The organism is Winogradskyella rapida (genome assembly GCF_042675845.1).
Lineage (GTDB): Bacteria > Bacteroidota > Bacteroidia > Flavobacteriales > Flavobacteriaceae > Winogradskyella > Winogradskyella rapida.
Genome location: NZ_JBHTKM010000048.1, coordinates 1 through 57,671 on the forward strand (window position 1 = coordinate 1; position 57,671 = coordinate 57,671).

The 57,671-nt window shown below is 35.9% G+C and carries 51 protein-coding genes (1 of these 51 running past the window's edge); 26 read left to right on the forward strand and 25 right to left on the reverse strand.

Going from position 1 to position 57,671, the window contains the following annotated elements:
• Both ACFQ13_RS06325 and ACFQ13_RS06330 read right to left on the reverse strand, forming a co-directional pair.
• The coding region (locus ACFQ13_RS06325) for a PKD domain-containing protein (RefSeq protein WP_386115334.1) at positions 1–2,342 on the reverse strand (2,342 nt) is incomplete at its 3' end.
• A 27-nt stretch (positions 2,343–2,369) separates the two neighbouring features.
• On the reverse strand, positions 2,370–2,825 hold the full coding sequence (locus ACFQ13_RS06330; protein ID WP_386115336.1) for a hypothetical protein: 456 nt from the start codon (positions 2,823–2,825) through the stop codon (positions 2,370–2,372).
• A gap of 184 nt (positions 2,826–3,009) precedes the next feature.
• Here ACFQ13_RS06330 and folE point away from each other — a divergent pair, with 184 nt between their 5' ends.
• The 5 genes from folE (at position 3,010) to ACFQ13_RS06355 (ending at position 6,845) form a co-directional block, all read left to right on the forward strand.
• Positions 3,010–3,687 (forward strand): GTP cyclohydrolase I FolE, encoded by a 678-nt coding sequence (gene folE, locus ACFQ13_RS06335; protein WP_114310949.1) that lies wholly within the window; start codon positions 3,010–3,012, stop codon positions 3,685–3,687.
• Between the two features lie 52 nt (positions 3,688–3,739).
• Complete coding sequence (gene cysS / locus ACFQ13_RS06340; protein WP_386115338.1) at positions 3,740–5,221, forward strand: cysteine--tRNA ligase; 1,482 nt, start codon at positions 3,740–3,742, stop codon at positions 5,219–5,221.
• A 3-nt stretch (positions 5,222–5,224) separates the two neighbouring features.
• Positions 5,225–5,458, forward strand: a complete 234-nt coding sequence (gene yidD / locus ACFQ13_RS06345) for a membrane protein insertion efficiency factor YidD (protein ID WP_386115341.1) — start codon at positions 5,225–5,227, stop codon at positions 5,456–5,458.
• A 65-nt stretch (positions 5,459–5,523) separates the two neighbouring features.
• On the forward strand, positions 5,524–6,348 hold the full coding sequence (gene lgt, locus ACFQ13_RS06350; RefSeq protein WP_386115343.1) for a prolipoprotein diacylglyceryl transferase: 825 nt from the start codon (positions 5,524–5,526) through the stop codon (positions 6,346–6,348).
• On the forward strand, positions 6,348–6,845 hold the full coding sequence (locus tag ACFQ13_RS06355; protein WP_386115346.1) for a DUF192 domain-containing protein: 498 nt from the start codon (positions 6,348–6,350) through the stop codon (positions 6,843–6,845). Before lgt ends, ACFQ13_RS06355 begins: the two co-directional genes overlap by 1 nt.
• A gap of 442 nt (positions 6,846–7,287) precedes the next feature.
• Here the strand turns inward: ACFQ13_RS06355 and secDF are convergent, their stop codons facing one another.
• The 8 genes from secDF to ACFQ13_RS06395 all read right to left on the reverse strand — a co-directional run bounded on the left by secDF (position 7,288) and on the right by ACFQ13_RS06395 (position 18,122).
• Positions 7,288–10,338 carry a protein translocase subunit SecDF gene (gene secDF / locus ACFQ13_RS06360; protein ID WP_386115349.1) on the reverse strand — a complete coding sequence of 1,017 codons (3,051 nt, stop codon included), beginning with the start codon at positions 10,336–10,338 and terminating at the stop codon, positions 7,288–7,290.
• Between the two features lie 179 nt (positions 10,339–10,517).
• Positions 10,518–11,129, reverse strand: coding sequence for a hypothetical protein (locus ACFQ13_RS06365; RefSeq protein WP_386115351.1), 612 nt, complete (start codon positions 11,127–11,129; stop codon positions 10,518–10,520).
• Positions 11,130–11,206: 77 nt separating this feature from the next.
• Positions 11,207–11,863: a DUF4412 domain-containing protein gene (locus ACFQ13_RS06370; RefSeq protein ID WP_386115353.1), complete on the reverse strand. Its 657-nt coding sequence runs from the start codon at positions 11,861–11,863 to the stop codon at positions 11,207–11,209.
• 93 nt (positions 11,864–11,956) lie between these two features.
• Positions 11,957–12,883 (reverse strand): malate dehydrogenase, encoded by a 927-nt coding sequence (locus tag ACFQ13_RS06375; protein ID WP_386115356.1) that lies wholly within the window; start codon positions 12,881–12,883, stop codon positions 11,957–11,959.
• A gap of 132 nt (positions 12,884–13,015) precedes the next feature.
• Positions 13,016–14,032, reverse strand: a complete 1,017-nt coding sequence (locus ACFQ13_RS06380) for a DUF6588 family protein (protein ID WP_386115358.1) — start codon at positions 14,030–14,032, stop codon at positions 13,016–13,018.
• 70 nt (positions 14,033–14,102) lie between these two features.
• A complete protein-coding gene (locus ACFQ13_RS06385) occupies positions 14,103–16,643 on the reverse strand; it encodes a TonB-dependent receptor (protein WP_386115360.1) in 2,541 nt (846 codons plus the stop codon).
• Complete coding sequence (locus tag ACFQ13_RS06390; protein ID WP_386115362.1) at positions 16,630–17,547, reverse strand: FecR family protein; 918 nt, start codon at positions 17,545–17,547, stop codon at positions 16,630–16,632. The genes ACFQ13_RS06385 and ACFQ13_RS06390 overlap by 14 nt, the downstream gene beginning before the upstream one ends.
• Before the next feature lie 65 nt (positions 17,548–17,612).
• Positions 17,613–18,122: an RNA polymerase sigma factor gene (locus ACFQ13_RS06395; protein WP_386115365.1), complete on the reverse strand. Its 510-nt coding sequence runs from the start codon at positions 18,120–18,122 to the stop codon at positions 17,613–17,615.
• A gap of 213 nt (positions 18,123–18,335) precedes the next feature.
• Between ACFQ13_RS06395 and ACFQ13_RS06400 the strand changes: the two genes are divergently transcribed.
• The 3 genes from ACFQ13_RS06400 to ACFQ13_RS06410 all read left to right on the forward strand — a co-directional run bounded on the left by ACFQ13_RS06400 (position 18,336) and on the right by ACFQ13_RS06410 (position 20,873).
• A complete protein-coding gene (locus tag ACFQ13_RS06400; RefSeq protein ID WP_386115368.1) occupies positions 18,336–19,388 on the forward strand; it encodes a hypothetical protein in 1,053 nt (350 codons plus the stop codon).
• An 80-nt stretch (positions 19,389–19,468) separates the two neighbouring features.
• Complete coding sequence (locus tag ACFQ13_RS06405; protein WP_386115371.1) at positions 19,469–20,245, forward strand: membrane metalloprotease; 777 nt, start codon at positions 19,469–19,471, stop codon at positions 20,243–20,245.
• A gap of 31 nt (positions 20,246–20,276) precedes the next feature.
• Positions 20,277–20,873, forward strand: coding sequence for a porin family protein (locus tag ACFQ13_RS06410; RefSeq protein WP_386115374.1), 597 nt, complete (start codon positions 20,277–20,279; stop codon positions 20,871–20,873).
• 57 nt (positions 20,874–20,930) lie between these two features.
• Here the strand turns inward: ACFQ13_RS06410 and gyrB are convergent, their stop codons facing one another.
• The 5 genes from gyrB to asnB form a co-directional block, all read right to left on the reverse strand.
• On the reverse strand, positions 20,931–22,880 hold the full coding sequence (gene gyrB, locus ACFQ13_RS06415; protein ID WP_386115377.1) for a DNA topoisomerase (ATP-hydrolyzing) subunit B: 1,950 nt from the start codon (positions 22,878–22,880) through the stop codon (positions 20,931–20,933).
• Between the two features lie 756 nt (positions 22,881–23,636).
• Positions 23,637–24,518 carry a pirin family protein gene (locus ACFQ13_RS06420; protein WP_386115380.1) on the reverse strand — a complete coding sequence of 294 codons (882 nt, stop codon included), beginning with the start codon at positions 24,516–24,518 and terminating at the stop codon, positions 23,637–23,639.
• A gap of 19 nt (positions 24,519–24,537) precedes the next feature.
• Entirely contained in the window at positions 24,538–24,879 is a 342-nt protein-coding gene (locus tag ACFQ13_RS06425; RefSeq protein ID WP_386115382.1) for a hypothetical protein, read from the reverse strand.
• Positions 24,880–24,977: 98 nt separating this feature from the next.
• Positions 24,978–25,655 (reverse strand): Crp/Fnr family transcriptional regulator, encoded by a 678-nt coding sequence (locus tag ACFQ13_RS06430; protein ID WP_386115385.1) that lies wholly within the window; start codon positions 25,653–25,655, stop codon positions 24,978–24,980.
• 15 nt (positions 25,656–25,670) lie between these two features.
• Entirely contained in the window at positions 25,671–27,344 is a 1,674-nt protein-coding gene (gene asnB, locus ACFQ13_RS06435; RefSeq protein WP_386115388.1) for an asparagine synthase B, read from the reverse strand.
• A 270-nt stretch (positions 27,345–27,614) separates the two neighbouring features.
• Here asnB and ACFQ13_RS06440 point away from each other — a divergent pair, with 270 nt between their 5' ends.
• On the forward strand, positions 27,615–28,160 hold the full coding sequence (locus ACFQ13_RS06440; protein WP_386115391.1) for a DUF2911 domain-containing protein: 546 nt from the start codon (positions 27,615–27,617) through the stop codon (positions 28,158–28,160).
• An 81-nt stretch (positions 28,161–28,241) separates the two neighbouring features.
• Here the strand turns inward: ACFQ13_RS06440 and ACFQ13_RS06445 are convergent, their stop codons facing one another.
• Positions 28,242–28,874 (reverse strand): 7-carboxy-7-deazaguanine synthase QueE, encoded by a 633-nt coding sequence (locus ACFQ13_RS06445; protein ID WP_114310928.1) that lies wholly within the window; start codon positions 28,872–28,874, stop codon positions 28,242–28,244.
• A gap of 184 nt (positions 28,875–29,058) precedes the next feature.
• On the opposite strand from ACFQ13_RS06445, the gene ACFQ13_RS06450 reads away from it, so the two are divergent.
• Genes ACFQ13_RS06450 through ACFQ13_RS06475 form a run of 6 tightly spaced genes read left to right on the forward strand, consistent with a single transcriptional unit; the run spans position 29,059 to position 33,589 of the window.
• On the forward strand, positions 29,059–30,588 hold the full coding sequence (locus tag ACFQ13_RS06450) for a helicase HerA-like domain-containing protein (RefSeq protein WP_386115395.1): 1,530 nt from the start codon (positions 29,059–29,061) through the stop codon (positions 30,586–30,588).
• A 17-nt stretch (positions 30,589–30,605) separates the two neighbouring features.
• Positions 30,606–31,160: a hypothetical protein gene (locus ACFQ13_RS06455; RefSeq protein WP_386115398.1), complete on the forward strand. Its 555-nt coding sequence runs from the start codon at positions 30,606–30,608 to the stop codon at positions 31,158–31,160.
• A 23-nt stretch (positions 31,161–31,183) separates the two neighbouring features.
• Positions 31,184–31,546 carry a cupin domain-containing protein gene (locus tag ACFQ13_RS06460; protein ID WP_114310925.1) on the forward strand — a complete coding sequence of 121 codons (363 nt, stop codon included), beginning with the start codon at positions 31,184–31,186 and terminating at the stop codon, positions 31,544–31,546.
• 4 nt (positions 31,547–31,550) lie between these two features.
• The gene (locus tag ACFQ13_RS06465; protein ID WP_386115401.1) at positions 31,551–32,378 is read left to right on the forward strand and encodes an alpha/beta fold hydrolase; all 828 of its coding nucleotides are present in this window, start codon (positions 31,551–31,553) and stop codon (positions 32,376–32,378) included.
• A gap of 21 nt (positions 32,379–32,399) precedes the next feature.
• Complete coding sequence (gene rluF, locus ACFQ13_RS06470) at positions 32,400–33,167, forward strand: 23S rRNA pseudouridine(2604) synthase RluF (RefSeq protein ID WP_114310923.1); 768 nt, start codon at positions 32,400–32,402, stop codon at positions 33,165–33,167.
• On the forward strand, positions 33,167–33,589 hold the full coding sequence (locus ACFQ13_RS06475; protein WP_386115651.1) for a VOC family protein: 423 nt from the start codon (positions 33,167–33,169) through the stop codon (positions 33,587–33,589). Before rluF ends, ACFQ13_RS06475 begins: the two co-directional genes overlap by 1 nt.
• Before the next feature lie 81 nt (positions 33,590–33,670).
• Here the strand turns inward: ACFQ13_RS06475 and ACFQ13_RS06480 are convergent, their stop codons facing one another.
• The 3 genes from ACFQ13_RS06480 to ACFQ13_RS06490 all read right to left on the reverse strand — a co-directional run bounded on the left by ACFQ13_RS06480 (position 33,671) and on the right by ACFQ13_RS06490 (position 38,228).
• On the reverse strand, positions 33,671–34,552 hold the full coding sequence (locus ACFQ13_RS06480) for a bifunctional 5,10-methylenetetrahydrofolate dehydrogenase/5,10-methenyltetrahydrofolate cyclohydrolase (protein WP_114310921.1): 882 nt from the start codon (positions 34,550–34,552) through the stop codon (positions 33,671–33,673).
• Between the two features lie 124 nt (positions 34,553–34,676).
• Positions 34,677–36,008, reverse strand: coding sequence for a signal recognition particle protein (gene ffh / locus ACFQ13_RS06485; RefSeq protein WP_114310920.1), 1,332 nt, complete (start codon positions 36,006–36,008; stop codon positions 34,677–34,679).
• 297 nt (positions 36,009–36,305) lie between these two features.
• Positions 36,306–38,228, reverse strand: a complete 1,923-nt coding sequence (locus tag ACFQ13_RS06490; RefSeq protein WP_386115404.1) for a hypothetical protein — start codon at positions 38,226–38,228, stop codon at positions 36,306–36,308.
• A gap of 110 nt (positions 38,229–38,338) precedes the next feature.
• On the opposite strand from ACFQ13_RS06490, the gene ACFQ13_RS06495 reads away from it, so the two are divergent.
• The 3 genes from ACFQ13_RS06495 to ACFQ13_RS06505 all read left to right on the forward strand — a co-directional run bounded on the left by ACFQ13_RS06495 (position 38,339) and on the right by ACFQ13_RS06505 (position 42,203).
• Complete coding sequence (locus tag ACFQ13_RS06495; RefSeq protein ID WP_386115407.1) at positions 38,339–38,854, forward strand: RNA polymerase sigma factor; 516 nt, start codon at positions 38,339–38,341, stop codon at positions 38,852–38,854.
• Between the two features lie 144 nt (positions 38,855–38,998).
• Positions 38,999–39,895: a FecR family protein gene (locus ACFQ13_RS06500; protein WP_386115410.1), complete on the forward strand. Its 897-nt coding sequence runs from the start codon at positions 38,999–39,001 to the stop codon at positions 39,893–39,895.
• Positions 39,888–42,203: a TonB-dependent receptor domain-containing protein gene (locus ACFQ13_RS06505; protein ID WP_386115413.1), complete on the forward strand. Its 2,316-nt coding sequence runs from the start codon at positions 39,888–39,890 to the stop codon at positions 42,201–42,203. The genes ACFQ13_RS06500 and ACFQ13_RS06505 overlap by 8 nt, the downstream gene beginning before the upstream one ends.
• A gap of 121 nt (positions 42,204–42,324) precedes the next feature.
• On the opposite strand, the gene ACFQ13_RS06510 is transcribed toward ACFQ13_RS06505, so the two are convergent.
• Entirely contained in the window at positions 42,325–43,617 is a 1,293-nt protein-coding gene (locus tag ACFQ13_RS06510) for a carboxypeptidase-like regulatory domain-containing protein (RefSeq protein ID WP_386115415.1), read from the reverse strand.
• A 211-nt stretch (positions 43,618–43,828) separates the two neighbouring features.
• Entirely contained in the window at positions 43,829–45,607 is a 1,779-nt protein-coding gene (gene argS, locus ACFQ13_RS06515) for an arginine--tRNA ligase (protein ID WP_386115417.1), read from the reverse strand.
• Between the two features lie 510 nt (positions 45,608–46,117).
• On the opposite strand from argS, the gene ACFQ13_RS06520 reads away from it, so the two are divergent.
• On the forward strand, positions 46,118–48,160 hold the full coding sequence (locus ACFQ13_RS06520) for an ATP-binding protein (protein ID WP_386115420.1): 2,043 nt from the start codon (positions 46,118–46,120) through the stop codon (positions 48,158–48,160).
• A gap of 37 nt (positions 48,161–48,197) precedes the next feature.
• On the opposite strand, the gene ctlX is transcribed toward ACFQ13_RS06520, so the two are convergent.
• Positions 48,198–49,130 (reverse strand): citrulline utilization hydrolase CtlX, encoded by a 933-nt coding sequence (gene ctlX / locus ACFQ13_RS06525; RefSeq protein ID WP_386115423.1) that lies wholly within the window; start codon positions 49,128–49,130, stop codon positions 48,198–48,200.
• Positions 49,131–49,198: 68 nt separating this feature from the next.
• Positions 49,199–49,567, reverse strand: a complete 369-nt coding sequence (locus ACFQ13_RS06530) for a DUF7793 family protein (RefSeq protein ID WP_386115426.1) — start codon at positions 49,565–49,567, stop codon at positions 49,199–49,201.
• Positions 49,568–49,606: 39 nt separating this feature from the next.
• Here ACFQ13_RS06530 and ACFQ13_RS06535 point away from each other — a divergent pair, with 39 nt between their 5' ends.
• Positions 49,607–51,355, forward strand: a complete 1,749-nt coding sequence (locus tag ACFQ13_RS06535; protein ID WP_386115429.1) for a M14 family metallopeptidase — start codon at positions 49,607–49,609, stop codon at positions 51,353–51,355.
• 110 nt (positions 51,356–51,465) lie between these two features.
• Here the strand turns inward: ACFQ13_RS06535 and ACFQ13_RS06540 are convergent, their stop codons facing one another.
• Positions 51,466–52,047 carry an NUDIX hydrolase gene (locus tag ACFQ13_RS06540; RefSeq protein WP_386115433.1) on the reverse strand — a complete coding sequence of 194 codons (582 nt, stop codon included), beginning with the start codon at positions 52,045–52,047 and terminating at the stop codon, positions 51,466–51,468.
• A 119-nt stretch (positions 52,048–52,166) separates the two neighbouring features.
• On the opposite strand from ACFQ13_RS06540, the gene pyrE reads away from it, so the two are divergent.
• A complete protein-coding gene (gene pyrE, locus ACFQ13_RS06545; RefSeq protein ID WP_114310908.1) occupies positions 52,167–52,811 on the forward strand; it encodes an orotate phosphoribosyltransferase in 645 nt (214 codons plus the stop codon).
• 73 nt (positions 52,812–52,884) lie between these two features.
• The gene (locus ACFQ13_RS06550; RefSeq protein ID WP_114310907.1) at positions 52,885–53,280 is read left to right on the forward strand and encodes an SRPBCC family protein; all 396 of its coding nucleotides are present in this window, start codon (positions 52,885–52,887) and stop codon (positions 53,278–53,280) included.
• Between the two features lie 22 nt (positions 53,281–53,302).
• On the opposite strand, the gene ACFQ13_RS06555 is transcribed toward ACFQ13_RS06550, so the two are convergent.
• Complete coding sequence (locus ACFQ13_RS06555) at positions 53,303–54,034, reverse strand: biotin--[acetyl-CoA-carboxylase] ligase (protein WP_386115436.1); 732 nt, start codon at positions 54,032–54,034, stop codon at positions 53,303–53,305.
• Between the two features lie 94 nt (positions 54,035–54,128).
• Here ACFQ13_RS06555 and rsfS point away from each other — a divergent pair, with 94 nt between their 5' ends.
• The 4 genes from rsfS to ACFQ13_RS06575 all read left to right on the forward strand — a co-directional run.
• A complete protein-coding gene (rsfS, locus tag ACFQ13_RS06560; protein ID WP_114310905.1) occupies positions 54,129–54,500 on the forward strand; it encodes a ribosome silencing factor in 372 nt (123 codons plus the stop codon).
• Between the two features lie 16 nt (positions 54,501–54,516).
• Positions 54,517–56,460 carry an ATP-dependent zinc metalloprotease FtsH gene (gene ftsH, locus ACFQ13_RS06565; protein ID WP_386115440.1) on the forward strand — a complete coding sequence of 648 codons (1,944 nt, stop codon included), beginning with the start codon at positions 54,517–54,519 and terminating at the stop codon, positions 56,458–56,460.
• Between the two features lie 110 nt (positions 56,461–56,570).
• Positions 56,571–57,179 carry an LUD domain-containing protein gene (locus tag ACFQ13_RS06570; protein WP_386115443.1) on the forward strand — a complete coding sequence of 203 codons (609 nt, stop codon included), beginning with the start codon at positions 56,571–56,573 and terminating at the stop codon, positions 57,177–57,179.
• On the forward strand, positions 57,179–57,671 hold the 5' portion of the coding sequence (locus tag ACFQ13_RS06575) for a phosphatidate cytidylyltransferase (protein ID WP_386115446.1). The gene runs 341 nt beyond the window's last position; 493 of the gene's 834 nt are visible here — the first part of the coding sequence; it begins with the start codon at positions 57,179–57,181; its stop codon lies beyond the right edge, outside the window. The genes ACFQ13_RS06570 and ACFQ13_RS06575 overlap by 1 nt, the downstream gene beginning before the upstream one ends.

Here is a 57,671-nt window from a genome sequence, read left to right on the forward strand (position 1 = left end):
TCACAAACCTCTAAAGCTGTAGGAGCTGTTAATACCGGTAGGGCGTTAACAATAATATCAAAACTTGTTGTTCCGTAACAGCTTGGAAAAGCAGGATCTTCTACACGCGCATAAAGCGTTTGTTGGTTTGGTGAACTGGTATTTTCATAAGTACTTGGCAAGGCTCCGGTACCACTTTGGGCATCGGCAAGACTGGCGTAGAAGCTTACATTATAAACCGCTGGATTTTGACCGTTTAATATAGCCGCCTCTTGACTTGTTAAATCAAAAATGGCCACTCCGTCTCCACTGGCATCATCACAGATTTCCATATTAGCAGGCATTGTTGCTAAGGCTCTTGTGTTTACCACTAAATTAAATAGCGGTGCTGCTGAAAAACTGTAACAACTGGTATCTGCTAAACTGGTTACTCGCACATAAATAGGTTGTGAGTTTACCGTATTAGTATAGGTTAACGGCAACGCATTATTACCTAATTCCGCATCGGTAGCATCTAAATGGTAAGACACTTCAAAGTCTGTTGCAGACTGTGCTCCTAATATAATTGCTGTTTGGTCACTTAGTGTAAACTCGCCAATTCCATCGTTAGAATTATCGTCACAAAGCTCTAAATTAGAGGCTGCGTTGATGGTTGGGGCTGAAGTAATCCCAAGAGTTATGGTGGCTAAAGAATAACATCCTTCTGCACCATCCGCTTCTACTCTAACGTAGATTACTTCACCGTTTGTTCCACTGTAAGCTGTTGGGTTTGTAATGGCATCAACATCATTTTCAGCATCCAACTGACTGTTATGGAAAGAAACTACATAATCATCAACCGCTAAAGGATCTAAAATAAATGGAATTTCATTTTCTAAATTAAAATCGAAAGTTGTTGTTTGACTACACTCTGAAATAGCGATATTATTAACACTAAAGGCCTCCGCTATAGAAATCACAACCTCATCACTCGCACTACATGGATCTCCATAAACCGCATCAAAGCCTTCCGCTAACAACGTATAGGTACCTGATTCGGTCACTGTTAAAGATGGAGACGTTGCACCAGGAATAGTTACACCATCTAATTGCCATTCAAAGGTGTTAAAAGCCCCTGTGGTATTCGCTATAATTTCGTAACTCCCTCCACTACATATTTCTTGATCTTCTCCTAAATCTACCTGACAAATAATGTCACAGTTTAAGGCCATGGCCGGATCTGGATTTGTATTTTCTAAATTAATATATCCTGGATCGTTACTATAATTGGTAATTAACAATACAAAATAAGAGTTTGCAGGCGCATTAGGAACAAAGATATCTTCCTCTCCAGAACCTGAGTAACTACAATCTTGTTGCGTAGCCGGACTTAAGTTTGATGTTCCACATTGCGGCTCACTGAAAGGTCCCCAAATAATAAAATCGACATCAATTAAAGACCCTGTTCCGTTTTGACCTGTAGATTGAGTTAAAGTTAGCTCTATATTTCCCTGTTGATCTCCTGTTTGTATAAAGTACCATCTTGGGTTAGGTTGACTCCCTAGACAACTATAATCTATTCCCGATTCTGCACTTCCTGATCCTACAGGTGAAGGAACATCCACAATACCATCACAAATAGGTAAGGCTCCAACACAAGCATCATTATCTAGAACATTAACAATCACAGAATTGCCTGAACCAGAACAGCCTAAAGGATTAGTATCTGTCACGGTAAAGGTCACGGTATAGGTTCCTGGAACAGCATAAGCGTAATTTACATTAAGGCCTTCAACCGTATCTCCATTTCCAAAATCCCAAACATAAGTGGCACCAACATCGTCACCCTCTGAAAACGTAGCACTACCTTCAAACGAAATTAAATCACCTGGATCTACATCTAAGGTTCCTGCCACAGGAGCAGGATCTACGTTATCTATAGAAGCCGTAATGGTTTGACAAGGTGTAAAGCACCCAATACTTGCTTCCCATCCTGGCTGCGTTCCTGAGCCATTAGAAATAAATGAAATGGTTAAACATCCCGTGGTGTTGGTATCAGAAGCTAAGACAACGCCTGGGTTATTACCACCAGTATATGTTCCTATTAAAGGTGCTGTAATATCATCACCATCGTAAATTTTTAATTCATCACCATCTGTACCGATAAAGAAAAATGCCGAAAAATCTAACACCGTAGAATTTCCTTCAACATCAGCACATATTGTGGTTACATAATCTTCATTTGAACTATAATTAGCATATTGTGTTCCGGAGTCATAGAACATCCCGCTACATTGGCTATAAGTTCCGTCTGACATAAAAACGTCCTGAGACAACCCTATTTGGGTTGCTATTAGTGTAAGTACAAGTAAAAAATTTCTCATTATAATCAGCTATAGATTGCTATTCCCTTAAAGTTTTCTGTATTGTGAAGTCACCTGAATAAAATAATTGGTGTTATCCACCTTATACACATAGGTCCCTTTAGAAAAGAAATCTAGTTGATATTTTAGAGGATTAAAATTGTCAACTTTAAAATCCACATCGCGTTTTAGATTCTTATTATAAGTATCGAAAAGTGGTACCTGAGACAGTTGCATCCCTTTTTGAGTTTTAGGATTCTCATCCTTATAAATTAAAATTCGGTTTCTTAAAAGATGTTTTATATCCTTCAGAAATGTGGCATTATTATAAACTTTTGAATCTGCCTGATCTTTGTAAACTTCATCAATCATAGCCCTTTCACTCTTTGATAAAGGGGCATTTACATTATCTGGATAATTAATTTCAATTGTTTTGCTATCCTGGCCAAATAGGAAAACACTAAAAAATAGCAAAGTCGCTAGAGGGAGTAATTTTAATTTCATGAATTATTATTTAATTTAATCTCGAAAATTAAGGAATTGAATTGTTATTTCACCAATAATATCGGGGATTTAACACTTTTACTTATATAACAGCTGTAATTATAAAACTCCTACCTTATACATCCTATTTTTATTGCTTATCTTTGCAACTCGTTTTTTAAAAACCGATAACAATAATTTTATAATGAAAATCGAAAGTGATTTTAACGACGTTGATGCTATAGGTGACGACCATATTGGCACCTCTAGCGACACCCCATTAAGAGCGGATGCTTTTAAGCTTTCTAATGCGGAAAAAATAGACAGTATAAAGGCTGATGTAACTCATATTTTAGAAACTTTAGGACTCGATTTGAATGACGACAGTCTAAAAGGCACACCAAACCGTGTGGCTAAAATGTTTGTAAATGAAATCTTTGGTGGCTTAGATCCGCAAAAAAAACCAAACGCTTCTACCTTTGACAATAAATATAAGTATGGTGAAATGTTGGTTGAAAAAAACATTACGGTGTACTCAACCTGTGAGCATCACTTACTTCCTATAGTTGGTCGCGCGCATATTGCTTATATCTCTAATGGTACCGTAGTAGGTTTATCTAAGATGAATAGAATTGTAGATTACTATGCTAAACGCCCACAAGTACAAGAACGTCTTACCATACAAATCGTTAAAGAACTTCAAGAGGTTTTAGGCACCGATGATGTTGCTTGTATTATTGACGCAAAGCACCTTTGTGTGAACTCTCGTGGAATTAGAGATATTGAAAGCAGCACCGTTACTTCTGAATTTGGTGGAAAATTCAATGAAACCAATACCCGAAGAGAACTATTAGAATATATTAAACTTGAAACCAAGTTTTAATAGCCCAAATACCGTTAATTAATTTATTGATTCATTTTATCTACCTCTAAATATGCCTTTGTACCAAACACAATCTTTAAAACTCTATAACACACTTACTAGTGAAAAAGAAATTTTTGAACCTATAACGGAAGGTTATGTTGGAATGTATGTTTGTGGTCCTACAGTATATAGTAATGTTCATTTAGGTAATGTAAGAACCTTTATGTCTTTCGACATGATTTTTCGTTATTTAAAGCACTTAGGTTATAAGGTACGCTATGTCCGTAATATTACGGATGCAGGGCATTTAGAGAACGATGCCGATGCTGGTGAAGATAAGATTACTAAAAAAGCACGATTAGAAGCCATAGAACCTATGGAAATTGTGCAACGTTATACCGTAGATTTTCATAATGTCTTAAACACGTTTAATTTTCTACCACCTAGCATTGAACCTACGGCTACAGGACATATTATAGAACAAATAGAATTAATTCAGTCAATAATAGATAATGGCTTTGGTTATATTGTTAACGGATCCGTTTATTTTGATGTGCATAAATACAACACCTCAAATGCCTATGGAATCTTAAGTAAACGTAAGCTAGAGGACTTAATCCATAATACTAGAGCATTAGACGGCCAAAGTGATAAGAAAAACCCACAAGACTTTGCGCTTTGGAAAAAAGCTGAGCCTACCCACATTATGCGATGGCCTTCACCTTGGAGTGATGGATTTCCGGGATGGCATTTAGAATGTACAGCAATGAGCACTAAATATCTTGGTGATTTCTTTGATATTCATGGTGGTGGAATGGATTTAAAATTCCCGCATCACGAATGTGAAATTGCACAAAACCAAGCGGCTAAAGGTCAAAATCCTGTAAAATATTGGATGCATGCCAATATGTTAGAGCTTAATGGAGCACGTATGAGTAAGTCTACAGGTAATTATATTAACCCTGCGGAATTACTTTCTGGTGACAACGATATTATGTCTAAGGCCTATAACCCAAGTGTTATTCGTTTCTTTATTATGCAAGCCTCTTACAGAAGTATATTAGATTTAACCGATGATGGTTTAGCTGCTGCTGAAAAAGGATTCCACAGATTAATGGACGCTATTAGTCTTATTCCTAATTTAAAATCGTCAAAAACGTCGTCTTTAGAGGTACAAGCATGGAAGCAGAAATGCTACGATGCCATGAATGACGATTTTAACACTCCAATTTTAATCGCCACGTTATTTGAGGCCGTTAAGTTTATTAATCAGATTAAAGATGGAAGCGCTACCATCACTTCTGAAGATTTAGAGCTTTTACAAAACACGCTGAATATCTTTGTTTTTGACATCTTAGGACTTGTAAACATTTCTAAAGATCAAGTAGGAAGTGATAAACTTACAAGCGCGGTAGAGATTTTAATTAACTTAAGAAAAGAAGCCCGTTTAAATAAAGATTTTGCGCTATCGGATAAAATTAGAGATGATTTGGCCGAAGCCGGAATTCAACTGAACGACAGTAGAGAAGGAACCACATTTACAACCAATTAAATTGTGAAAAAGCTGTTGACCTATCCTTTTCTGTTTTTAATAAAGGTGTATCAAACTGCTATTTCACCCTTTACACCTGCGACGTGTAGGCACCAACCCACCTGCTCACATTATGCTAAAGAAGCCTTAGAAGTTCATGGTTTTTTTAAAGGCGGATGGTTGGCTATTAAACGGATTTTTAGTTGTCATCCTTGGGGCGGTAAAGGTTTTGATCCTGTGCCACCAAAAGAGGATTAATATTACGTTAATGTCATTTTCAATCCCTTCCAAAATATTATATTTACCGAATAAATAGAATATCTATGTTTTTATTATCGATTGATTGGGATCCTATAAAATTTATTGATTTAGGATTTTTTAAACTTCACTTTTATAGCCTAATGTGGATCACCGCTTTTATTTTAGGCTTTTATATTACAAAACGTATTTATAAAAATGAAGGGCAATCCGATGAGGCGCTAGATTCTTTATTTATTTACTCGGTCGTTGGTATTATGCTTGGAGCTCGATTGGGCCACGTTATTTTTTACCAACCCGAACTTATTTCTGAAGACTTCTTCAGTATCTTTTTACCGTTTAAATTTAAAGGCGGGGTAGAATTCACAGGATTTCAAGGCTTAGCCAGTCATGGTGCTGCTATTGCCATGATTATTTCTATGTACCTCTATAATAAAAAAGTATTACACAAATCTGTCCTTTGGATTTTAGATCGTGTCGTAGTACCCGTTGCATTAGGGGCCGTCTTTGTACGCATTGGAAACTTTATCAATTCAGAAATAATAGGAAAATATACTGGTAGTGATTTTGGTGTGGTCTTTAAACAACTTGGAGAAACCGCCCCTAGACACCCAGCACAATTGTATGAGGCTTTCTGTTATGTCTTTGTATTTATTATATTATTTTACTTCTATTGGAAAACCAAAAAATCGGAACAACAAGGTTTTTTATTCGGCTTGTTTTTAGTTTTACTTTGGACGGTAAGATTCTTCGTAGAGTTTGTTAAAGAAGCACAAAATGTAGAACGCGCTGATTGGGCTTTAAACACCGGACAATGGTTAAGTATACCTTTTATCCTCATTGGCCTGTATTTTATGTTTATGTATAAGCCAAAAACAAAATTGAACTAATGCCTTCGTCCTCATTTATTAAAACGCTCCTCCTTTTCATCGTGTTGGGGTCATTTGCGTCTTGTAAAGAAGACCAGCAACGTACCAAAACCGATAAGGTCGTGGTGAGTTTTAAAAAAGAGGGCACATTACATTTAAAAAAGGCCGAAACGGCAGAGGTCATCAAAACCCTTGCTATTGAAGTTGCTGATGACGATTACAGCATACAAACCGGCTTAATGTATAGAACAAGCTTAGAAACGAATCAGGGTATGTTATTTATATTTCCTGATGAGCAGATGCGAAATTTCTATATGAAGAATACTAAAATTCCTTTAGACATTATCTACATCAATAAAGCGAAAACAATTGTAAGTATTCAAAAGCAAGCCCAACCTATGGACCTTACTTCTCTCCCATCGGAGGCACCTGCCACTTATGTCTTAGAAATTAACGGCGGGCTTTCTGACTCCTGGGGTCTACAGATTGGTGACCGTATTGATTTTGACCTTTTATAAGATTTGGTTTTCACCCTTAAACCTATTGGCTCTCAAAAGATAATACACTGCAGCGCTAACTCCCTTTTAACAATCCTCTGAACCTCGTACAAAATACCATTGTGCCATAGCGTATGGTCTGTTTTAGACCCGAAGACCATAAGTATCACAAGACGGCTTATACGACTATCCGACAGGATTTCACTCTTAAAAGGAAACCCTAAATACGCACGTCTATATTTTCAACATTACACCTCTTCAACACCTTTATACATCTTAAGGTTTAGACATCATAAGAGCTTCCCTTATTCAGATATGTTACCCGTGACATCATACAACAATATGAGCGACCTTTGTTTCAATGTTCCCTATAAGTTTCGTGTTTTTATATCAAAAAAAAAGCCCTTCAATTAAGAAGGGCTTTTTTAATTCTGAATCCTTTCAGAAAAGAATAACAAGACGATTAAGCCTCTTCATCCTCTTCTTTTACTTTATTTTTAAGTGCTTCTGTTGCACTACCTTTTTTAGCCGTATCATACATAATAGGCGTTGCAATAAAGATTGAAGAATAAGTACCAACTATAACCCCAACAATTAATGCAAATAATAAATCTTTAAGCGAATCTGCTCCAAATAAGAACATTGCTAATAACACCACTAAAGTTGTTAAAGAGGTATTTAAAGTTCTACTAATTGTACTGTTAATTGAACGGTTAATTGTCGTATCAAAACTCCAACCATAATTCTCATTAAAGTATTCTCTAATTCTATCAAATACAACCACGGTATCATTCAGAGAGTAACCAATTACAGTTAAGATCGCCGCAATAAAGGTTTGATCAATCTCCATACTAAATGGCATAAATCTCCATGTTATAGAATAGATTCCTAATACGATTAATACATCATGGAAAACTGCAGCTACAGCTCCTAAAGAGAATTGCCATTTCTTAAATCTTAATAAGATGTATAAGAATACAACCACTAAAGATCCTAAAATCGCCCAAATTGAAGATTTCTTAATATCATCTGCAATCGTCGGACTCACTTTACTTGATAATAATTTTCCGATTTTCTTATCTCCTGAACCGTCAAGGAACTCATCATATGTCATTCCATCTGGAAGGTACTTTCTAAGCGTTTCAAACAACATCGCTTGCACCTCTTCATCAGCTTCAATAGAACTATCTTCTACCTTGTACTTCGTAGATATTTTTAATTGATTTGGTCCACCAATTGTTTTTACCTCAGCACTTTCAAACACTTCATGAAGATCCGTTTTCACTTCTTCTACACTCATGTCTCTATCAAAACGCACTTGGTAAGTTCTACCTCCAACAAAGTCAATACCTTGATCTAATCCTGTTGTAAATAATGATCCTAAACTTGCAAGAATAAATGCTCCTGAGATTATGTAAGCAATCTTACGTTTTTTCAAGAACTCAATATTTAAGTTGGTAAATAAGTTCTTCGTTAATCCTGTTGAGAATTCTAATTTCCCACCTTTATTAAGGTACCAGTCTACTAATAAACGTGTGATAAAAATCGCCGTAAATAAAGAGGTTAAAATACCAATGATTAAGGTTGTAGCAAAACCTTTAATTGGTCCTGTACCAAATACAAATAAGATTAAGGCTGTTAATCCTGTTGTAATGTTAGCATCTAAAATTGAAGATAAAGCGTTAGAGAATCCGTCTTTAACGGCTTCTTTTTGTGTTTTACCTTTTGCGATCTCTTCTTTTATCCTTTCAAATATAAGAACGTTAGCATCTACCGACATACCGATGGTTAATACAATACCGGCAATACCAGGTAATGTTAATACCGCTCCTAAACTAGATAAGACCCCAAAGATTAATAAGATGTTTAATAATAAAGCTACATCAGCAAATCCACCTGATTTTCCGTAGTAAAAGATCATCCAAAGTAATACAAAAACTAAAGCGATAAGGAACGACTGCATTCCGCTATCAATAGCTTCTTGACCTAAAGATGGTCCAACCTCATCTGCTTGTACAATTTGAGCAGAAGCAGGTAATTTACCAGCTCTTAAAACGTTAGCTAAATCGATTGCTTCTGTTAATGAGAACGACCCAGAGATTTGAGAGTTTCCTCCAGAAATTGCTCCTGTATTTACACTTGGTGCAGAATACACCACATTATCTAATACAATAGCAATATAACCTTGAGTTTCGTAAGCTTTTTTGGTCATTTCTTCCCAAATTTTCGCCCCTCTAGCATCCATAGACATGCTTACTGCTGGTCTATTTAATTGGTCGTATTCTTGTCTTGCATCAGTAATAACAGCTCCATTTAATTCTGGTTCACCGTCTCTATTACTTTTTATAGCATATAATTCTGAAAATTCAGACTCTTCATTTTGAAGTCCCCATACAAATCTTACATAACGCATATCTGCTGGTAAAGATGCTCTGTGTTTTGATGCGTTTAATTGCTCCATTACAAACTCTTTATCCTTAGATAAGAACATTCCTATTACAGAACCTCCATTACCATAACCTTGAATTCCTAAAGGATTAACCTCTGCAACATCTGCTGCATCCGTTTCAATTTGTCCTGTTAATTCATCAATAGCATCAGCATTGTCTTCTTCTTGAGCTTCTGTTACTGCAGCATCGCCTTCTTCTTTTGCTTCCGCTTTTTTATTCGCTTCAACTAAAGCTTGGTTTACCTCTAATAAATAAGGAACAACTTCCTCAGTTTTATAAGTTTCCCAGAATTGTAATTGTGCCGTTTTAGTTACTAAATCTTTAACACGCTCAATATCCTTAGCTCCAGGTAATTCTAAAAGAATACGTCCTGAATTTCCTAAACGTTGAATGTTTGGAGAAGTTACCCCAAATTTATCAATACGTTTACGTAAAACTTCAAACGCAGAAACAATAGATTCGTCAATTTTAGTTTCAATGATGCTCTTTACCTCATCATCAGACATATCAAATTTAATCTCTTCGCTTAAGGTACGGTTAGCAAAAATATCTGGAGATGCTAATTTAGTATCGCCTTTAATAGCATCAAAAGCTGTAAAGAACGATTGTAAATAAGAATCTTGTGAATCTTTTTGTAATTCTTCAGCATCATCTAAAGCTTTATTAAACACAGGATCTTTACTGTTGTTTGCTAAACCTTTTAAAATGTCTCTTACAGAAATTTGAAGAATAACGTTAATACCACCTTTAAGGTCTAAACCAAGGTTCATGGCATTGTTTTCAACATCGGTGTAGGTAAATTGTGCTACTCCTAAGTTATAAACTTCAATAGGCTCAAACGTATCCCCTACTTTAATTTTAGAAGTTTTCAGAGAATCTAAATAACGAAGCTCTTCAGCATTTCGTTTTGATTGGTAGTCCTCTACATTGTCAGCATATTTTGCAATTGCTGCAGCTTCTGCTTCATCTTCTATTTGTCCGGCTTTGAAAGTAAATGATAATTGATAAATACTTACCAAACCAAATAAAAGCGCAAAAAGCTTAATTAGTCCTTTGTTTTGCATTGTTAATTGTTTGTTTAATGTCGAATTGTTAATATATTTCAATAAATATTGAAACTAGCGCGCAAATATATAGTTTACACGATAATCCGACAATATTTTTTAATAAATTGATTATTGGCTTTTTATTAAAAAAAAGCGCTTGAAGTGAATGTAAAATCAAGATAGGATCTTAATCTTATTTAAGCATTGGGGCCTGCCCTGACCTCAGGAATTACATCCGAAATTGGGGTTCTAAGCCAAGCCGTATTCCCACGGCGTACAACTACGGTTTGCAGATTGTAATTATGTGGTGTTTGCTCATTTTGAAGTCCTGAGCTATGCGTTTTAAAATATGAAAAACGATCAAATTTCTGATTGTGCTCTACAATTTGTAGGCCATTAAAATCCCAATTCCCATCATTAGAAGTGGTAATTTCAGAGATATTAATTTTATACTGCTTCTCCCCATGAGATTCTGATAAAGGAAGCGAAGTGTGTTGGTTGGTATGAAACGCTATATTGACCTGATCTGCATTAAATATAGCTTGCTGAATCCTTGTAATTTCAAGATCACTGTGGTAAGTGATTTTTAATTGTCCCTGAGCGTTTTCTCCAATTTGAATATGGGTAACTCCTAAGGTTAAGAGTTGCTCTTGAAGGGCCGTTATGGCGTTTTCAGATTCTTCTAAAGTAATGTTGGTATCTGAAAATTGAACAACCATTTGCTGGTTAGGTACTGTGGTCTGCTCTATATACGTTCCTAGAAACGCTAAGAATAACAGTAGTACTCCGAAATGCAATTTGGTTTTCATTGTCGCAAATATAGCTAAAAATAAAGACTGTATTTCTACAGTCTTATTTTTAATTTACAGTCTTGGAAGTGATGCTCTTAAAGCCCTCCCATATTAGTGTAGCCTTCTGGAGGTGTTAAACTTAACTTCTCATCTGCAACTGTAGTCTTCTTAATGTCGACAATTTCTGAAGTCACTTCAATAGTAGCCCCCATTTGGTTCATAGTCATTACAAAATAAAGTGGAAAACCTTCAACCTTATCTCCCATAGCCGTTGTGTTCTGGCTTACTGCAGAAATTTGATCCGTGGTATACATTTCCATTTTTACATCTTGACCGTTTTGTTTCATGCCAATTATGTACTGTTGACATTCGTAACCTAAAATCGTTTTAGTTGCCGTTCCTTTTTCAACTGTAACATTTTTTAAATCTTCTTCACTAGGTGCAAAAGATTGAAGCATGTATTTTTTACCCATCCCCGGACGGTCCATCATCATTAACATTTGCTGCTCTGCCGCATCAATAATAATAGTAACGTCACCCGTCATAGGACTACTAGTTTCACTTCTAGATTTTTCACCTTTAAAATAAGTTGTTGCATTGGTATCTCCCATAGCTTTTAACTGGGCATTCATCTGCTCATTATCGCTAGACATGCTTTGTTTTGCGATAAGGATTCCCTCATTAATTTTTTCTTGAGCAAATAAGCTCATTGTTAAGAGCATTGCAACACTTAAGAATAGTATTTTTTTCATCTTGTTATTTTTTAATTTAGCTTTATTATACAAAAAACCTTACTGACAACTAATGTCGGTAAGGTTTTTAAAGTCTGTGTATCTATATGAGGCTTATAACTCTAATAAGGCGTTTGTTTTTTTAACACCTTCAGCACTTGCTTTCATATGTTCTTTTTCTGCATCGCTTAAAGAAACATCAACGATTTTTTCGATACCGTTTTTACCTAAAACTACTGGTACACCAATACAAAGATCAGATAAACCGTACTCCCCATCTAATAAGGTAGAACATGGGTAAATTTTCTTTTGGTCACAAGCAATAGCCTGAACAAGTCCACTTACTGCAGCTCCTGGCGCATACCAAGCAGAAGTTCCTAATAATTTAGTTAAGGTTGCTCCACCAACTTTAGTATCTGCAGCAACTTGCTCTAAACGCTCTTCAGATAAGAATTCTGAAACTTTAATACTATTTCTAGTCGCATGAGAAATTAATGGCACCATACCAGTATCACTATGACCACCGATTACCATTCCATCTACATCGCTAATTGGAGCTTCTAAAGCTTCAGCCAATCTGTATTTAAAACGAGCAGAATCTAAAGCTCCACCCATTCCGATAATTTTATGTTTAGGTAAACCTGTTGTTTTATGCACTAAATACGTCATTGTATCCATTGGGTTACTTACCACAATAATGATTGTATTTGGAGAATGTTCAACTAAACTTGAAGATACTGTTTTTACAATTCCAGCGTTAATTCCAATTAACTCTTCACGGGTCATCCCTGGCTTACGAGGAATTCCAGAAGTAATAACACAAATATCACTATCTGCAGTTTTAGAATAATCATTTGTACTTCCTGTGATTTTAGTATCAAAACCATTTAAAGAGGCACATTGCATTAAGTCCATCGCTTTACCTTCAGCATATCCTTCTTTAATATCTAAGATGACTACTTCTGATGCAAAATTTTTAATTGCAATATACTCTGCACAACTTGCTCCTACGGCACCTGCACCAACTACTGTTACTTTCATGTTTGTTATATTTTTTTAATGTGAAAATTAAGTGTTAAAAATCACTGTAAATTTACAAATAAAATTACTTTAAAAGAAGAAAGCACAAGTCTAAATCTTGTGCTTTGCATGTTATTAGGGTAAAAAATTAGATTATCTAAATCCAAAATTGATTCCTACAGAAAATGCATCGTATTCTGACATATGATACTCGGCATTTAATCTAAAAAATCCGACTTTTAATTTTGCACCTAAAGTCCCTCTAACCGAACTAACTTTGCTAGACACAGAAAAAGGATCTACAATAGTCTCAGAAGACAGTAATCCATTGGTAACTCTATAGCTTCCTAATAAATCAGACTCTGATGTTCCGTTAATTAAGCCCACTCCTCCATACACGTTAATAACTGGCAATTTTGTTGAAGCAATAACTTGAAACAACCAAGTATTGGTATCATTTTCTAAGCGTTGGTTTTCTCCGTCAATCCCTGAAGACTCCATTAAATTATAAGAAGCATCCACATGATTATAAGCCACTAAGCCCGATAAAGCTACAGGCCATAGTTCACTTGCCGGAAGCCAATCCGTAACCTCTAATTGTAACCCTGCGCCGTACATACTTAAACTTACATCTTCCGTATCTACTTTGGGTACAAATCGGGCTTTAAGTTCAATGCCTTTACCAAGTCCCACGGCTCCTTGAATAAAAGCTGTTGGTAGCATATTGGCACTATTCTCACCAATGCCTTCTGGTAATTCTACCTCTGTGGTTTGGGTTCCAAAAATAGGATCGTCATAAGTGACTTCTACAAAAATCGGTGGCTCGTTTTTTCCGAGTACTGAAGACACCAATTGCGTATTTGGTCCTTCAACAAATTGCACATTATTATAGGCATCCGTATCTAAGCTAAAAGTCTTGTGTTCATCATTAATTAAGGCCGCATTCACAACAACCGACAATTCAAATCCGCCTAAGGGTTTTACCTCTGCAGAATTAAACCAATTGGCATTCATACTATGCATTATACCATTGGTTCCCGGTGCTAAATAGTCGTTAGCAAAACGCTGCGCATCATCAATACCGGCAGCAAGAAATACATCAATATCATTTTGAGCTTTAAGATCATTGGCTAAAAAGCCCAAAAGGGTAAACAGAATTAGTCTTTTCATAAGTTTCAATTTTATGAGCGATTATACATCGCTGTATTTGTAGTAGGGTTTAAAATTATGTTTTTTTACTTTAGAAATTACAACGCACACTGATGTTGGGTGTAAGTCCTAAGGCTGTATTTTGAATCGCAATTGCAGTATTCTCGTTATTAGGGTCTACCTCGTAATATTGCTGAATAACATTCTTTCTATCTAAAAGATTAAGCACACCAATTTTTACTGAAGAATGCAGCGCGTCATTAATTTTGAATTTATAATTTAAAGACGCATCTAAACGCATAAAATCTCTTAGGTTGTTATTATTAGGTGTATCATAATTCACGTAGGTGGTATTTCCGTTTTGTACCGTTTCATTAGTTTCTAATGGCGTGGTATAAGGTTGTCCGGATCGCCAAATACCTCCAAAAGCAATTTTAAAATTTTTAAAAAGGTCGTAATTGAAAGCAAAGGAAACGGAGTGTCTTATATCGGCGTTATTAGGAAAAACAGACGGATTCAAGGTTTCAAATTTATAATTGTTTACACTATAGGTATAACTTGCCCATGTACTAAAACGGTTGGCTGTTTTATTTAACAGCACTTCTACTCCTTTCACTGTATAACTCCCAATAGCATTGAGGTACTGAAAATTGTTATAAAATCCCTGATTAGAAACAGTAATACCTTCTACCGTTTTATAAAAACCTTCCACATCAGCAACAAATCCTTTCCTTTTATACTGCAAACCTAATGCGGCTTGTTGACTTTCTGAAATAGGAATGCTTTGCTCATCAGCTAAAATCCAACGTCGGTTTTCAACACCTAAAAAATCATCTTGAAAATCTATAATCTGTGTAGCAGACTGATTTTTAAATTCGCCTTGAACCTTAAGCGCTATATCCTTTAGAAATTGGTAACGCAAATTTAAACGGGGTTCTACAAGTAGTTTATTGAATTTCTGAAAGTAGTTCACCCGAACCCCACCTCTTAGATACAACTGCTTAGATTGCCATTCTAATTCTGTAAACAAGGCGTGATTTAAAAGTACATCCTTTTTGGTACGACTATAAGCCGGATTGCTAACAGTAGTTCCGTTTAAAATTCCTGTTTCTGTAAATTGGTAGCCACTAAAACTGGTTAGATTTTCATGAAGTTTTAAATGCCCATGAAACTTTAACCCTGTTTCTAACACCTCATTCGTTTGAATTAATTGCTGGTCGGTCTCTGTGCGATAATCTGTGGCATCAACATTATACTCGCTATAATAAGCACTTAAATTGGTTTGAAATTTATCACTCCACTGCGCCTCCCAATGCCCACCGAATCCTAAATTTTCTTGTTTTAAACGGCTTGCTTTAGACAAACTTTGATTAGATGTATTGGTATACCCTTCCTCATAATCTAAGTTATTGCTAATTCCTATAACATGCGCTCTAAAGTGATGCTTCGCATTTAAATCAAATAATAATTTTGCGGAATAATCATAAAAATAGAAGTCAGAATCACTGCGCTGTTCCTGAACCTGATCTGGGTTTGTAGCCACCTCACTATCTTGAAAACTACGCTGAAAATAATTATCGTAAGTTGGGGAATTAAAAACATCGGTAAACGAACGTCTCCCTGATATATGTAAAGCTATTTTATCACTAACAGGAATATCTAAAACTGCATCTGCATGAATAAGATTAGCTCCAAACCCGCCAGACAATTCCTCAGTCACCTCATCCTTAGTCAACATATTAATTGTACTCGAAACCCCATCGCTATAAGCACTGGACGTTCCGTTTTTAGTTACTATTACTTTATCCGTTAAATAAGGATTATAGGCCGATATGAGTCCGAAAAAATGCCCCGAGTGGTACATTTTTATCCCATCCCATAGCATTAAATTCTGATCATTAGTTCCGCCACGTACGTTGATATTAGCAATACTTTCATTTAAACTTTCTACTCCAGGCAAAGCTTGTATAGATTGTAATACATCGGGCTCTGTAAGTCCAGGTAAGATTCCGAATTTTGCCGTATTTAATTGGGTACTCCCATCAATACGTTGTTGCAAACCTGTGGTTAAAAATTTTGAAATTACAATTTCATTAAGCCATTCGCTCTCAATAGGCATCACCACCGTTTCACAGTGGTCTTTTGCCCACAAGGTTTTAGCTAAAAGCGTTTGTGTTTTAAACCCTAAAAATGATATTTTAATGGTTGCGTTTACCGGAACAGCCTCAAGTTTAAAATGGCCTTCTTCATTTGTAACTGTCCCTTTTAATCGCCCTTCTACATAAACAGAAGCACCATACAACGGCGTGTTATCTGTAGTCTTGAGTACACCACAAATTGAAATTGTTTTTTCTATGGTAGAAATCGTAATATAACGTGCCGTTAAGAATTTAAAATTTAATAAGGTGGTTTCATTTAGCGCCGAAATAATAGCTTTTAAAGCCGTTTTTTCTTCGGGTTCTTCAACTAAAATATGCTGAACATCTTCTAAGGCATAGGAAAATTTTACATCAAACTTAGCTTCTAAATCTTGTATCAACTGAACCAACGGCAGTTGCTTTTGAGTTTGCGCAACCGCATTAAGACTCAAAAAAAGCAAAACAACAAGAGAAACATATTTAGTGCGATTCATAATTGTAGAATTCAACCGTATTGCCTTTAATTTTATAGCTTAATTTTAAAGGAATCGTTACTGACTGTAATGCTATATTTTTATCGTTATGTGTAAAACTTCCTGTATATAATTGAGACGTATCTACTGTATTTGCTAAAATTGTAATACCATATTGGATTTCTAATTCGTCTATAACCTGCCACAACGGTACATTATTAAAGCTAGACTCTTTTATAATCCATGCCGGATTTTTAGCAGTAACCTCTGTAACCGCCATCACCTCGCCCTTTACCACTCTAAAGGTTTTCCCTGGTGTCAATATGGTTTCCTTATTATGGTGAGTGACGCTTACCGATCCTTCATAACAGGTCACTTCAAAATAGTCCTCACGTTCTTTCACATTAAATTGGGTTCCTAAAACCTGTACCGCTCCAGCACTAGTTTCTACCGTGAAGGTCTTACCTTTGGTAACTTTAAAAAAAGCTTCTCCGTCTAAATTTAAACTTCGGTTAGACGCCCAGGTTTTCTTATTAAACTTAAGCTCTGATTTTGCATTTAAAATCACCTCTGAATCATCGGGCAAGTTAAAGGTTTCCGTTTGTGCTATCTCGGTGCTATACGAGACCGAAGCCTCATTAAAAAATAAAGCATAAGAAAGTCCCAACATCACAGCTAAAACCGCAGCAACCTTTAAAAAGGTTCTGAAGTTTAGAGGCACAACTTTAGCCGGTTTATTCTGTTTTTGCCTTGCTTTAAAATCGGCAAGTGCTTTTTCTTCATCCAGTTCTGGAAGACTAAACTGTTTGGTGTAGAATCTTGATTTCTCTAATACTGAAAAATCTTCATCAGGGTACAAACGTTTTATTTCTTCACTAGAAATTTCGTCATTAAACCATTTTAATATGTCACGTTCTTTAGTCATATTTAGAGCTATTCAGTATTAAGACACCTTCACATTATATTACCCTACGGCACCGCTTAAAAAATTTAAATTTTAATGCCTTCTAACTGAGATCGTATTGCTTTTAGCGCTGCAGACATTCGTTTTTCCACCGTTTTTTGAGATATATTTAAGAGCACTGCAATCTCACGATACTTTTTGTCTTCTATTCTGTTGAGTAAAAACACTTCGCGTTGCTCGGCACTTAAATTTGCAATAACCTTTTGTAATTTAGTTTTAAACTCCTCTTCCTCTAATAGGTATTCAGGATTCAAGTTGGTTTGGTCTCTATACGGCGCTTCCTTAGCGTAAGTAAACACCACTTTTTGGTGGCGCATTACATTTAAAAAGAGATTATTTACAGTAGTAAACAAGTAAGTTTTTGCTTTACTATAATCGATTTGCGAACAATTCTCCCATATTTTAGCAAAAGCGTCCTGCACCAAATCATACGATTTAGATTGGTCGCCACATTTATAAAAGGCAAAATTATGAGCCGCCTTTACATGAGAAAGGTAGAAGGCGTTAAAATGCTTTTCTTCGCAAAGGTTAGACATAGGGTCGCTTATAAATTAGAGTTACAAGTATCTAAAGGCAAAAATAAGTATAAAAAAATCAAGTTTAAATCCTCTAATGGTGAAGGTTTTATAAAAAACTTTAAAAAAAATAGCAAAAAAGCATAGGGTAAATTACAAGTTAAACGTCTTAGTTATAGAAAGCACAAAAACACGCTTTTGAATTTATATTTGTAAAACCCAAAAATCAATAGTATGAAAAATTCAAAATTCTTAACCGCATTATTATTTATGGCCGCTTTGGTATTGTCGTCTTGTCAAGATGAAATCAACGATGAAACCGGAGACAACCCTAATACCAATACCGCCAATTCTACAACAGCAAAAAATTTAGAGCGTTCAGCAATGTACGATGGAAGTTTTGATGACTTTTTAGACGACACCTCTTGTTCTTCTATTTTATTACCAGCCACGGTAACGGTAAATAACACCCAGGTTTCTTTAGTAACAGCTTCAGATTACAGCCTAGTTTTAGAGCTTCTGGGAGCCTATACCGATGATGAAGATACGATTGAATTTCAATTTCCATTAACCGTAAAGCTTAGTAACTACAATGAAGTTCTTGTTACTAATGAAGCTGAGTTTGAGACTTTAATGGAGGCTTGCGAAACCGCAGAAGATGAAGCGGAAGATGCCATTAATTGTTTAAACATAGATTTCCCAATTACCATCCTTACTTACAGTACTAATATTGAACAAACAGGAAGTGTTGTGATTGAATCTGAACAACAATTATATGCGTATATGAACAATTTTGACGACGCCGAATTCTTTGCCGTGAGTTACCCAATTACAGCAACTTTAAATAGTAATACCGTTGTTGAAATTACATCGGATGCCGATTTACAAAGTTATATTAACCAGTGTTTAGAAATTGAGGATGACATGGAAGACGCTGAAGATGATGCTGAAGATGTAGAGGAAATTTTAGTCGAAGGCTTATTTACTATAGACGCTTTTATTACGGCAGGTGTAGATACTGCAAATGATTTTAGCGACTACACATTAAACTTTGCTAATGATCTTACGGTAACAGCTGAACACACCACAAATGCAACTATAGAAGCTGTAAACGGCACCTATGAAGTCGCATCTGAATTAGACATCTTTGTTAGCTTAACGTTTTCTCAAAGTTCAAATTTTGAAATCTTAAACGACACATGGAAAGTTACCCAATATTCTGAAAGCACAATTTCCCTACAAAGTACAACAAATGGAGCAGTCACTTTGGTTTTAGCCCAAATATAAGACCAAAGCTTCAGGCGAAATGTACAGGTTATGGTAAGCAGCTACCGTTTTGGTAGCTGCTTTAATTAAAACAAATAACGATGGTTTATAAAATTTTAGCAATATCGGTTTTACTACTCTTAATCACAGGATGTGCTACAGAAAACACGCTCATTGATGGGCAAGCAGACGATGTCAATGTGAGCCTTAACCGACAAAATGTAGGAACCTCTGCGCATGACTTCTTATCAGATGACACCTATACAAGTCTTCTCATTGAAATGGTTTATGTTGAAGGTTTTGAACCTCAACAAAGCAGCATCAGTAATTTAATAACGTTTATTAACAACAGAACCTACAAACCTGATGGTGTTACGATAGAAAAAAGAAGTATCGCCTCACCTGGCTTAGAAACTTATAGTATTCAGGATATCGCTGATATTGAAATGGCAGAGCGAACCCGTTACAACACGGAAGATCAAATGACCTTATGGGTGTATTTTTCTGACGGACAAGCTTCAAGTAATTCCCAAACTAATGTAGTCTTAGGTACCGCTTATTGGAACTCCTCCTTTGTTATTTTTGAAGACAGTATTCAAAGTGTTAGCAACGGTCCATTTGACCCTGATCGGGAATTATTAGAAACCACAGTGATTACTCATGAATTTGGCCACCTTCTGGGACTTACAAACTTAGGCACCCCTATGGAAACCGAACATGAAGATGAAGCTCACCCCAAACATTGTAATAATGAAAACTGTTTAATGTATTGGTCCTCAGAATCGTCTGCAGGTTTAGAAAACATGATTAACATGAGCGCTGCACCAGAATTAGACAACGCTTGTCTTAATGACCTTTTAGCCCAAGGCGGGAAATAAAATCATCTAAAATTTAATTAAAAATAACATTATGAAAACAACTTATATCTACCTCGTACTAGCATTCTCAATGCTTACTAATCTTTACGCTCAAGACGCCCAGACCACTAAAAACAAATCTAATGCAGGTTTAAAATTTGGTTACAATTTAGCCGCAGTAAGTTTTGATGGAGACACTGAAACCGGACAGCGTCATGGGTTCCATGTTGGTTTTTATGGCGAATCATTTGCCACTAACAACCTTGCCTTTCAGGTTGAAATTTTATACGCGCAACAAGGTTATGAAGTGAAAGACAACAGTGGCACCTTCACACAGAAATTAGATTATATCAATATGCCTTTACTGTTAAAGTTATATCCTAGTAACAATTTCTTTTTAGAGGCTGGACCACAAATTGGTTTAGCAATCTCACATAAAGAAGAGTTTGATAGTAGTTTTAATCTTTTTGATACCGAACAAGAGTTTAATCCTAATCGATTTGATTGGGGGATGAATTTTGGAGGCGGCGTTAAAACGGACTCCGGTGTAAGCTTTGGTGTAAGATATCATTTAGGACTAGGAGACATCTACGACGACGGAAATCCGAGAAATAGAGTATGGCAATTCTCCTTAGGTTTTGACTTTTAAGCAAAAAAAAAAAACGCATATTTAATATGCGTTTTTTTTATAACTATAATATTCTATTTAGGCATCAATATTAGCATAAATAGCGTTCTTTTCAATAAACTCTCTACGTGGCGGAACCTCATCTCCCATCAACATTGAGAATACACGGTCTGCCTCTACACCATTTTCTATTTGTACTAAACGCATGGTTCTAAATTCTGGATTCATTGTTGTATCCCACAATTGCTCCGCATTCATTTCCCCAAGACCTTTATAACGTTGAATTTTAGCATTATCACCAAATTCAGCTAAAATAGCATCACGTTCTTTATCTGACCATGCATATTGTTTTTTCGCTCCTTTTTTAACTAAATATAAAGGCGGTGTTGCAATATAGATGTATCCGTTTTCTACCAATTCTTTCATATATCTAAAGAAGAAAGTTAAAATTAGTGTGGCAATATGACTACCATCAATATCGGCATCACACATAATTACAACCTTATGGTATCTTAATTTTGAAAGGTTTAAAGCTTTACTATCTTCTTCTGTTCCGATAGTCACCCCTAAAGCGGTAAAAATGTTTTTGATTTCTTCGTTTTCAAAAACTTTATGCGTCATCGCTTTTTCTACGTTAAGAATCTTACCTCTTAATGGTAGAATCGCTTGGAAGGCTCTATCTCGACCTTGCTTAGCCGTACCACCTGCCGAATCTCCCTCGACAAGGAATACTTCACATTTTGCAGGATCTTGTTCAGAACAATCTGATAATTTCCCAGGTAAACCACCGATACTCATAACGGTTTTACGTTGTACCATTTCACGGGCTTTCTGTGCAGCGTGACGGGCTTGAGCGGCTAAAATTACTTTCTGTACAATGGTTTTAGCATCATCAGGATGTTCTTCTAAGTAATCCGTTAACATTTCTGAAACGGCCTGACTCACAGAAGCAGAGACCTCACGGTTTCCTAATTTTGTTTTCGTTTGCCCCTCAAATTGTGGTTCAGCAACTTTTACGGAAACAATCGCGGTTAATCCTTCACGGAAATCATCACCAGAAATATCAAATTTCAACTTTTCTAGCATTCCAGATTCATCAGCATACTTTTTAAGGGTATGCGTTAAACCTCTTCTAAATCCAGATAAGTGTGTTCCTCCTTCATGCGTATTAATATTATTTACATAAGAATGTAAATTTTCAGCATAAGAAGTATTATAAACCATGGCTACCTCAACAGGAACGCCATTTTTTTCACCTTCAAAAGCAATAACATCTTTCATTAAAGGCTCACGTGTTTCATCTAAAAACTTAATAAATTCTTTAAGTCCTTCTTCAGAATGAAACGTTTCACCTTCATACTCACCATCTTCTTTTTTATGACGTTTATCAATCAAATGAATGGTAATCCCTTTATTTAAGTACGCTAATTCACGTAAACGACTCGCAAGGGTATCATAACTATACTCTAAAGTTTGAGTAAATATGGTTGGATCTGGTTTAAAGGTTACAATTGTACCTCGCTTTTCCGTATCGCCAACTTTCTTTACAGGGTACATTGCTTTACCGCGCTCGTACTCCTGCTCCCAAATTTCACCTTTTCTATAAACCGTAGCTTTTAAGTGCTCTGATAAGGCGTTAACACAACTTACACCAACCCCGTGTAATCCACCAGAAACTTTATAAGAATCTTTATCGAATTTACCACCGGCTCCAATTTTAGTCATCACGACCTCAAGTGCAGAAACGCCTTCTTTTTTATGTAAATCTACAGGAATACCACGTCCATCATCTTCGGTAGTAATCGAGTTATCTTCGTTAATAGTAACACTAATGTTATCACAGTGACCGGCTAAAGCTTCGTCAATAGAGTTATCTACAACCTCATATACTAAATGGTGCAAACCACGAACCCCCACATCACCGATATACATGGAAGGACGCATACGCACGTGCTCCATACCCTCTAGGGCCTGAATACTATCTGCGGAATAATTATCCTTATTAAATTCTTCTCTTTTTTCGCTCATTATTTTGAATACGTTTAGTTCTAATCTTTATTTTAAAAAAGGTTCCGTCCTTCAACGGAATCAATTCAGCTATCTCAATTTCCTTCAATTTCATTTCGAAAATTAAGCGCTTTTTTGACATAAAAAAATGACACAGCTGTATCATTTTTAGAATACTAACAAATATAAGGATTTTAAACGCATTTAAAAAGCTTTTTACCCCTCCAAGCCAATAATTATCAACATTTGTTCAAAATTAAAAAAGTCGCTTAAAAAGGCTAAAATCGACCTTAAAATGGATTTCAGTAATTTTAAAGGCTTTGCTTCTATTTCAAAAATCAAAACGGGCGCAAACCGCTTATTTTTAAGCTTATTTTCTTTTCTACGGAAGACCTGTTTTATTAAAACTGATAAAATTCACCCTCAATCTTCAGATTTCTTAAACGGTGATTCACCGGCAAACCCTTTAGGCTATGACCAAGGAATACGCAGGGTATCCTGAGGGACTTTTAGAAACCGTTCTGCTTTCAAAGCAACTTTAGCTTTTGCAATTGGTATTTTATCTGACGCCACAAAGTTCCATTCTGTAAATTGTTCTTCTGAAAAGGCCTCTCCGCTAAAAATATAAATGGTAGAATTAGCTTAAATTTCAAAAGTACAACGTTTACTGTCTTTGGCGCCCCTAACTGCTTGGTCTCGTAAGTACGTCCGTCACTTATTAGACGTCCTTGCTTATAAAGAAAAACAGCCCCAAATGGTGCTGCTTTCTTATAGCTACTAATCTTCTAAGTACCCAAATTTACCGGTATTAAAATCTTGAAATGCGTCTATCAATTCCTCTTTTGTATTCATTACAAAAGGACCATGCGCTGCAATGGGCTCCTTAAGAGGTTCACCACTTAACACTAAAATCACGGCATCGTTTTCAGCTTCAACGGTAAAAGATTCCCCATTGTTACCAAACATTACAAAATGATCTTCCTCTGCTTTGGTATCTCCGTTAATAACAGCATCGCCTTCTACCATTAAAATAGCCGTGGTGTAATGAGCAGGAAATGACAATTGGGTTTTAGCTCCGGCTTTCAACTTCACATTATACATATGTATTGGCGAAAATGTAGACGCCGGACCTTGTTCTCCTTCATACGCACCGGCAATTACTTCTAATTCTCCGGCAGTGTTTGGCAAAGCTACTTTAGTAATCTCTGCATTTGCAATAGCTTGGTATTTGGGCGCACTCATTTTATCCTTAGCCGGTAAGTTTACCCATAGCTGTACCATTTGAAATTCACCTCCTGTTTTACTCCATTCGGTTTCATGAAATTCTTTATGTAACACTCCTGAAGCTGCCGTCATCCATTGCACATCTCCTTCGCCAATGATACCGCCACCACCAGCACTATCGCCATGTTCTACACGACCTTTGTAAGCAATGGTTACAGTTTCGAACCCACGGTGCGGATGTACGCCGACACCTTTTGGTTTATCGGTCGCCGGAAAATTATACTTGGAATTATAATCAAGCATAATAAACGGATCCATACGCTGCATGCTTGAGCTTCCCGGTATAAAATTGTGAACTCTAAATCCATCACCAACAAAATGCGGTGTTCCTGGTGCCGTTACTTTTTCTATTTGTCTTTCTTTATATGTTTTCATAATCGTTTTAGGTATTTAATTAATAGTGTTGCGCTAAGTTTAATGCTAATGCGTTATCGAGATAATTGGTCTGAGCGTTGGGTTGTTTAGTCTTCCAATACGCTGCTTTAACCGTTTCAGCTAAACTGCTATCCTCAGTATATTCCACCAACACTAAATCCTCCTTAAGTAGAGGGAGAAGAGTCTTTAACTTCTTTTTATCGGATTCACTCAACGTACTAGAGAGTGCAACCACAGCAAAATGATGCCGTTGCAGGTGCTCAATAGCTTGCTCTACATGACGCACTGTAGAGACCTTCCAATTTAAAATTCTCGGATTTGTAGGTGATTTGGTTACCACTAACACTTCTAAATGTCTCATAACTGCTTTGTTTTATGACTGTAAAATTACAGGAACATAAAAGCATGTGCATTGACATTTGATAAGAAGCACTGTGCTATACCATTTAAGGATGGACTTTAATTAGATTTAAAGTTTTCTGCCGCCAAGGCTTTACGCACGCGACTTAGGCTTTCTGGCGTAATCCCTAAATAGGAAGCAATCATCCATTGTGGTACACGCAGCATAAGGTCGGGGTGTCGCTGTACAAATTCTAAATAGCGCACCTTAGCCGAAGCACCAATTAACAAACTGACGCGCTTGTATAAATGACGAATATGATTCTGTAATAATTTTTCGTGATGCACTCTAAAACTTGAATTCACTTTGGCGACTTCATTGACAAATGCTTCATCAAATAACACTACAACGGTAGGCTCTATAGCATCGATATAATAAGTAGAGGGTTCTTGAAAAAACACACTTCCACGATCACTCACAATACCATTTTCAGTTGCAAATTGTAAGATATTCTCTTTTCCTTCTTCATTTAAGGCATAAAGTCGAAGCACACCACTTTCAACAAAAAACGAATGCGAACACACTTCACCTGCTTTTAATAAAAACGCATTGTTAGCTACGGTTTCTGTTCGCATAAAAGGTGTAACCTGACGGACTTCTTCTGCTGTCAGCCCTCCTTTTTCAATAAGAAAGTTTGTAAAATTTGGTAAGCTCATAACTTTAATTAAGATGATGAATTTACGACAATGTAGGGTATAAAAAAAAGACCAATCGTATTTTGATTGGTCTTTTATCATCGTAATTAAAATAGTTTAAGCTTTTACGTAAGAATCAGAATGCACTTTGGCAACTGCTCTCCCCGAAGGATCGTTCATGTTTTTAAAGGCTTCGTCCCATTCTAAAGCCGTGGCTGTACTACAGGCAACACTAGCTTCTTGTGGCACACTTAATGCCGCAGCGTCACTAGGGAAATGGCCTTCAAAAATAGAGCGGTAATAATACTCTTCTTTGTTTAATGGCGTGTTAATTGGAAAACGGAATTTTGCATTTTCAATTTGCTCATCAGAAACTTCTTTTTCTACCAATTCTTTTAAGGTATCAATCCAGCTATACCCAACACCATCTGAAAACTGTTCTTTTTGTCGCCATGCTACACTTTCAGGAATATAATCTTCAAAAGCTTTACGGATAACCCATTTTTCCATACGCTCCCCGTTAATCATTTTATCCTTAGGGTTAATACGCATCGCCACATCCATAAATTCTTTATCTAAAAATGGCACACGACCTTCAATACCCCAAGCGGCTAAACTTTTGTTCGCTCTTAAGCAATCGTACATATGTAACTTATCGAGTTTACGTACGGTTTCTTCATGGAACTCTTGAGCATCTGGTGCTTTATGAAAGTATAGATACCCTCCAAATAACTCATCAGCCCCTTCTCCTGAGAGCACCATTTTTATTCCCATAGATTTAATTACACGAGCCATTAAATACATAGGTGTTGACGAACGAATAGTTGTTATATCATAAGTTTCAATGTTGTAGATTACATCTTTAATAGCATCTAATCCTTCTTGTATGGTGAATTTAATTTCATGGTGTACCGTACCAATATGATCGGCCACTTTTTTAGCTGCCGCTAAATCTGGAGATCCCTCTAATCCAACAGAGAACGAGTGTAATTGTGGCCACCATGCTTTTTCTTGGTCATCGGCTTCAATACGTTTTTCAGAATATTTTTTTGCTATAGCAGAGGTCACTGAAGAATCTAAGCCTCCAGATAATAATACCCCGTAAGGCACATCACTCATCAATTGTCTGTGTACAGCCGCTTCTAAAGCTTCTTTAACTTCAGCAATACTAGTTTCATTTTCTTTTACCGCCTCATAGGTTTTCCAATCGCGTTTGTACCACTGTACAAATTCACCATCTTTACTCGACATAAAATGTCCTGGAGGAAACAGTTCTATTTTAGTACAGATACCTTCCAAAGCTTTTAATTCTGATGCCACATAGAAAGTTCCACTTTTATCCCATCCGATGTATAAAGGAATAATTCCCATATGGTCTCTTGCAATAAAATACTCATCTTTTTCAGCATCATAAATAGCAAAGCCAAAAATACCGTTCATTTCATCTACAAAATCCACACCTTTTTCTTGGTATAAAGCAAGGATCACCTCACAGTCACTCTCGGTCTGAAAATCGTATTTCCCTTCAAATTGCTGACGCAGTTCTCTGTGGTTATAGATTTCGCCGTTTGCTGCTAAGACTAATTTTTTATCAGGACTGAATAAGGGTTGCTTACCAGAAGCTGGATCTACAATCGCTAAACGCTCATGCGCCATTATCGCCTTGTCATCACTAAAAATACCACTCCAATCTGGACCACGATGACGGATAGCTTTCGCCATTTCTAATACTTGAGGTCTTAAATCGTCTACTTTCTGTTTTATATCAAACGCACATACTATTCCGCACATAACTTTTATTTTTATTAGGATATGACTTCTAAAAACAAGCCATTAATTATTAATTACAGTACAAATATGGAATTAAACTTTCATTTTAAAAACAAACAAATACATAATGGTTTTAAATTAAAACTTAAAACCGCCTATTATATTCATATTACAACAAAATGACGACTTTATCACTCCTTTAGCTATGAAACTGTAAATTTTACACATTAATTACGACTAGTTAGTAAATTATAAACGCATTTAACAAAAACAACTAACACCTAAAGACTTATGAAAAAATCAAACGTAATGACCTCAATAGCTTTTGCATTGCTATTCCTTTTAACGCTGAATGTGAGTGCACAAGAATTTAAAGGTTTAGACAAAAGCCCAATGGATGCCGCATCATTTCCTACAAGTTACAAAGAGGCTAACAAACTGATTAAAATTACTTACAGTCGTCCTCAATTAAAGGGACGTGCCGTAGAAGAATTAGTAAAAGAAGGAGACGTATGGCGCGTTGGTGCTAATGAAGCAGCTGAGCTTACGCTTTATACAGACATGAAATTAGGCGGACAATTGGTAAAAGCAGGAACCTACACATTTTATGTTATTCCTGGTCAGAAAGAATGGACAGCCATTATAAATACAGACCTTAATGTTTGGGGAAGCTATTTTTATAAAGAAGACAATGATGTAGCACGTATTTCTGTACCTGTAACAACAGCTAAAGAATCTTTAGAAGCATTTTCTATCGCTTTTGATAAATCTGAAAAAGGTGTTGATATGCATTTAGGTTGGGGCACAATAAGAGCTGCTGTACCGTTTACAAAATAATATCCTTTTTATAAAGTAAAAAAGTTCCGCTGATTATATCAACGGAACTTTTTTTATTTTAAATAATTCGCCTTAGGCTCACTAAGGAATATTTAAATATTTATGGGTTTGTAACGACACTTTCCATTTTGGATGGTCCATAACATAATCTACAATTTTAGGAATAACTTTATCACGTTTACTCCACTCGGGTTGCAGATACAAAATACAATCTCCGTTAACTTTTTCTGCTTGCTCTTCAGCAAACTTAAAATCGTCATTATTATAAATAATACATTTTAGCTCATGAGCTTTCTCATAAACTTCTTTGGTTGGCAATTTCATTTTTTTAGGCGATAGACAGATCCAGTCCCACTCCCCTGTTAGTTTGTAAGCCCCAGAAGTTTCAATATGTGTTTGAACCCCTTTAGCTTTTAACTGCGCTGTAAGCGGCCCCATGTCCCAAGTTAAAGGCTCTCCACCGGTAACAATAATAGTATTACTATATTTTACAGCATTATCTACAATCTTCTCTGTTGCTGTAGGCGGATGTAACTCGGCCAACCAGCTTTCTTTTACATCGCACCAATGGCATCCCACATCACACCCTCCTATTCTTACAAAATAAGCCGCTGTTCCTTTGTGAAATCCTTCACCTTGAATGGTGTAAAATTCTTCCATTAAAGGTAATAATAAACCTTTATCTATTAATTCTTGTCGTTCTCTTCTTGTCATAAGGCTGCAAAGATAGTTATTTAGTTGTCAGTCACCATCTCTACACCCACTAATCTACAGGTTAAATTTTATTCGGCAAGCCCAATAAACACAAGGACCAACAGCTATCTTTGCTAAAGTATGAATGTGAAAACTGTTTCATAGCTGAGTAAATTACATTATTTTTATACAAATTTTCTGATGAATGAAGAACTCTGAAGCTTTCGTAAAAGAAATTACTGACGGAAACACCTGTAAAGGTGAGTATATTACCCTGGGCGCTGCAATGTTAGAGGGCCAAACTATGACCAATACTTTTGTTAATGTGCCTCTAAAAACCATGAACCGACATGGGCTAATTGCTGGGGCCACAGGTACCGGAAAAACTAAAACACTACAAGTTTTGGCTGAAAATCTTTCAGAAAAAGGTGTTCCGGTTTTACTTATGGATATTAAAGGGGATTTAAGTGGACTTGCAAAACCAAGTCCTGGCCATGCTAAAATAGACGAGCGTCACCAACAAATTGGCTTACCTTTTAATCCGCAAGCTTTTCCTGTTGAAATGCTAACCTTATCAGAACAAGATGGCGTGCGCTTACGGGCTACCATAAGTGAATTTGGTCCGGTGTTAATCTCAAGAATTTTAGATGTTACCGAAACCCAAGCTGGTATTATTTCGGTTATTTTTAAATATTGTGATGATAACCACCTGCCGCTATTAGACCTTAAAGATTTTAAGAAGATCTTGCAATATGCCACTAATGAAGGGAAAGAAGAATTTCAAAAAGCTTATGGACGAATTTCAACAGCCTCTACCGGTGCTATTCTTAGAAAAATAATAGAAATAGAACAACAAGGTGGTGACTTATTCTTCGGTGAAAAATCATTTGACACTGAAGATTTATTACGTGTTGACGACCAAGGAAGAGGTTATATTAATATACTTCGACTAACCGATATTCAAGATAAACCCAAGTTATTCTCAACGTTTATGTTGAGTTTACTCGCCGAAATTTATTCTACATTTCCAGAACAAGGCGATAGCGGACGCCCGGAACTCATTATGTTTATTGACGAAGCTCATTTAATTTTCAATGAAGCTTCTGATGCCTTATTAGATCAGATAGAAAGTATTGTTAAACTAATTCGTAGTAAAGGCGTCGGATTATATTTTGTAACTCAAAATCCAACGGATGTTCCTGAGGAAGTCTTAGGCCAACTCGGTTTAAAAGTGCAACATGCTTTAAGAGCTTTTACGGCAAAAGACCGAAAAGCCATAAAACTTACAGCACAGAATTACCCTGACACGGAATATTACGACACTGCTGATGTGCTCACGTCATTAGGAATTGGAGAAGCCTTAGTCTCTGCTTTAGATGAAAAAGGAAAACCTACTCCATTAGCTGCAACGCTATTACGAGCACCAATGAGTAGAATGGATGTTTTAACGGATAATGAATTAAGCGGACTTATAGCAGAATCTAAACTGGCTAGGAAATACAATGAAACTATAGATCGTGAGAGTGCTTACGAGATGCTCAATAAAAAAATTAAACAAGCTGAAGCTGAAGAAGCCAAACAAAAGGCTCAAGAAGAAAAGGAAGCCCTAAAACGTGCGGCCACAAAAAAAACATCGCGACGTCAAAGCACACGTATGAATCCTTTAGTAAAGGTTTTAACGAGCGCTACAGTTATTAGAGGGGTTCTTGGTATTCTCAGCAAAATGATTAAATAAAATTGAAAAAATAAAACATGAATAAACCCTTTTTAGCAGCCCTTGCTGCTTCGCTTATCATTACAAGTTGTACAACGGACAATAGCAATCCGTTTTTAATAAAAAAAGATCATATCGGGTTATTAAACGATTCTACAAAAGTTAAAGATTTAGAAACCATTTTTAGCAAGGACTCTGTGGTAAACGTTAATAATAGAAACCAAATTTATGGCGGAGGAAACACTATTGAAGTCTTTGAGAAAGGCGGTAAAAAACTTTTAGATTTATCTCCTAAAACACCTTTAGATTCCATGTCTGTCATTTCTACTGTACGTATTATTGACGAACGTTATAAGACGGACAAAGATATTTCTACAATAAGTACATTTAAAGCCCTTAGGGACAATTACAAAATCTCTAAAATAGATAACCTTATCAATGTTATTGTGGTCTCTGTAGACGAGATCAATGCGTCTTTCACTATTGATAAAAATGAATTACCTGCAAGTATGCGATTTGATAGGGACTTAGTTATAGACCCGCTTCAAATTCCTGAAAAAGCAAAAATTAAATTTTTTATGTTGCATTGGTAAGATAAAAAATAGAACGAGATAACATGAAAAAATACACCATACAGAATGCTCCTTTTGTTGTTCCTACAACAGACGGAAAAGTAATAAAAGAACACTTTGGGCAAGCTAGTGACGGTAATAGCGACATAAGTATTGCACATATGATAGCGCCAGCAGGCTGGTCTGAACCTTTTCAGACGCCAGAGTTTGACGAATACACTTTTATTATAAAAGGTAAGAAGCAATTTATTATAGACGGTGAAACTATTATTTTAGAAGCCGGTCAATCTATTAAAGTTGAAAAAAACACAAGGCTTCAATACTCAAATCCGTTTACAGAACCTTGTGAATATTTAGCCATTTGCCGTCCAGCCTTTACTATGGATGCGGTTAATAGAGAAGATTAGTCCTATGAGTAGTTTTATTGTAAAATCTATAGGTGGCGCGCTTAATGCATCGAGTATCATCTCAACAAAATTTGCAGCCAAGAGAGCCATTAACCTATTTGCATCGCCAAGAAAAGGGCGTTATAACGATTACCAGAAACAGATTATTAATTCGGCTTTTTTTGAAGAAACCCGATATAATAACATGGACATCGCTACTTACCGATGGGTAGGAAAAGGAAAAACCGTTCTCTTAGCACACGGTTGGGAAAGTAACACCTCACGTTGGAATTATATTCTAAAAGACCTACAGGCACAAGACTATAATATCATAGCCTTAGATGCTCCTGCACATGGACGATCTGATGGCAAACAGTTTAATGCCATTTTATATTCAGAATTTATTGCAACTATTATTAAAAAGTTTCAACCAGAAGTTCTCATGGGACATTCCGTTGGTGGTATGGCTAGTGTATTTTCATTACATAACCATGAACTTCCTTCCATTGAAAAACTGGTCTTATTAGGAGCACCGGCACACTTTACAGGTGTTTTTGATCGGTATAAAAGTATGATGGGATTTAACAAAAGAATCTCAAAAGGTTTAGATTCTATTATTCTAGATCGTTTTAAACAACCTGTGTCTTACTTTTCTACGGCTAACTTTACGGAGTCTATAGCAGCAAAAGGCTTAGTGATCCATGATAAAAAGGACCAAATTATTCCTTATGAAGATGGGCAACTCATAGCAAACCGTTACAAAAACGCAGAGTTTGTAACCACCTCTGGTTTTGGCCATGGTTTAAAAGACGAATCCTTAACCCCAAAGATTATAGATTTCATTAATGCGTAATCTTTATTGTATTTTTGCAAGATGTCACAAGAACTAAAACGCCTTAACAAATACCTCAGCGAAGCCGGTTACTGCTCTCGCCGAGCTGCAGACCGATTAATTGATGCGGGTCGTGTAACTATAAACGATGTGGTCCCAGAAATGGGCACAAAAGTATCTCCAGACGATATTGTAAAAGTAGACGGAGAAGTCATTGGCCAACGCCAACAAGATTTTGTATACCTCGCTTTTAATAAACCTGTGGGCATTGTTTGTACCACAGATACACGTGTAGAGAAAGATAATATTATAGATTATATTAATTATCCAAAGCGTATATTTCCTATCGGTCGTTTAGATAAACCTAGTGAAGGTCTTATTTTACTTACAGACGATGGCGATATTGTTAATAAGATATTGAGAGCAAGTAATAATCACGAAAAAGAGTACATTGTTACTGTAGATATTCCTATTTCTCAAACCTTTATAGAACGTATGTCTGGAGGAATTTATATTGAAGACTTAGGGCAACGCACCAAAAAGTGTGTTGTAAAAAAAATAGACAAATTCACGTTTAGTATTATCCTAACTCAAGGTCTAAACCGTCAGATTCGTCGTATGTGCGAGTACTTAAATTACGAAGTACAAACCTTAAAGCGCGTAAGAATTATGAACATAAAGCTTGATGTGCCTATAGGACAGTATAGAGAATTAACACAAGAGGAGTTTAAAACTTTGAGCGCCCTTATTGCCGATTCTGACAAAACTTTTGAAGAAAGTCAAAATACCCTTAGAAAAAACAGACGTTAATTATGGCTCTATCCCCTTTTCACCTTGCAATCCCTGTGGACAACCTTTCTGAGTGTAGACATTTTTACACCGAGGTTTTAAATTTTGAAGAAGGACGAAGCAGTTCACACTGGGTCGATTATAATTTCTTTGGTCACCAATTGGTTATTCATTATAAAGAAAAAGAAGCCGACCAAAACATTATCAATGTGGTTGACGGTAAAGACGTGCCGGTTCCTCATTTTGGGGTGGTTTTAGATTGGGATGTTTTTCATGATTTTGCTGAATTATTAAAATCTAAGTCTATAGAATTTGTTATTGAACCTTACATTCGTTTTGAAGGTCAAGTTGGTGAACAAGCCACGATGTTTTTCAAAGACCCTTCAGGAAATGCTTTAGAATTCAAGTCATTTAAAGATAAAAGTCAACTTTTTGCGAAGTAAAAAACTTTCAAATTAAAATCTAGCACATAAAAAAAAGGGCAATAATTAAAATTATTGCCCTTTTTTATGATTAACTAATTCTTAGTTATTATTTCTATGTTGATCCCTTGCTATTAATGTATTCTTTAACAGCATCGCGATAGTCATTGGTCCTACTCCACCAGGAACAGGTGTTATAAAACTCGCTTTTTTACTAACTGTAGCAAAATCGACATCTCCTGTGATGTAGTATCCTTTTTCAGAATCATCTGGAACTCTTGTAATTCCTACATCAATAATAACAGCGTCATCCTTTACCATTTCAGCTTTTAAGAACTTAGGAATTCCTAAGGCCGAAATAATAATATCTGCTTGAGAAGTTATCTGAGTAATGTTCTTTGTATGACTGTGCGTTAAGGTTACTGTAGAGTTCCCTGGAAAACCTTTTCGTCCCATTAAAATACTCATTGGACGTCCCACAATATGAGAACGACCAATTACAACAGTATGCTTTCCTTTTGTTTCTACTCCGTAACGGTCTAATAATTCTAAAATTCCAAACGGTGTCGCAGGAATAAAAGTAGACATGTCTAAAGACATTTTACCAAAGTTCATTGGGTGAAATCCATCAACATCTTTGTTAGGATCTACAGCCATTAATACTTTTTGGGTATTAATTTGCGGTGGCAATGGTAATTGAATAATAAAACCATCGATATCGTCATTCTTATTTAACTCATCAATTTTATCTAATAATTCAATTTCACTTGTTGTATTAGATAAACGTACCATCGTAGACTCAAACCCTACGCGCTCACAAGCTCTTACCTTACTACCAACGTAAGTTAAACTGGCACCATCATTACCAACAATAACTGCTGCGAGATGCGGAACCTTTTCACCATTAGCCTTCATCTTATCGACCTCAGCTTTGATTTCGTTTTTAATATCGTTACTTACTTTCTTTCCGTCTAAAATTGTCATGCTTTTGGTTATTGTTTTCTAGCAAAAGCGCTATTGCGCAAAAAATTACTGGGTTATAAATTAAAATATTTTAAAATCTACCGAAGTCTGTATATAAAACAAACCCTCTATAGTGTACTTAGGTTTACTTAGGCATATTCTGCATCATCTGCATCATACGTTTTCCGCCACCACCTTGCATCATCTTCATCATTTTACTCATCTGAGTAAATTGTTTTAGAAGCTGATTCACTTCTTGTACAGAGGTTCCTGAACCTTTTCCAATTCGTTTTTTACGGCTTGCGTTAATAATTGATGGGTTAGCACGTTCATCAGGCGTCATAGAATGAATAATAGCCTCGATTCCTTTAAACGCATCATCATCAATATCTATATCTTTCATCATTTTTCCTGCACCAGGAATCATGCCTACTAAATCTTTCATGTTACCCATTTTCTTGATCTGCTGAATCTGTTTTAAGAAATCATCAAACCCGAATTGGTTTTTAGCAATTTTCTTTTGAAGTTTTCTTGCTTCGTCTTCGTCAAACTGCTCTTGAGCACGCTCCACTAAAGACACCACATCTCCCATACCAAGAATACGATCGGCCATACGAGAAGGATAGAAAACATCAATAGCTTCCATCTTTTCCCCTGTACCAATAAATTTAATTGGCTTATCTACAACCGACTTAATAGAAATGGCAGCACCACCACGGGTATCACCATCTAATTTAGTAAGGATAACACCATCAAAATTTAAGATATCATTAAAGGCTTTCGCTGTATTAACAGCATCTTGACCCGTCATAGAATCGACCACAAATAAGGTTTCTTGTGGCTCAATGGCTTTATGAATGTTAGAGATTTCAGTCATCATGGCTTCATCTACTGCCAAACGACCCGCGGTATCAATTATAACAACATTATGCCCATTAGCTTTAGCGTGTGCAATACCGGCTTGAGAAATCGCAACAGGATCTGTATTTCCTTTATCGCTATAAACCTCAACACCAATTTGATCTCCTACCACGTGTAACTGATCAATCGCCGCCGGACGGTAAACATCACAAGCCACTAATAAAGGCTTCTTTGTTTTTTTATTTTTTAAATAATTGGCAAGTTTACCTGAAAAGGTTGTTTTACCAGATCCCTGAAGACCAGACATTAAAATCACTGTTGGCTGACCAGAAAGATTAATTCCTTCGGCATCACCACCCATTAATTCAGTTAACTCATCTTTAACGATTTTCACCATTAACTGACCTGGCTGCAAGGTGGTTAATACATCTTGCCCTAGTGCTTTTTCTTTTACACGAACGGTAAATTCTTTAGCAATTTTAAAGTTAACATCGGCATCTAAAAGCGCACGTCTAACTTCTTTTAATGTCTCAGCAACATTCACTTCTGTGATGCTTCCATGACCTTTTAATACGTGTAACGCTTTATCTAACTTATCACTTAAATTATTGAACATGTTTCTCGTCTTAAGTTTCCAGCCTGCAAATAAGCAGTCTGTGTTATTTTAATAAGTTGCAAATTTAAGAATTTATGAGGGAAATACGAATGTGATATTGAAAAATGATTTCTGAATGCAATGCGGCTCTATTCAATCTAAATTTGAAGCCTTCAGTTGTGAGAATTTTACTTCTTAAATAACGATCATAAGTAGCAATCCCGAAACCTATTAACTCAAGCCTTTTGTTATTTAAATAAAAAAAAAAAGAGCCCCTCATGGCAAGCGGCTCCTTTTCAATCAACTCAACTTAAAATTTTATTCGCAGGTACGGCTTAAAACCATCTCTAGATTATTATCATTTAAAGACTGTAAAATCATCTCATCACTTTGACATGTTATGATAAGCCAACTGCCGTTAATCACTTGAATGTTTGACGCCGATATCCCAGAAAAATCAATGCCCACACCATCATAAGTTTCATAAACCGACCAAGCTGCCGATACTGAAACAGAATCATCATACACATGAAGCACTCCAGATTCTGATTGAAAATCTAGAGTATACCCATCTAAATTATCACTTCCGTTGTAACTACTCACGGTCCACAGGCATGTGGTTAAACGTGTTTCAACAGTCGTTGTATTACAACTATCTTCATTACAAGTCACCACATTTAAGGTTATCGGATAGATTTGAAATTGCTGATTAATTTCAACACGCGCATACACCGTAGTGTTAAGTAAAGCGGTTTGATATGCGGTAGGATCTGAAATAGGATTTACTTCAGTTTCCGCCTCCATTAATTGTTCATAAAAGGTGATGGTCTCCGCAGTACACTCTTGATAAGCAGACATAAGATTAAAGGCATACAGCACCGCTGCATCGGAATAGCAGGTTTCTAACACCGGATTTTCAGCATCAAAACATTCAAAATCATTACAAACAACGGCATTTAAGAACACGGAATACAGTTGAAACTCGCCTTCTGCCGCTTCTATTTTTAAGAGTAGCGTTTCGGTTGCTGAGCTATAAGCTTCTATATTTGCAATAGGATTACTGTGCGATTCCGCATCACTTTGAGTAGTAAAAAAAGTGGCATTATACGTTTCAGTACAACTTATCGTTTCTATCGTTTGGGCGGTTAGATTAAATACGGCCTCACCATTAAGGTCCGCACATGCTACCAATTCAAAATCATTAAAACAATTAAAAAGTGTATCCAAATCGCATTGCTGCTCTAAGAAGTATGTTGTAGAATTTTGACTTATTGTGAAGTCGTCATCGCTACAATCTTCAATAATCCAATTTCCTTCTAAATCGGTTTCAAATGTGGTTAAATCTGAAAACGTCAACATTATCTCACCATTTATTGAAGATAGATTCCAGCTCCCTATAATTTCAGATTCAATAAGACCTTCTAAAAGCTCTAAGCTCCCATCAGCATGAAACACAAAACGTAAGTTATTAAAATCAGAATTTGCTACAAGCGACCAAGAGCAAGCTTCTAAACGGGTTAAGACTTCATCTTCCACACAGTGTGTAGATTCATCATTACAAAAGGTTTCAGCCGAAGTTAAATTAACCAGTAAGTCATCATTATCAGTAACGGTAAAGTTCTCTCCATAGGAAGGGTTGAGATGCAACGGGTAATTTAAACTTACAATTAGATTGTTTTCAGCTTGACTCAACATTCCTAAAAACTCATAAAACGCTTGATCGTCTTCAACCTGAACAATTTCAACCGTATTAAAATTGGCATTAAAAACGGATAACGAAATTGGATAGATAAAATTTAAGCAAGACGCGTAAGACGAATCTATCCCCTCACAGGCAGCACTTAAATTATCAAGTCCCTCTTGATGAGTAATAAGGCTTGTAGTATAATCCGATAAAATCACCGTTATAGGAAAAACGATATTAAAATCAATTTCAGTAGTATTAGCCGTATTCAACATGAGTTGAAATTCCTGCAATTCTGCATCACTCGTTAAAGTCATCGCAACATTATTGACAATGAGGGTTACAGGCAATTGCACAGATACACAACTAGCACCATCTAAAAAGTCATCTGAACTCTTATAATTAGACGTTGTGCTGCGCAACACCTCTACTAAGCTAGAATTAAAAACTAAGGCTTCTTGATCTGTAGGATCTTCAATCTGACTGACCTCCTCTTGACAAGACATCAGGCAAAAAAGGGCAAAAAGGACATGAAATAGAATATTGTTGCTTTTCATTTTTATAATCTAAGAAACTTATCTTTTTATTATATAACAAGTTAGAGCCAAAATCCCCTACCCTGATTATGTAAAAATTTATTTCTAATTTGTAGCACCGTAAAATACCCATGAGTCAACCTTTACAAAATAACATTTGTGAATCGCATTTATTTGAGCGTTTGTATAAAAAACACGCCAAAAATTTGCACGACTTTTTATATTACAAATTTGGAGACCAACGTAATCCGGAAGACAAAGTTCAGGAGGCCTTTATTAAACTCTGGCAGAATTGTAAAAAAGTAACGCCAGACAAAGCCAAGAGTTATTTATTTACCACCGCCAATAACTTAATGTTAAATGCTGTGGCCCATGAAAAGGTGGTTTTAAAATATCAGAAAATCCCCAAAAAGCAGACCACTCTAGAAACCCCACAATTTGTACTTGAGGAGAAAGAATACCACGTTAAGCTGCAAAAAGCAATCAGTAATTTAACTGAAGCGCAGCGCGTGGCCTTTTTAATGAATAGAGTTGAAGGCAAACGGTTTAAAGAGATTGCTGAACTCTTAGGCATCTCCGTTAAGGCGGTGGAAAAACGTATTTATGGGGCTTTAAAAAAATTGAGACATGATATTGAAGAACTCTAATAGCACCGCTAAAATGCTTCAATAATAAATAAGAAATCCTTAAAGTAGGAGATTTACCTCGTAACTTGTTATATACACAGAAGCCGTAATAAGCAAAAAAAATAGTCCCGTAGAAATGAAACCCTATAAAGGGATACAAAGCGAATGAATAGAGAAGAACTCATAAAAAAATGGTTAGACCATAATCTTACCCCTGAAGAGCAAATTGCTTTTGAGCAACTTGAAGATGCCAAGTCCTTAACACAAATGGATGAGGCTTTAAAAGGATTTAAGAACGAAGGATTATCCATAGACCATTCTTACCTAGCCTTACAAAAGGAATTAAAACTGCGTCAACATAAAAAGAGCTCTTGGCTAAAACCGGCTTTAAAAATCGCCGCTATTTTAGTATTAGGCCTAAGCCTCTATTATTATACCGCGACCTTAGATACTGCCGTAGAAACGCCCATTGCTCAGCAATCTACAATAGCCTTACCCGATGCTTCGGTTGTAGAATTAAACGCCAATTCTAAACTTGTATTTAACAAAGGACGTTGGAGCGAAACCCGATCGGTAAATTTAGAAGGTGAAGCATTTTTTAAAGTTGCCAAAGGCGCCACTTTCGATGTGATTACCCCACAAGGTTTAGTTACCGTTTTAGGAACGCAATTTAATGTAAAACAACGCCAAAATTATTTTGAAGTCACCTGTTATGAAGGTGCAGTAGCCGTAACACATCAAGATCAATCCTTTAATCTAAAACCGGGAGATACCTACAGCTCTATTTACGGTATGACCTCAACCAAAACAACAAATAACCTAGAACAACCGCAATGGCTTTTAGGGGAAAGTAGTTTTAAAAGTGTACCCTTACAATATGTTATTATGGAGTTAGAAAACCAATACGACATTTCAATAACACCTCAAGGTATTGATAGCTCGCGTTTGTTTACCGGAAGTTTTACGCATAATGATTTAGATTTAGCCTTGCAATCTGTTACAATTCCTTTAAATTTAAACTATACTATTTCAGGAAAGTCTATTTTAATACAACGTGAATAAGCCCCTACTCATTTTAATATCTTTCTTACTAAGCTTATCCCTATCACCGTTGGCCTATAGCCAAACGCAGCCCAATGCACTGCCACTTATACAGATTCTTTCCGAATTAGAAAAAAAACATCAGGTCACGTTTTCTTACGAACCTCAAACCATTGCAAACCTATCAGTAAAGTCTTTAAATCCTAATTATTCTTTAGAAGAAGCCTTACAGGAACTCCGTACTAACACCCCTTTAAATTTTAAAATTTTAAATAGTCGGTTTATAACCATTGCGCTAAAAATTGTCAAAAATGAACCTCAGCACACACAGCGTCTTAATGAAGTCGTTGTGACCAATTATTTAACCAAGGGTATTTCAAAATTAAACAACGGAACCATTAAAGCGAACACCAAAGGCTTTAATATGCTGCCTGGTCTTATAGAACCCGATGTTTTACAAATTATTCAAAATTTACCTGGAATTATCAGTATAGACGAACGGATCTCTAACATTAATATAAGAGGCGGGACCAACGACCAAAATTTAATTTTATACGAAGGAATTCGCATGTATCAATCAGGGCATTTCTTCGGACTAATTTCAGCGTTTAATCCCTATCTTACGGAAGAGATTTCTATTTCAAAAAATGGAACGAGTGCACGGTTTGGCGATGCCGTATCAAGTACCATTGCTATTAAAAGTAAAGATGTTATTGACCATAAAACGCAAGCCAGCATTGGTGGTAACCTTCTCAGTGTTGACGGATTTGCCAAAACCCCGATATCTCCAAAATCTGAAATTCAACTTTCGGCCAGACGCGCCTACACAGATGTGATGGTGACCCAAACTTATGATGCCTATTTTGAACGCATCTTTCAAGATTCTGAACTCAATAACAACAATGCTACAAATAATGCTTTAGCCTTAGACGAACGGTTTTTATTTTACGATTTTAATGCGAAGTTTTTATACGATATCAATGCGACTTCAAAAATCAGGTTTAATGCTTTAGCGATACGGAATCGTTTGGATTACAACCAAGCCTACATTTCTACAGAACATCGCTTGGAAGAAACAAAAAGTAAACTCAACCAATTGACCTACGGGGCAAGCGCCAATTATACAAAAGCGTTCAATAGCCAGTTTAAAAGCACAGTTGAACTTTATTATTCGCAGTACGACTTGGATGCCAAAAATGAAAACGTACACGATAATCTTGTACTGACACAAGAAAATAAAGTTGAAGACTATGGTTTACGCTTAGACTTTACAAAAACCGTAAATACGGATCTGAATATTAATACAGGCTATCAATTTAATGAAGTCAGTGTCGCATATTTTGAAGATGTAAACGCACCTAATTTTACGAGTTATACGAAAGAAATTATACGATCTCATGCCTTATTTGGCGAAATTGAATGGTACACCCCTTCTCGTAAAACCCATATTAGATTGGGGTCTAGAATTAATTATTTTGACCAATTAGCCACTTTTAAAATAGAACCTCGATTTTCGGTAAATTATCAGTTTTTTGATTTTTTCAGACTTGAAATTTTAGGCGAATTAAAAAGCCAATCCATTACACAAATCATCGATCTACAACAAGATTTTTTCGGTATAGAAAAGCGTCGTTGGCAATTAGCCAATGGTAATGACGTGCCGTTAATGACAAGCGAACAAGCCTCTTTAGGCCTTAGTTATAACCATAATAATTTGCTAGTCTCTGTAGAAGGCTATTATAAAGTGGTCAATGATATCACTACGAGAAGTCAAGGGTTTCAAAACCAATATCAGTTTATAAACACCATAGGATCTTATAAAGTACGAGGGGTTGATTTCTTAATTCATAAACGTTTAGGCCTGTTTAATACTTGGTTGGGCTATACATATAGTAAAAATGATTACCATTTTGAAACTTTAAATCAAGGCGAGTTATTTCCAAACACCTTAGATTTGAGACATGTTGCTAACGCTTCACTCACCTATAACAAAAGTGCTTTACAATTAGGCATGAGTTTTAATTGGCACTCAGGGCGACCGTACACCTCACCTTCAGAATCTCAAGACGCAAATACCAATACCATACAATACAAGGCTCCTAATGGTGCACGTTTAGAGGATTATTTTAGAACAGACATCTCAGCGTCCTACCGAATAGACCTCTCTGGCAATAGTAATGCTGAAGTAGGTATTGCACTGTGGAATATTTTTAACCAAACCAATATTATTAACCGTTACTACACTAAAGATGCTGAAGGAGCACTTTCAGAAATAAACAATGAATCCTTGAAATTCACGCCTAATTTTAGTGTGAGAATTAATTTTTAGTAAAAGCTTTACGTCGCACAAGCTATTACCGCAGCATAAGTTAGGTCCTAAACTGAAAACGTCCACCTTAGGGAAGGCAGACGTTCAGACTAACACAATTTATAATTTTTATGGCTATGATCTAGCCATTTGCAGTGTTCTTATTTTCGCGTTTCTTTTGCTTTTTAATATTTTTTCGAATCTTATCAATAGCAGATTCTATAGATTTATTCGGCTCTATAAGATTGTATTTCCCCCAAAAATTAGGATCTGAAAATCCGGAAATCGCATCCGTAATAATTACGGTAGGCTTTAATCTATCTTTATTTTTAATCCGTTTTATCTCACTATTAACTTCCCAATCCGTCACTGCCATTTCACTAGCAAGGGTATAAACCTTATTAAACAGCTGACGTTTTTTATTCACCTTAAAGGTCAAATTTAAATTTGAATAACTGTAGTACCACTGGTCTCCTTTTTGCTGATAGTCTACACGATAATTAGCTTCTAAAGGATAGACAATAACATCTCGAGGTTTTTTCTTCACCAATAAATTTCTAGCTTGTTTCTGATCGCTAAGATCTAAGGTATAATGGGCACTAACCAAAGCTAAAGATTCTACGTCTACGTAAAGTTTCCCGAGATACTTAATCGGTTGCTTTTCACTTTTAGGTACAAAATTCACCACATAAACCGAACGATTATTAATTACCGAAGGCGCATCGAAAGAAAATTGATATCCAGAAATACTTTTATCCGTAAAAATGTATTCAGGATATTTCATGATATCCATATAAATCGTAGAAAAGGGACCTCCTTGTAATTTTACAGACACGGTATCGAGACGCTTATAATCGGTACTCTTTCTGGCCTTGCTCAATTGAATAGCATCACGCTGTTGCGAGGTATTAGGTTCTTTTAAGATATTAACAACGGCTTCAGTGAGAGAGACATTTCGATTACGACGTTTAATGGTTTCTCTATAAAAAGCCGTCATAAATACTGAGGGGGTCCCAACATTGTGATGCTTGTCTTCAAAAATTTTTCGAACTAAACGTTCGGCATCTTTAAAAGCGGAAATACTGACAGGAGATAAGGCTGTAACAGCTTTATAAAGTTTAATAACCGCTTTGTCATTCTTTAATTCTGATAAGGGGATAACGTAAGAATTATACCCTAAGTAAGCGATTTTTAATTTAGAATTAAGATGGGCTTCAGGAACTTTTAATGTAAACGCACCTTCCGAATTTGAAATGGTACTAATGTTCGTTTCTAAAACATTGAGGCTCGCTAACTCAATAGCCTCTTCCGTTACACCATCTATAACTGTTCCTTGATAAGTTTTGAAATCCGATTGAGCGTTTAAAAAGAAAAGCCCAAAACAAAGTGTTATAAGGGTAACACCATAGGATTTTATTCGGTAAGATTTTTCCATAACAATAAGATTTAATAAATCAACAACATCCTTAATATACGAAAAATAGCAGAAACTACTCGTATTCAGAATGTTAAAAAAACGTTCTCTATAAATCTTAAAAAAAGAAACGGTTTCTTCATCTTTATAAAAAGACTAAGAAACCGTTGCTCATCTTATAATACTCAAAATATTATAAGGATATAAATTAAGGCATGTTTAAGCCAAATGACTACATACGTTCTGGAACTTCTATACCTAATACCGCTAAAGCATTTTTAATAGTTTGGCTTACCGTTTTAGATAAGGCCACTCTAAATGTTTTTTCGGCTTCTGTATCGGCACCAAGAATAGAAACATTTTGGTAGAACGAATTAAAGTCCTTCACCAATTCATACGTATAGTTAGCAATTAAAGCAGGACTATGTTGATCGGCAGCATTCTGAATAACTTCAGGGAATTGCTCTAACTGCTTTATTAATTGTTTTTCTTTTTCATGGAAGCTAAAAGTTGTTACATCACTAGTTTCAGACGCCTCACTATTCGCTTTTCTTAAAATAGATTGAATTCTAGCATAAGTATACTGAATAAACGGTCCTGTATTCCCTTGGAAATCGATAGACTCTTTAGGGTCAAATAAAATTCGTTTCTTAGGGTCAACTTTTAAGATGTAATATTTAAGCGCTCCTAAACCAATGGTTCTGTAAAGTGCTTTTTTCTCTGATTCGGAGTAGTCTTCAAGTTTACCTAATTCTTTAGAAATCTCTTCAGCAGTATCGGACATCTCTTGTATTAAATCATCAGCATCAACAACAGTTCCTTCTCTACTCTTCATTTTCCCGCTTGGTAAATCGACCATACCATAACTTAAATGAAATAAGTTTTCAGCCCATTCAAATCCTAATTTCTTCAAGATTAAAAACAACACTTTAAAGTGGTAGTCTTGCTCATTTCCTACGGTATAAACCATCCCTCCTACATCAGGGTAATCTTTAATACGTTGTATAGCTGTCCCAATATCTTGGGTCATATAAACGGCAGTACCATCACTACGCAAAACAATTTTTTCGTCTAATCCATCTTCCGTTAAATCGCACCACACCGAGCCATCTTCTTTCTTAAAAAAGACTCCGGTTTTTAAACCTTCAGCAACAAACTCCTTTCCTAATAAATAGGTGTTACTTTCGTAATAATAGGTATCAAAATCTACCCCTATATTTTTATAAGTTACATCAAAACCATCATAAACCCATTGGTTCATTTTTTCCCAAAGTGCAACCACTTCTGTATCACCAGCTTCCCACTTTAAAAGCATTTCTTGAGCCTCTAATAATAGTGGAGCATTTTTTTTAGCGGCTTCTTCCGATTGGCCTTGGGCTACTAATTCAGCAATTTCAGCCTTATATTCTTGATCGAATTTTACGTAGTAATTCCCAACTAATTTATCGCCTTTTAAGGTTTCTGTTGGGGTTTCACCTTCACCAAATTTCTGATAAGCCAACATACTTTTACAAATATGAATCCCTCTATCATTGATAATTTGGGTTTTATAAACTTTTCTTCCAGAAGCTTTTAAAATTTCTGAAACACTATACCCTAAAAGCACATTTCTAACGTGTCCTAAATGCAAAGGTTTATTAGTATTAGGCGAAGAATACTCCACCATAATCGCTTTATCATCGGTTTGCTTTACAAAACCGAACTGATCATCGTTTTTTATAGATTGAAAGAAATCAAAATAATACTGATCACTAATTTCAATATTTAAAAATCCTTTAACCACATTAAATCCTTTGACTAAATCTACATGATCTTGTAAATATTGACCAACTTGCTCGCCAATAACCACAGGGTTACCTTTTACTACACGCAACATAGGGAATACAACCACGGTTACATCTCCTGCAAACTCCTTGCGAGTTGCTTGAAATTCTACTGATGGTAATTCCTTTTCAAACAACGCTTGTATCGCTGCTTTTACATGTAATTCTAAAGTCTCTTGAAGCTTCATATTTTGCCGTATTATCTATTTTAAAACGTTGGCAAAGATAGCAGTTTTATTATTTTATTCTTCCTCTGTGGACACATAATTAAGGAAGTCGTATTCGGTGAGTATTACAGGCTCTAAATCACTTTTTAAAGCGCCGTATAACCTCTATAGATGGAAGCGGCTTAAGGTTCTAAAACTAAGGCCTTATTTGAAACCGCTTTATTATCAAGAACATCAGCCCGAAGAAAACACTCAGAATTCTTAATCTATATTTAATATTGCATTATTAGGAATTAAGGAAAGATTTTTAGTCAGTTTAACTAATATATTGGTATTAAATCCTAATAATTAGCATATCTGCATTCAGAATAGCACTTTTGGTCTGCTATTAATTTATGTCCCAAACATTGATGAAGCTTAATAATCAAACATTAACAAGATTGTTATTGTTTTGTGTTAACTTACTTTTGCTATCCCTCTATAAAAGTTTTTCACACCGAAACAGCGCAATTTGTTATAACGCTATTTGAGATGAAACAGTACCTTACCATGGCTGTTTGTCTCTTGTCGTTTGCTGTTTTTTCTCAAAATGAAAAAATAGACAGACTCACTGTTCAATTAGCCTACCTAAAAGCCGACACTACAAAAGTAGAAGTGTCGCTTATGCTTATAAATGAACTTTACGAGAACAACAATCACAGTAAGGCCTTACTTTTTATTGATGAAACGTCTAAACTCTCTGAAACGCTTCATTACACTAGAGGTTTAGCTGAAAGCAGCTACTACAGAGCTTTAATTTATGCCAATCGTAATGATTACTACAATGCTATTGATAGTTATGAAAAGTCTAGAGACCTATACCTACAATTAAAAGACACCTTAGGCGTAGCACGTGTGAGTAACCGTATTGGCCATATAGAACTAAAGCGAGGCAACTACAAAACCGGCTTACAAAATTCACTATCCGCTATTGATATTTTTGAAATGCTCTCTTTAAAACACGAGCTGAGTTCTGCCTATAATAATCTTGCCGAAGCTTATTATAAAATCAACCAGATTGATGAAGCTATAGCGTTTAACTTTAAAACCTTAGAGGTTAGAAAACAAATACTAGATACCGAGGGGATAAAAACCACGACAATAAATATTGCTGAACTTTATTCCGTTTTGCAAGAACACCGAAGAGCTATTCATTATTATGAAGATGCTTTAGCGCTTTTAGACCCTTTGGAAGATCAGAAATTACGAGGTGAAATCCTTCCTAAAATAGGAACGGAATACTTACGTTTTAAAGAATACGATAAGGCTTCAGAGTATTTAAACGAAGGTTTAGTCTATAACCGTAAATACAACAACAAAACAGGTTTATTAGATGCGCTAAATGCTGTAGGAAACTTAAATATTAAAAATAACAAGCTTAGTATTGCTGAAGAACAGTTAAGTGAAGCCCATAGTATTGCAACAGAACTTAACCACAATCCCGCACTTTTAGAGAACTATAAACTCCGTATGAGTTTAGACTCTATACGCGGTAATTACCAAAAAGCTTTTACCTGGCAAAGTAAATATTACGCGCTTAAAGCCACACTGAATAAAATAGAAATGCCCGTTGTTCCTAAGCATATTGAGCACCTAGATCTTATTGCTAATACTTCAGAAGCAAAAAAAACTACAGACAACACAAAGCTTGCAGTACCAACAAAAGATAAGCCTTATGTTTTATACAGTTCTATAACCCTTGCCTTGTTGTTAATGCTATTTTTAGCCTTTACGCTCTTAAAACTTAAAGCGCATAAAGACGCTATTAAAGCCCATCAACTCAAGTTGGCTGAAGCGAAGACAAAAACGGAAAGCATCTTAGAAAAAACGCAACATTTGGAAGAAGTTAACCAAGTGAAGGATAAATTATTTTCTATTGTATCTCACGACTTAAAAGATTCAATATCCTCAATAAAAGCGTTTATAGACCTCTTAACTGAAGATAATATCTCTAAAGAAGAGTTTTTTGAATTAATTCCGGAGTTAAGCGAAAATGCGAACAATGCCTCTTCCCTATTATTTAATTTACTGAATTGGTCCAAATCGCAACTACAAAGTTTAGAACCTAAACCTGAAGTTTTTAACATACAAGAAGTCTTTCATACTAAGATAGCCTTAGTAGAACAAAAGATAGAAAACAAACGTATTGTTCTGAATGATGAATCGCAGTACGACTTAATTTATGCCGACCGTAGTATGGTAGAAATTGTAATCCAGAACTTAATTACCAATGCGGTTAAATTCAGCAGAACAGGAGATGTTATAACCATTTCTAATCGTGAGGTCGACGGAAACTGTCGTATTACTATAGAAGATACCGGAGTTGGTATTGCTCATGGTAATATTTCCAAATTATTTGCAGCCCATAAAAACTTTACAACTAAGGGTACTAAAAATGAAAAAGGTACCGGCTTAGGGCTTTCTATTGCTAAGGACTTAGTAGAACTTAATAATGGTAAGATTTGGGTGGAAAGTATAGAAAACGTAGGAAGTAAATTTTACGTTGAACTCCCAAAGTCAGAATTTAAAGCTTAAGCCCAATACCTAAGCTTTAAATTCGTTTCTTTTCTTTCTATTTTTTAGGCAAGAATACTTCTGCCATCATACAACGAGCACTACCTCCACCACAAGTTTCAATAGTCTCTAAAGAACTCGAAATAATAGGACAATACTTTTCTATGTTGGCCACTTGTGTTGCTGTTAAACTCTGGTGTGCCGCTTCACTCATTACTAGATATTGCTGATCATTGGCGCCTAACAACTGTAGCATATTTCCAGCAAAATTGTGCATTTGAGCTTCAGTAATAGAAATGATTTCTTTTCCTTCTTGCTTTAAATGCTTCACTACATTTTTACGCTCCTTTTTATCATCAATACTATCTAAGCAAATCACAGCAAACTGATCTGCAATACACATCATAACATTGGTATGGTAAATTGGCAAGCGTTCGCCATCTACAGATTGGTAAGCTGTAAAAATAACGGGACTATATTCAAAATCTTCGCAGAATTCAATAAACAATTCTTCATCCGCTCTAGGTGATAAAGCACAGTAGGCTTTTCTATTGGTACGGTCTAGAATAACACTCCCAGTACCTTCTAAAAAGTAACCTTCATGTTCTGCAGAAGTATAGTCTATAATATTCTCAATTAAAAACCCTTCTTCTTCAAGTCTTACAAAAATTTCATCTCTACGTTCTCGTCTTCTATTTTCTGCAAACATAGGATACTTGCCCACATCACCATTACTATGAAAACTCACCCAATTGTTAGGAAAAATAGAGTCTGGCGTATCGTTTAAAACATCATCATTTTCTACAATAACCTGAATTCCGACCGCTCTTAATTTTTCAACAAAAGCATCAAATTCTTCCTGAGCTTTGGCGTTAATTTCGGCATTTTTAAGATCTAAATCTTCTTGAAAATAATTGTTAACTGCGGTTTGTTCATTCATCCTGAAGTTGATAGGACGAATCATCAATATCGTATTTGTTGTTTGTTGCATTTATTATAAAATAGGGGTAAATAATGAAATGCGAAGTTATAATTTTTTAAGCGAAAATAAAGTTAAAACTAAGCTTGTTCTTCTAACCACTTTAAAGCCTCTTCACGTTCCCTAAAGGTTTTTATATTCCACTTACTTTCTCTGTTAATGTTGATTAAAACATCCGTCGCCAACTTAGAGGCATAAACCTTATTTACCACTGCAATGGCCTTAGTCACATCGTGATTAACAATATTTTTTTGGGCTTCAAACGTATAGGTATACGAGTGTTTTTTATTTACCAAGAGGGCAAAGGGTGCCTCAAGATGATCCATGAGAAATTTATGATAATCTACAACCATGTCAACGTCCATGATTACGCCTTCGTTAATAATAACTTCAGCGAGTTTAGGGTTAAGAATACTGATCTCCCCAAAGCTTAATTTATAGGTCTTCATGTCAATAAATATAAGTAAATTTAGCTCAAATTCTCTGTTATGAAAAAACTCTTTGTACTCGCCTTATTACTAGTTGCTTGTAAAAAAAATAAGGTTGATAAACCTGAAGTTTCTTACAATTTCACTACCGTTTTTGAGCAAAGTGAAGGTCATAAAACGGCAACTTACCAAGAAACCATTGCCTATTATAACGCTTTAGCTGAAACCTACCCTCAAATTTCATTACAAGAGATGGGAGAAACCGATGCCGGCAAACCTTTACACGTCGCTACATTTAATAGTACAGACACCCCTACTGATTTTGAAGTTTTAAGACAGAAGCAGCAAATTCTCTTCATTAATAATGGAATTCATCCTGGGGAACCCGACGGTATTGATGCCACCATGATGTTATTTAGAGATTGGGCCCAAGGTAAAATAGAGTCGCCTTCAAATACGGTTATTGTTACCATCCCTATATATAATGTTGGAGGTAGTTTAAATAGAAATGCAAACTCTAGAACCAACCAAAATGGTCCTGAAACCTATGGCTTTAGAGGAAATGCTAGAAACTATGACTTAAATCGTGATTTTATAAAGTCGGACACCAAGAACGCACAAACTTTTGCTGAGATTTTCCACATGGTACAACCCGATGTTTTTATAGATACTCATGTGAGTAATGGCGCCGATTACCAATATACATTAACCCATTTATTTACACAGCACAATAAATTAGGTGGCCCCTTGGGGAACTACATCCATAAAACAATGATGCCTACTTTAGAGGAAAAGCTAGCTAAAAAGTCTTGGGACATTACGCCCTACGTTAATGTTTTTAATCGGACACCAGAAACAGGCTTTACACAATTTTTAGACAGCCCTCGTTATTCTACCGGCTATACGTCTTTATTCAATACTCTAGGAATGATGGTTGAAACGCATATGCTTAAACCCTACAAGCAACGTGTCGAAGGCACCTATGAATTGCTTAAAAGTATGATTGAAATTACAGACGAACAAAGTTCTGAAATAAAAGCCCTTCAGCGCGAACAACAGAACTTATGGTATGCAGGTGCAAGCTACCCGTTGCAATGGGAAGTAGACAGCACAAAATCATCAACGCGAGAATTCAAAGGTTATGAAGGCCATAGCATTGTAAGTAATTTTACCGGAGCAGAACGTTTAAAATATAACCGAGACGAACCTTACACCAGACCTATCGCCTATCAAGATTATTTTACAGCAAAAGATTCGGTTACCATACCTAAAGCCTATGTTATCCCACAAGGTTGGCATCACGTCCTAAGCTTATTAAATCGTAATAATGTGCAGTACCAAACCTTATCTAAAGACACCCTTATTACGGTAGAATCTTATAAAATTAGTAATTATAACACGAGAAAGACCCCATATGAAGGTCATTATGCGCATTACAATACTCAGGTTAGTTCCACCTTAATAAACAAGACTTTTAGAAAAGGAGATTATTTGGTTCCAACAGATCAATATGCCCTACGTTATCTTATTGAAACCTTAGAGCCTATGGCTGTAGATTCTTTTTTTAATTGGAATTTCTTCGATACTATTTTACAGCAAAAGGAAGGATTTTCGCCTTATGTATGGGAAGATAAAGCTGAAGAGCTTCTAAACAACAATCCCAACTTACAAATGGAATTTAATGTAAAAGTTAGTTATGATGAAGCCTTTGCCAACAATTGGTATGCGCAATTAGATTGGCTACACAAACAAAGTAAGTATTACGAGAAGGCCCACTTACAATATCCTATATATCGTATTACGGAGTAATGCCCTAAGTTTTAGTAGATCCTTTTAATGCCGTTGCCTTTAATAAAAGCAACGGTTTAAGGCATAACATTTTTAAAACGAGAAGTACTATGGCTTCAGACTTAAAAGCCCTATACCAAAATACGAATATTAGCGTAGCTGTTTTCTAAAGCTTCTTGAGACGCTTTTTCATTTAGCCATTCGACCTTAGTTATCCCTTCATTTTCTTGAGGCGACAAAGTACCGCTAAAAGTCGTTTTCATTTCAAACCAATGGGTGACTTTTATCTTATGCTTTCCGTTTCGTTTAAAGATATGGTAGGTGGTTTGTAGAGGCTTTGTAATCTTTAAACCCTCGACCCCTGTTTCCTCTTCAACTTCCCGTATTGCCGTTTCTTCAATGGTTTCTTTACGTTCGGCCTTACCTTTTGGCAGATCCCATTTATCATTTCTATAGATAAACAAGACCTCATTCTTATCGTTATAGACTTTTCCACCTCCGGCGACTACATTAGGTAAAAGCTTTAAAAACTTTTTCAGCAGCTTCTCTTCATTCTTATGAATTAAATGCACAGCCTTTAAATCCGTACGGTTTAAGGTCTTTATAACCTTGCCTATATTTACGGACTTTAAAAGAAAGGATTTAAAATCGGTTTCTTTCTTATTCTCAGTGGTTAAAATGATGGGTTTATCACCTACATATATTGTGTACATCCTTTAGTTGGTTTCAACATTATATATGTAAAAATATTATTTTTTTCGAGAAAGTATTTGAAATGAAAATTTAATTAATTTAAAATTTCTTAAGATTGAAAAATCATTATTTTTGTAATATGATTTTTAACAAAGACACCGCCAAAAAAACAGCCGAAGTTTTATTGCAAATCAATGCTATAAAATTACAACCCGAAAACCCGTTTACTTGGGCTTCTGGCTGGAAATCTCCTATTTATTGCGATAACAGAATTGTTTTATCGTTTCCACAAATTAGAAACTATATCCGCGCGACTATAGCAAAAAACATAGAAGACCTTTATGGTAAGCCCGATGTTATTGCTGGGGTTGCTACCGGCGCTATTGGTATAGGGGCCCTCGTTGCTGAATATTTAAATTTGCCTTTTGTATATGTTAGACCAGAAGCAAAAAAGCACGGCCGCCAAAACCAAATTGAAGGTTATATTGAAAAAGGACAAACCGTTGTTGTTGTAGAAGACCTTATTAGTACAGGGATGAGTAGCCTTAATGCTGTTCAAGCTTTAAAAGAAGCTGAAGTAAACATTAAAGGTATGGTAGCCATCTTTTCTTACGGATTTGATGTTGCCAAAAAGAATTTTGAAGAGGCTGATGTTGAATTGCATACCTTAGGTAATTATGAAAACTTGTTAGAGCAAGCTGTAGACACCTACTATATTACCACTGAGCAACAAAATATTTTAGCCAAATGGAATGCCAACCCTAGTGCTTGGTCACCACAATAAATTGATGACGTCAATCTTTTAAAGAAGTCGTTAGTCTTAATACGCCTTAAGACTCACCATATAAAACACAACTATGAAATTAGAATCTCCTAAAGTTACTTTAGACCAATCCGCAGAAACCACTTTTAATTTTCTTTCTGACATTAAAAACTTTGAAAGCTTAATGCCTGAAAACATTAGTAAATTTGAAGTTTTAGACACGGATAAATTTTTATTTGCTCTAAAAGGCATGCCTGATATTATCTTAAAGAAAAAGGAAGCCGTACCCCACTCTAAAATTGTATTAGGTGCTGCAGGTGGAAAATTAGACTTCGCTTTAATTGCAGATATCAACGAAGTCGCCGAGCAAAAAACAGAGGTTCAGTTACATTTTGAAGGCGATTTTAATGCTATGATGGCCATGATGATTAAGAATCCTATTAGTAAATTTATGGAAACCTTAGTCACTAAAATGAAAACCGCTATTTAAAGCAAGACGTATAAGTTTGGATTTAGTATAACAGTTTTACTTCTTTCAGATCGAAATATTTAATAATGTCATCCTCGGTCCAAACTTGTAACTGTCCCGTTTCCGTAATGCCTTGAATTATTCCGGCAAACCGCTGGTCATCCGCCCCCAAAAACGTTGAGGGTTTATCTTTTCTAAACAGTAGACTTTCATACTTATACTTCAGATCCTCTAACTGTCCCGATTCCAAAATCTCGAAATAAATTTGCAGTTGTTTTAAAACTTCAGCAAGCACTTCATCTTTATCATATAATATCCCCGTTAATACACTCATTGACGACGCTTGGGGTAAATTCTCGAATAGTTTCTGATTGACATTGAGTCCAAATCCAATAATAGACCCTTGCAATTGGTTATTTTTTATGACATTTTCAATCAATATTCCACAGATCTTACGGTTGGCTGACAAAATGTCGTTGGGCCATTTTATCCGTAATTGCGGAATTTTAAAGTGACTTAAAGCCGTGCTTATGGCTAAAGCCACCGTCATACTAATATAAAACTGATCTGTAACTTTAAAATTTGGTATTCTTTTAAACACACTAGCAGTAAGGTTTTTACCCGCTTCAGCGTGCCACTCTGCTCCCATTTGTCCCTTCCCTTTGGTCTGCAAATCGGCCGCAACTACTGTATAATCCTTGGGTAAGGACACTGCTGCCAAATCTTTGAGATAGCTATTTGTAGAGTCAATGGCATTAAGTTTGATTATGTACATTTAATACGCAAATTTATTTTATAGTTTTCTTATGACATTATGCGCCTACAAGAACTAAAAAAATAATAACTTTGCATAAAATTATAACAAATTAATGACGAAAGATAAAATACCTACAGACCAACTCATTACAGCTATCATCGGAGGCATCGAGGAAGTTAAAGGAAAAGAGATAACAATATTAGATTTACGAGAAATAGAAAATACTGTTTGTGATTATTTTATTGTTTGTGAAGGTTCTTCAAACACACAAGTAAACGCCATCGTCAATTCCGTTCAAAAACAAGTTAGTAAATCCCTTAAAGACAAGCCTTGGCATGTTGAAGGGACAGATAATGCAGAATGGGTTTTGATGGATTACGTAAACGTTGTGGTGCATGTGTTTCAAAAACATATTAGAGAATTTTACGATATTGAAGAACTTTGGGGAGACGCAAAGGTTACCCAAATAGAAACGAGTTACTAAATAAAGGACATGCTTAATGGCTAAAGACAATAAAACCCCAAACAAAAAACCTAAATTAAATCCGTATTGGATTTACGGAATTATCATTGCCGTTTTCATTTCTATTCAGATTTTTTCTGGTGGATTTGGAGAATCTACAGGGACACAAACTACTCCGGCACAGTTCTTAGATTACTTAGAACAAGGACAAGTTGATAAAATTGAAATTGTAAATAAACGAGAAGCTCGTGTTTTCTTAACTAAGGAAGCACAAACACAAGCGCCTCATAAAAACACAACTTCAAAATCTATAATTCCTTCGGTAAACGCATCTCCTAATTACAAATTTGAATTTGGTGATCTTCAGAATTTCGAAAAACAAGTTAATGAAGTTATCCAAACCAATAATTTAGATACGGAATTAGTTTATGAAACAGAGCATAATGTATGGGGCGATTTTCTCCTAACCTTATTACCTTTTGTTTTAATTATAGGTGTTTGGATTTTTATTATGCGTAGAATGTCTGGTGGCGGCGGAGGCGGCGCTGGAGGACAAATCTTCAACATAGGAAAGTCTAAAGCAAAACTCTTTGATGAAAAAATAGACACGAAAACCTCTTTTAAAGATGTTGCCGGTTTAGAAGGTGCTAAAGAAGAAGTTCAAGAAATTGTAGATTTCTTAAAGTTCCCAGAAAAGTATACAGCTTTAGGAGGTAAAATTCCAAAAGGAGCCTTACTTGTAGGACCTCCAGGAACAGGAAAAACCTTATTAGCAAAAGCGGTAGCAGGTGAAGCTAAAGTACCATTCTTCTCTTTATCAGGATCTGATTTTGTAGAGATGTTTGTTGGTGTTGGTGCCTCTCGTGTAAGAGACTTATTTAAGCAAGCCAAAGAAAAATCACCATCTATTATCTTTATTGATGAGATTGATGCTATTGGTAGAGCTAGAGGAAAAAACAACATGTCGGGTTCTAACGACGAGCGCGAAAACACTCTTAACCAACTCTTAACAGAGATGGATGGTTTCGGAACAAACACTAATGTTATTGTTTTAGCGGCAACCAACAGAGCCGATGTTTTAGATAGCGCTTTAATGCGTGCTGGTCGTTTTGATCGTCAGATCTATGTAGACTTACCGGATGTTAGAGAACGTCAAGAAATTTTTGAAGTGCATTTACGTCCACTTAAAAAAGAAGAGACTTTAGATATTGATTTCTTAGCGAAGCAAACCCCAGGATTTTCTGGAGCAGATATTGCTAATGTTTGTAATGAAGCTGCTTTAATTGCCGCTAGAAAAGGTAAAAAATCAGTTAACAAACAAGATTTCTTAGATGCTGTTGATAGAATTATCGGTGGTTTAGAAAAGAAAAATAAAATTATTACTCCAGCAGAGAAACGTGCGGTTGCTTTCCATGAGGCGGGCCATGCTACGGTAAGTTGGATGTTAGAACATGCTGCGCCTTTAGTGAAGGTTACAATTGTTCCTAGAGGACGTTCTTTAGGTGCCGCTTGGTACTTACCAGAAGAGCGTTTAATTGTACACCCAGAGCAGATGCTAGACGAAATGTGTGCAGCATTAGGAGGTAGAGCTGCAGAGAAAGTTATTTTTGATAAGATTTCTACTGGTGCTTTAAGTGACTTAGAAAAAGTGACTAAGCAAGCCCGTGCCATGGTTACGGTTTACGGTCTTAGCGATAAGGTAGGAAACCTAACGTACTACGATTCTTCAGGACAATCTGAATACGGGTTTACAAAACCTTACAGTGAGAAAACTGCTGAACTTATTGACCAAGAAATCTCTGATATTATTGAAGAGCAATACCAACGTGCTATCACTTTATTAGAAAATAATAAAGACAAATTAACAGAGTTAGCAGAGGTCTTATTAGACAAAGAAGTCATCTTTAAAGACAACCTTGAAAAGATCTTCGGGAAGCGTGCTTTTGAAACTCCAGTGCTTAAAAGCGAAGAAGAAGAATAGGCGCTCATCTCCCATAAATCATATAAAAAGCTTAAATTAACTCTGTGTTAGTTTAAGTTTTTTTATATTTGAAGATAACACACCACACTAGGATTAATAGCAATTATTGAATGAGCATATTTAGTAAATTCTTCGGAAGAAAATCTGAAAAAACTGAAGAAAACATACCAAATCATGAGCGGGGCAAATACATGCCTGAAATGAAGCTACCTGTAGATGAACGTTTTACAATTAATTTTAAAGCGAATGGTGGTAAATTTTTATATTGCGAAAATATAGAAGAAGTACAAGAAAGTTTCAATGCCATATTAGAAGAAAATCAATGGCATAATGATAAAGTCTTTATTATAGATCCACGTTTGGCTGAGTTATTTAAGGATTTTAATTTAAATGCCTCGCACAATCCTTCTGAAAGCACTTATTTTTTATCTACCTGTGAATATTTAATTTCTGACGACGGATCCTTATTAATTTCGTCCAACCAAATCGCAGAGAAAAAATTAATTGAATTACCAGATAACTTCATTATCTACGCCACTACAAGTCAGTTTGTAGAGACTATTGGCGAAGGCTTAAAAGGAATCAAAGCGAAAAGCACCACAAAAATTCCGACTAACATTACCACTATTAAACATTTTAAAACTGCAGACGATAAGGACTTCTTGACTTATGGTAGCAGCTCTAAAAATTTATACCTACTCTTACTAGAAGATTTATAATGAAAGAGTTAGCAATAAGAGCCCTCTCTGGGGCTATCTATGTCGTATTACTTATAGGTTCCCTATACGCTCAGAATACATCAGTCATTTTAATTGGACTTTTTGGCCTCATCTGTCTTACAGAGTTTAGCCGTCTTATCCATTTAAAATCTTTTGTACAATACATTATCTTTTTAGTGATCTATGGTGGTTTCTGGTATATGAGTGTATATAACACCACAGACCTTATAGCCAATGAAGCTATTAAAATCTTATTGGTTATTACCATCTTTGTCAACCTGATCTTAATAAAAGATGTTTTTACCGCTAAGAAAATTCCACTTTTCGAATCTAAGCGCCATATTGTAACCGCATTCTACTTAACAAGTGGTTTTGTGTTTATGATGCTTATCGCAAATTATCAAGATGAATTTACCCCTTTTATGCTCTTAGGTGCATTTATTCTTATTTGGGTGAATGACAGTGCAGCGTATTTAGTAGGTAAGAATTTTG

What these genes read in the sequence shown, in the direction of transcription:
- ACFQ13_RS06460 (WP_114310925.1), top strand. Translation starts at nt 31,184, where the DNA reads ATGAAAAAATACACCATACAGAATGCTCCTTTTGTTGTTCCTACAACA.
- ACFQ13_RS06550 (WP_114310907.1), top strand. Translation starts at nt 52,885, where the DNA reads ATGAAATTAGAATCTCCTAAAGTTACTTTAGACCAATCCGCAGAAACC.
- ACFQ13_RS06500 (WP_386115410.1), top strand. Translation starts at nt 38,999, where the DNA reads ATGAATAGAGAAGAACTCATAAAAAAATGGTTAGACCATAATCTTACC.
- ACFQ13_RS06445 (WP_114310928.1), bottom strand. Translation starts at nt 28,874, where the DNA reads ATGACAAGAAGAGAACGACAAGAATTAATAGATAAAGGTTTATTATTA.
- ACFQ13_RS06520 (WP_386115420.1), top strand. Translation starts at nt 46,118, where the DNA reads ATGAAACAGTACCTTACCATGGCTGTTTGTCTCTTGTCGTTTGCTGTT.
- asnB (WP_386115388.1), bottom strand. Translation starts at nt 27,344, where the DNA reads ATGTGCGGAATAGTATGTGCGTTTGATATAAAACAGAAAGTAGACGAT.
- folE (WP_114310949.1), top strand. Translation starts at nt 3,010, where the DNA reads ATGAAAATCGAAAGTGATTTTAACGACGTTGATGCTATAGGTGACGAC.
- ACFQ13_RS06530 (WP_386115426.1), bottom strand. Translation starts at nt 49,567, where the DNA reads ATGAAGACCTATAAATTAAGCTTTGGGGAGATCAGTATTCTTAACCCT.
- ACFQ13_RS06330 (WP_386115336.1), bottom strand. Translation starts at nt 2,825, where the DNA reads ATGAAATTAAAATTACTCCCTCTAGCGACTTTGCTATTTTTTAGTGTT.
- ACFQ13_RS06465 (WP_386115401.1), top strand. Translation starts at nt 31,551, where the DNA reads ATGAGTAGTTTTATTGTAAAATCTATAGGTGGCGCGCTTAATGCATCG.
- ACFQ13_RS06420 (WP_386115380.1), bottom strand. Translation starts at nt 24,518, where the DNA reads ATGAAAACATATAAAGAAAGACAAATAGAAAAAGTAACGGCACCAGGA.
- ACFQ13_RS06480 (WP_114310921.1), bottom strand. Translation starts at nt 34,552, where the DNA reads ATGACAATTTTAGACGGAAAGAAAGTAAGTAACGATATTAAAAACGAA.
- ACFQ13_RS06365 (WP_386115351.1), bottom strand. Translation starts at nt 11,129, where the DNA reads ATGAAAACCAAATTGCATTTCGGAGTACTACTGTTATTCTTAGCGTTT.
- ACFQ13_RS06370 (WP_386115353.1), bottom strand. Translation starts at nt 11,863, where the DNA reads ATGAAAAAAATACTATTCTTAAGTGTTGCAATGCTCTTAACAATGAGC.
- ACFQ13_RS06355 (WP_386115346.1), top strand. Translation starts at nt 6,348, where the DNA reads ATGCCTTCGTCCTCATTTATTAAAACGCTCCTCCTTTTCATCGTGTTG.
- ctlX (WP_386115423.1), bottom strand. Translation starts at nt 49,130, where the DNA reads ATGCAACAAACAACAAATACGATATTGATGATTCGTCCTATCAACTTC.
- rluF (WP_114310923.1), top strand. Translation starts at nt 32,400, where the DNA reads ATGTCACAAGAACTAAAACGCCTTAACAAATACCTCAGCGAAGCCGGT.
- gyrB (WP_386115377.1), bottom strand. Translation starts at nt 22,880, where the DNA reads ATGAGCGAAAAAAGAGAAGAATTTAATAAGGATAATTATTCCGCAGAT.
- ACFQ13_RS06555 (WP_386115436.1), bottom strand. Translation starts at nt 54,034, where the DNA reads ATGTACATAATCAAACTTAATGCCATTGACTCTACAAATAGCTATCTC.
- ACFQ13_RS06375 (WP_386115356.1), bottom strand. Translation starts at nt 12,883, where the DNA reads ATGAAAGTAACAGTAGTTGGTGCAGGTGCCGTAGGAGCAAGTTGTGCA.
- rsfS (WP_114310905.1), top strand. Translation starts at nt 54,129, where the DNA reads ATGACGAAAGATAAAATACCTACAGACCAACTCATTACAGCTATCATC.
- ACFQ13_RS06510 (WP_386115415.1), bottom strand. Translation starts at nt 43,617, where the DNA reads ATGGAAAAATCTTACCGAATAAAATCCTATGGTGTTACCCTTATAACA.
- ACFQ13_RS06440 (WP_386115391.1), top strand. Translation starts at nt 27,615, where the DNA reads ATGAAAAAATCAAACGTAATGACCTCAATAGCTTTTGCATTGCTATTC.
- ACFQ13_RS06395 (WP_386115365.1), bottom strand. Translation starts at nt 18,122, where the DNA reads ATGTCTAACCTTTGCGAAGAAAAGCATTTTAACGCCTTCTACCTTTCT.
- ACFQ13_RS06380 (WP_386115358.1), bottom strand. Translation starts at nt 14,032, where the DNA reads ATGAAAAGACTAATTCTGTTTACCCTTTTGGGCTTTTTAGCCAATGAT.
- cysS (WP_386115338.1), top strand. Translation starts at nt 3,740, where the DNA reads ATGCCTTTGTACCAAACACAATCTTTAAAACTCTATAACACACTTACT.
- lgt (WP_386115343.1), top strand. Translation starts at nt 5,524, where the DNA reads ATGTTTTTATTATCGATTGATTGGGATCCTATAAAATTTATTGATTTA.
- ACFQ13_RS06385 (WP_386115360.1), bottom strand. Translation starts at nt 16,643, where the DNA reads ATGAATCGCACTAAATATGTTTCTCTTGTTGTTTTGCTTTTTTTGAGT.
- ACFQ13_RS06390 (WP_386115362.1), bottom strand. Translation starts at nt 17,547, where the DNA reads ATGACTAAAGAACGTGACATATTAAAATGGTTTAATGACGAAATTTCT.
- ACFQ13_RS06410 (WP_386115374.1), top strand. Translation starts at nt 20,277, where the DNA reads ATGAAAACAACTTATATCTACCTCGTACTAGCATTCTCAATGCTTACT.
- secDF (WP_386115349.1), bottom strand. Translation starts at nt 10,338, where the DNA reads ATGCAAAACAAAGGACTAATTAAGCTTTTTGCGCTTTTATTTGGTTTG.
- argS (WP_386115417.1), bottom strand. Translation starts at nt 45,607, where the DNA reads ATGAAGCTTCAAGAGACTTTAGAATTACATGTAAAAGCAGCGATACAA.
- ACFQ13_RS06490 (WP_386115404.1), bottom strand. Translation starts at nt 38,228, where the DNA reads ATGAAAAGCAACAATATTCTATTTCATGTCCTTTTTGCCCTTTTTTGC.
- ACFQ13_RS06430 (WP_386115385.1), bottom strand. Translation starts at nt 25,655, where the DNA reads ATGATAAAAGACCAATCAAAATACGATTGGTCTTTTTTTTATACCCTA.
- ACFQ13_RS06495 (WP_386115407.1), top strand. Translation starts at nt 38,339, where the DNA reads ATGAGTCAACCTTTACAAAATAACATTTGTGAATCGCATTTATTTGAG.
- ftsH (WP_386115440.1), top strand. Translation starts at nt 54,517, where the DNA reads ATGGCTAAAGACAATAAAACCCCAAACAAAAAACCTAAATTAAATCCG.
- ACFQ13_RS06570 (WP_386115443.1), top strand. Translation starts at nt 56,571, where the DNA reads ATGAGCATATTTAGTAAATTCTTCGGAAGAAAATCTGAAAAAACTGAA.
- ACFQ13_RS06450 (WP_386115395.1), top strand. Translation starts at nt 29,059, where the DNA reads ATGAAGAACTCTGAAGCTTTCGTAAAAGAAATTACTGACGGAAACACC.
- ACFQ13_RS06425 (WP_386115382.1), bottom strand. Translation starts at nt 24,879, where the DNA reads ATGAGACATTTAGAAGTGTTAGTGGTAACCAAATCACCTACAAATCCG.
- ACFQ13_RS06535 (WP_386115429.1), top strand. Translation starts at nt 49,607, where the DNA reads ATGAAAAAACTCTTTGTACTCGCCTTATTACTAGTTGCTTGTAAAAAA.
- pyrE (WP_114310908.1), top strand. Translation starts at nt 52,167, where the DNA reads ATGATTTTTAACAAAGACACCGCCAAAAAAACAGCCGAAGTTTTATTG.
- ffh (WP_114310920.1), bottom strand. Translation starts at nt 36,008, where the DNA reads ATGTTCAATAATTTAAGTGATAAGTTAGATAAAGCGTTACACGTATTA.
- ACFQ13_RS06455 (WP_386115398.1), top strand. Translation starts at nt 30,606, where the DNA reads ATGAATAAACCCTTTTTAGCAGCCCTTGCTGCTTCGCTTATCATTACA.
- ACFQ13_RS06540 (WP_386115433.1), bottom strand. Translation starts at nt 52,047, where the DNA reads ATGTACACAATATATGTAGGTGATAAACCCATCATTTTAACCACTGAG.
- ACFQ13_RS06400 (WP_386115368.1), top strand. Translation starts at nt 18,336, where the DNA reads ATGAAAAATTCAAAATTCTTAACCGCATTATTATTTATGGCCGCTTTG.
- ACFQ13_RS06405 (WP_386115371.1), top strand. Translation starts at nt 19,469, where the DNA reads ATGGTTTATAAAATTTTAGCAATATCGGTTTTACTACTCTTAATCACA.